General features: G+C 56.8%; 40 protein-coding genes and 1 riboswitch. Of the genes, 13 read left to right on the top strand and 27 right to left on the bottom strand.

What is annotated here, in order from left to right:
- Positions 1 to 352: 352 nt before the first annotated feature.
- From M7R55_RS02580 to M7R55_RS02600, 5 genes are all read right to left on the bottom strand, one after another.
- Positions 353 to 1267: an SPFH domain-containing protein gene (locus M7R55_RS02580; RefSeq protein ID WP_298218250.1), complete on the bottom strand. Its 915-nt coding sequence runs from the start codon at positions 1265 to 1267 to the stop codon at positions 353 to 355.
- 174 nt (positions 1268 to 1441) lie between these two features.
- Positions 1442 to 2293, bottom strand: coding sequence for a methylenetetrahydrofolate reductase [NAD(P)H] (gene metF / locus M7R55_RS02585; protein ID WP_298218252.1), 852 nt, complete (start codon positions 2291 to 2293; stop codon positions 1442 to 1444).
- 17 nt (positions 2294 to 2310) lie between these two features.
- Positions 2311 to 3723, bottom strand: a complete 1413-nt coding sequence (gene ahcY, locus M7R55_RS02590; RefSeq protein WP_298218254.1) for an adenosylhomocysteinase — start codon at positions 3721 to 3723, stop codon at positions 2311 to 2313.
- A gap of 41 nt (positions 3724 to 3764) precedes the next feature.
- Positions 3765 to 3840, bottom strand: a riboswitch (S-adenosyl-L-homocysteine riboswitch).
- 13 nt (positions 3841 to 3853) lie between these two features.
- Positions 3854 to 5026 (bottom strand): methionine adenosyltransferase, encoded by a 1173-nt coding sequence (metK, locus tag M7R55_RS02595; protein ID WP_298218256.1) that lies wholly within the window; start codon positions 5024 to 5026, stop codon positions 3854 to 3856.
- 128 nt (positions 5027 to 5154) lie between these two features.
- Positions 5155 to 6012 (bottom strand): PhnD/SsuA/transferrin family substrate-binding protein, encoded by an 858-nt coding sequence (locus M7R55_RS02600; RefSeq protein WP_298218259.1) that lies wholly within the window; start codon positions 6010 to 6012, stop codon positions 5155 to 5157.
- A 229-nt stretch (positions 6013 to 6241) separates the two neighbouring features.
- Between M7R55_RS02600 and M7R55_RS02605 the strand changes: the two genes are divergently transcribed.
- The 8 genes from M7R55_RS02605 (at position 6242) to recJ (ending at position 17541) form a co-directional block, all read left to right on the top strand.
- A complete protein-coding gene (locus M7R55_RS02605) occupies positions 6242 to 6793 on the top strand; it encodes a thioredoxin family protein (RefSeq protein WP_298218261.1) in 552 nt (183 codons plus the stop codon).
- 193 nt (positions 6794 to 6986) lie between these two features.
- On the top strand, positions 6987 to 8975 hold the full coding sequence (gene tkt / locus M7R55_RS02610; RefSeq protein WP_298218262.1) for a transketolase: 1989 nt from the start codon (positions 6987 to 6989) through the stop codon (positions 8973 to 8975).
- A 117-nt stretch (positions 8976 to 9092) separates the two neighbouring features.
- Positions 9093 to 10091 carry a type I glyceraldehyde-3-phosphate dehydrogenase gene (gene gap / locus M7R55_RS02615; RefSeq protein WP_298218263.1) on the top strand — a complete coding sequence of 333 codons (999 nt, stop codon included), beginning with the start codon at positions 9093 to 9095 and terminating at the stop codon, positions 10089 to 10091.
- A 153-nt stretch (positions 10092 to 10244) separates the two neighbouring features.
- Complete coding sequence (locus tag M7R55_RS02620; protein ID WP_298218264.1) at positions 10245 to 11444, top strand: phosphoglycerate kinase; 1200 nt, start codon at positions 10245 to 10247, stop codon at positions 11442 to 11444.
- 9 nt (positions 11445 to 11453) lie between these two features.
- Positions 11454 to 12929, top strand: a complete 1476-nt coding sequence (gene pyk, locus M7R55_RS02625; RefSeq protein ID WP_298218266.1) for a pyruvate kinase — start codon at positions 11454 to 11456, stop codon at positions 12927 to 12929.
- Positions 12930 to 13004: 75 nt separating this feature from the next.
- Positions 13005 to 14069 (top strand): class II fructose-bisphosphate aldolase, encoded by a 1065-nt coding sequence (gene fba / locus M7R55_RS02630; RefSeq protein WP_298218267.1) that lies wholly within the window; start codon positions 13005 to 13007, stop codon positions 14067 to 14069.
- Positions 14070 to 14219: 150 nt separating this feature from the next.
- The gene (ppx, locus tag M7R55_RS02635) at positions 14220 to 15737 is read left to right on the top strand and encodes an exopolyphosphatase (RefSeq protein ID WP_298218268.1); all 1518 of its coding nucleotides are present in this window, start codon (positions 14220 to 14222) and stop codon (positions 15735 to 15737) included.
- Positions 15730 to 17541: a single-stranded-DNA-specific exonuclease RecJ gene (recJ, locus tag M7R55_RS02640; protein WP_298218269.1), complete on the top strand. Its 1812-nt coding sequence runs from the start codon at positions 15730 to 15732 to the stop codon at positions 17539 to 17541. Before ppx ends, recJ begins: the two co-directional genes overlap by 8 nt.
- Before the next feature lie 49 nt (positions 17542 to 17590).
- On the opposite strand, the gene dacB is transcribed toward recJ, so the two are convergent.
- Both dacB and M7R55_RS02650 read right to left on the bottom strand, forming a co-directional pair.
- Entirely contained in the window at positions 17591 to 19060 is a 1470-nt protein-coding gene (gene dacB, locus M7R55_RS02645; protein WP_298218271.1) for a D-alanyl-D-alanine carboxypeptidase/D-alanyl-D-alanine-endopeptidase, read from the bottom strand.
- A 104-nt stretch (positions 19061 to 19164) separates the two neighbouring features.
- The gene (locus tag M7R55_RS02650) at positions 19165 to 19446 is read right to left on the bottom strand and encodes a pyrimidine/purine nucleoside phosphorylase (RefSeq protein ID WP_298218272.1); all 282 of its coding nucleotides are present in this window, start codon (positions 19444 to 19446) and stop codon (positions 19165 to 19167) included.
- Positions 19447 to 19625: 179 nt separating this feature from the next.
- Between M7R55_RS02650 and sucC the strand changes: the two genes are divergently transcribed.
- Genes sucC through M7R55_RS02670 form a run of 4 tightly spaced genes read left to right on the top strand, consistent with a single transcriptional unit; the run spans position 19626 to position 23685 of the window.
- Positions 19626 to 20816: an ADP-forming succinate--CoA ligase subunit beta gene (gene sucC, locus M7R55_RS02655; RefSeq protein WP_298218274.1), complete on the top strand. Its 1191-nt coding sequence runs from the start codon at positions 19626 to 19628 to the stop codon at positions 20814 to 20816.
- Complete coding sequence (gene sucD, locus M7R55_RS02660; protein WP_298218275.1) at positions 20813 to 21700, top strand: succinate--CoA ligase subunit alpha; 888 nt, start codon at positions 20813 to 20815, stop codon at positions 21698 to 21700. The genes sucC and sucD overlap by 4 nt, the downstream gene beginning before the upstream one ends.
- A gap of 52 nt (positions 21701 to 21752) precedes the next feature.
- Complete coding sequence (locus tag M7R55_RS02665) at positions 21753 to 23444, top strand: NAD+ synthase (protein WP_298218277.1); 1692 nt, start codon at positions 21753 to 21755, stop codon at positions 23442 to 23444.
- A gap of 55 nt (positions 23445 to 23499) precedes the next feature.
- Positions 23500 to 23685, top strand: coding sequence for a 4-oxalocrotonate tautomerase family protein (locus M7R55_RS02670; RefSeq protein WP_012824845.1), 186 nt, complete (start codon positions 23500 to 23502; stop codon positions 23683 to 23685).
- Between the two features lie 198 nt (positions 23686 to 23883).
- Here M7R55_RS02670 and M7R55_RS02675 read toward each other — a convergent pair whose 3' ends face one another.
- The 4 genes from M7R55_RS02675 to secA form a co-directional block, all read right to left on the bottom strand.
- On the bottom strand, positions 23884 to 24927 hold the full coding sequence (locus M7R55_RS02675; RefSeq protein WP_298218281.1) for a thiamine phosphate synthase: 1044 nt from the start codon (positions 24925 to 24927) through the stop codon (positions 23884 to 23886).
- Between the two features lie 30 nt (positions 24928 to 24957).
- On the bottom strand, positions 24958 to 26184 hold the full coding sequence (gene argJ / locus M7R55_RS02680; RefSeq protein WP_298218283.1) for a bifunctional glutamate N-acetyltransferase/amino-acid acetyltransferase ArgJ: 1227 nt from the start codon (positions 26182 to 26184) through the stop codon (positions 24958 to 24960).
- Positions 26185 to 26269: 85 nt separating this feature from the next.
- Positions 26270 to 27607, bottom strand: coding sequence for a YdgA family protein (locus M7R55_RS02685; protein ID WP_298218284.1), 1338 nt, complete (start codon positions 27605 to 27607; stop codon positions 26270 to 26272).
- Between the two features lie 100 nt (positions 27608 to 27707).
- On the bottom strand, positions 27708 to 30470 hold the full coding sequence (gene secA, locus M7R55_RS02690; protein WP_298218285.1) for a preprotein translocase subunit SecA: 2763 nt from the start codon (positions 30468 to 30470) through the stop codon (positions 27708 to 27710).
- Positions 30471 to 31159: 689 nt separating this feature from the next.
- Here secA and M7R55_RS02695 point away from each other — a divergent pair.
- Positions 31160 to 31606, top strand: coding sequence for a DUF721 domain-containing protein (locus tag M7R55_RS02695; protein WP_298218286.1), 447 nt, complete (start codon positions 31160 to 31162; stop codon positions 31604 to 31606).
- A 74-nt stretch (positions 31607 to 31680) separates the two neighbouring features.
- On the opposite strand, the gene lpxC is transcribed toward M7R55_RS02695, so the two are convergent.
- The 16 genes from lpxC to M7R55_RS02775 form a co-directional block, all read right to left on the bottom strand.
- Positions 31681 to 32598 (bottom strand): UDP-3-O-acyl-N-acetylglucosamine deacetylase, encoded by a 918-nt coding sequence (gene lpxC, locus M7R55_RS02700; RefSeq protein ID WP_298218287.1) that lies wholly within the window; start codon positions 32596 to 32598, stop codon positions 31681 to 31683.
- 232 nt (positions 32599 to 32830) lie between these two features.
- Positions 32831 to 34711, bottom strand: a complete 1881-nt coding sequence (htpG, locus tag M7R55_RS02705) for a molecular chaperone HtpG (protein ID WP_298218288.1) — start codon at positions 34709 to 34711, stop codon at positions 32831 to 32833.
- A 183-nt stretch (positions 34712 to 34894) separates the two neighbouring features.
- Positions 34895 to 35242 (bottom strand): 50S ribosomal protein L19, encoded by a 348-nt coding sequence (rplS, locus tag M7R55_RS02710; RefSeq protein ID WP_290680679.1) that lies wholly within the window; start codon positions 35240 to 35242, stop codon positions 34895 to 34897.
- 16 nt (positions 35243 to 35258) lie between these two features.
- Complete coding sequence (gene trmD / locus M7R55_RS02715; protein WP_298218290.1) at positions 35259 to 36017, bottom strand: tRNA (guanosine(37)-N1)-methyltransferase TrmD; 759 nt, start codon at positions 36015 to 36017, stop codon at positions 35259 to 35261.
- 51 nt (positions 36018 to 36068) lie between these two features.
- Positions 36069 to 36614, bottom strand: coding sequence for a ribosome maturation factor RimM (gene rimM / locus M7R55_RS02720; protein WP_298218291.1), 546 nt, complete (start codon positions 36612 to 36614; stop codon positions 36069 to 36071).
- Between the two features lie 7 nt (positions 36615 to 36621).
- A complete protein-coding gene (gene rpsP, locus M7R55_RS02725) occupies positions 36622 to 36882 on the bottom strand; it encodes a 30S ribosomal protein S16 (protein ID WP_298218294.1) in 261 nt (86 codons plus the stop codon).
- Between the two features lie 165 nt (positions 36883 to 37047).
- Positions 37048 to 38343 carry an adenylosuccinate synthase gene (locus tag M7R55_RS02730; protein ID WP_298218295.1) on the bottom strand — a complete coding sequence of 432 codons (1296 nt, stop codon included), beginning with the start codon at positions 38341 to 38343 and terminating at the stop codon, positions 37048 to 37050.
- Positions 38336 to 39535 (bottom strand): ATP phosphoribosyltransferase regulatory subunit, encoded by a 1200-nt coding sequence (locus M7R55_RS02735; protein ID WP_298218296.1) that lies wholly within the window; start codon positions 39533 to 39535, stop codon positions 38336 to 38338. Before M7R55_RS02735 ends, M7R55_RS02730 begins: the two co-directional genes overlap by 8 nt.
- Before the next feature lie 121 nt (positions 39536 to 39656).
- Complete coding sequence (locus M7R55_RS02740; protein WP_298218298.1) at positions 39657 to 39845, bottom strand: DUF2065 domain-containing protein; 189 nt, start codon at positions 39843 to 39845, stop codon at positions 39657 to 39659.
- A 33-nt stretch (positions 39846 to 39878) separates the two neighbouring features.
- On the bottom strand, positions 39879 to 40760 hold the full coding sequence (gene hflC, locus M7R55_RS02745) for a protease modulator HflC (RefSeq protein WP_298218299.1): 882 nt from the start codon (positions 40758 to 40760) through the stop codon (positions 39879 to 39881).
- A complete protein-coding gene (gene hflK / locus M7R55_RS02750; RefSeq protein ID WP_298218301.1) occupies positions 40757 to 41893 on the bottom strand; it encodes an FtsH protease activity modulator HflK in 1137 nt (378 codons plus the stop codon). Before hflK ends, hflC begins: the two co-directional genes overlap by 4 nt.
- 171 nt (positions 41894 to 42064) lie before the next feature.
- On the bottom strand, positions 42065 to 43375 hold the full coding sequence (gene hflX, locus M7R55_RS02755) for a ribosome rescue GTPase HflX (protein WP_298218303.1): 1311 nt from the start codon (positions 43373 to 43375) through the stop codon (positions 42065 to 42067).
- Positions 43375 to 43653: an RNA chaperone Hfq gene (gene hfq / locus M7R55_RS02760; RefSeq protein ID WP_012824867.1), complete on the bottom strand. Its 279-nt coding sequence runs from the start codon at positions 43651 to 43653 to the stop codon at positions 43375 to 43377. The genes hflX and hfq overlap by 1 nt, the downstream gene beginning before the upstream one ends.
- A 204-nt stretch (positions 43654 to 43857) precedes the next feature.
- The gene (gene miaA / locus M7R55_RS02765) at positions 43858 to 44835 is read right to left on the bottom strand and encodes a tRNA (adenosine(37)-N6)-dimethylallyltransferase MiaA (RefSeq protein WP_298218306.1); all 978 of its coding nucleotides are present in this window, start codon (positions 44833 to 44835) and stop codon (positions 43858 to 43860) included.
- A complete protein-coding gene (mutL, locus tag M7R55_RS02770; RefSeq protein WP_298218308.1) occupies positions 44835 to 46685 on the bottom strand; it encodes a DNA mismatch repair endonuclease MutL in 1851 nt (616 codons plus the stop codon). The genes miaA and mutL overlap by 1 nt, the downstream gene beginning before the upstream one ends.
- Before the next feature lie 174 nt (positions 46686 to 46859).
- The coding region (locus M7R55_RS02775) for an N-acetylmuramoyl-L-alanine amidase (RefSeq protein WP_298218310.1) at positions 46860 to 47420 on the bottom strand (561 nt) is incomplete at its 5' end.

Genomic DNA, 47420 nt, shown 5'->3' on the forward strand with positions numbered 1-47420 from the left:
ATCCGGTTTACCACGTGGCCGATGAACTGCGACGTTAGCAGGCTGCTGAAATATCTATTTCAGCAGCCTGCTAACGCGGGGCATGGATGCCCCGCACGAAAATCAATCACGCAAGTGATTGATTTATCGCTGCCAAGTCCGGGCGTGTACCGGACTTGGCAGGGCTGAAAAACTCATGGATGAGTTTTTCAGCATCCCGTTCGGGGAAGCGCTTATTTATTCAGCGCTTCCCGCTTGGGGCAGGATGCCCCCAAAACGAACAAAGACGTCAGTCTTTGATTTGTGAGAGCCATCGCGGGCGTGTACCGCGATGAGCGAGCTGATTAATTCCAAGGATGGAATAAATCAGCATTTACTTAGGATTGACCTTAAAGGCTTCTTTCGCCAATTCGGCAATCCCTTCGAGCGAGCCGAGCATGTTACTTGCCTCGATCGGCAACATGATGACCTTCTGGTTCGGCGCCGTAGCGACAGCCTGGAACGCTTCGATGTATTTGGTCGCCACAAAGTAGTTGATTGCCTGCACATTACCGGCGGCAATGGCTTCACTCACAGACTTAGTAGCAAAAGCTTCTGCCTGTGCCAAGCGTTCGCGCGCTTCGGCATCACGGAAGGCCGCCTCCCGATCGCCCTCGGCTTTCAGGATATTCGACTGCTTCTCGCCCTCGGCCTTCAAAATGGCTGCCTGCCGGAAGCCCTCGGCTTCCAGAATATTGGCGCGCTTCTCCCGCTCGGCCTTCATTTGGCGTCCCATGGCCGCCACCAGATCCTGAGGTGGCGTGATGTCCTTGATTTCGATTCGGGTGATTTTGGTACCCCAGGGCGAGGTAGCTTCATCCACTACGGACAGCAGACGGGCATTGATATCGTCCCGGCGGGAAAGAATTTCGTCGAGATCCATCGAGCCCATGACGTTCCGGATGTTGGTGATCACCAGGTTCAGAATGGCATAATCAAGCTGGTGCACTTCATAGGCGGCACGGGCCGGATCGAGCACTTGAAAAAAGACCACGCCATCGACCTTGATCATCGCGTTATCTCGCGTGATGATTTCCTGCGACGCGACGTCGAGCACCTGTTCCATCACGTTGATCTTGCGACCGATCCGATCGATGTACGGCACGATCAGGTTCAAACCGGGTTCGAGCGTCCGGGTGTAGCGACCGAAACGCTCTACGGTCCACATCGAGCCTTGCGGCACCTGCTTGATGCCAGCGAAAATGGTGGCCGCAGCCAACACCAACAAAACAATGGCAAACGTTCCCATGAGGCCCACTCCTTTCAATGCATTTTATTGATGCCACTTATCGATGCTGTTGTCTTGATATACGAAGTCAATACTGATGAAAAGAAATCAATCCAGCCATGATCGACGTATCAAACCGTCAATTTACGTGGCATCGATGACAATAGCATTGAACCCGACTGCAACCAACGACAGTTAGTTAGGCTGCGAAGGCATCAATCCCGCATCGCGACAGATGTTGATGACCGGGGCCGCCTGGTTCATGGTGTAGAAGTGCAGCCCGGGCGCACCGGTCTGAACGAGATCGGCAGTCAAGCGGGTCACCACGTCATGGCCGAATGCGCGCAGGCCATCCATGTCGTCACCGAAGGCTTCGAGGCGTTTGCGCAACCAACGCGGCAAATCCGCCCCGCTGGCATCGGAAAACCGCGCCAGTTGAGTGTAATTGCTGATCGGCATGATGCCGGGCACGATCGGAATCGTTACCTGCAACTTTTCGCAATCATCCAAGAAGCGGGCGTAGGCTTCGATGGAATAAAAGTATTGCGTGATGGCGCCGTCGGCACCCGCTTCGACTTTTTGCTTGAAATGCAGCAAGTCGGCACGGGCATTGGCCGATTGCGGGTGAAATTCCGGATAAGCCGCCACTTCGATGTGGAACCAGTCGCCACTGTGTTCACGAATGAACGCAACAAGTTCGCTGGCATATCGGAAATCGCCCGGATCGCGCATCCCGGAGGGCAAATCACCCCGCAAGGCGACTATTCGCTTGATACCGAGCGCCCGGTACTGATCCAGAATGGCCGCGATGCTTGCGCGCGTGGAACCGATGCAAGATAAATGCGGCGCGGCAGGCACACCGGATTCGGTCTGGATGGCCTCAACCGTGGCGAAACTTCGCTCCTGAGTCGAACCACCCGCGCCATAGGTGACTGAGAAATACTCCGGCTTCAAGGCCGCGGTCAATTGTTCGGTAACGGCACGCAGCTTGAGCGCGCCCTCGTCCGACTTGGGCGGGAAAAACTCACAGGATAAGGGCGTGTGCATAATTGCCTCCGAGCCCATCAGTAGCGGTAGCTATCAGGCTTGTAGGGTCCGTTGACCTCGACACCGAGGTAGGCCGCCTGTTTGTCGGTCATCTTCGTCAGAACGCCGCCGAAACCGGCCACCATGTAACGCGCCACTTCTTCATCCAGCGCCTTGGGCAGCACTTCAACCCGCAACAGTTCGGCTTTGCGCGCCTCGGGCTGGTCGGCAAACTTGTTGGCGAACAAATGCAGTTGCGCCAATACCTGATTGGCAAACGAACCATCCATGATGCGGCTGGGGTGCCCCGTCGCGTTACCCAGGTTCACCAGACGCCCTTCGGAGAGCAGAATCAGATAATTATCCGAATCCAGATTCGGTTCCGCTCCCGGTGCCGTGTCACGATAGACCTTGTGAACCTGCGGCTTGATCTCTTCCCATACCCAGTTCTTGCGCATGTAGGCGGTGTCGATTTCGTTATCGAAGTGGCCGATGTTGCTGACCACGGCGCCATTCTTCAAGGCCTTGAGCATCGGCGCGTCGCAGACGTTCACGTTACCGGTTGTCGTGACGATCAGGTCGATTTTGCCGAGCAACTGTTTGTCGACACAGGTATCGCTGCCGTCATTGTGGCCGTTGAGGTAAGGTGAGACGACCTCGTAACCGTCCATACAGGCCTGCATGGCGCAGATCGGGTCGATCTCCGAGACTTTGACGATCATGCCTTCCTGACGCAGTGAAGCGGCCGAGCCCTTGCCGACATCACCATAACCGATGACCAGCGCCTGCTTGCCTGAAAGCAGATGATCGGTCGCCCGTTTGATCGCGTCGTTCAGGGAGTGGCGGCAACCATACTTGTTGTCGTTCTTGCTCTTGGTCACGGAGTCATTGACGTTGACCGCCGGAATTTTGAGCGTGCCGGCCTTCAGCATGTCGTGCAGGCGATGCACGCCCGTCGTGGTTTCTTCCGAAACACCATGGATACCCGCCAGCAACTCGGGATGTTTATCGTGGATTAGACCGGTCAAATCGCCACCGTCATCCAGAATGAGGTTGGGCTTCCAGCCATTGGGGCCTGTGACCGTTTGTTCGATACACCACCAGTATTCTTCCTCGGTTTCCCCTTTCCAGGCGAACACCGGGATACCGGCGGCTGCAATCGCAGCAGCCGCGTGATCCTGGGTGGAGAAAATGTTGCAGGAAGACCAGCGCACCGAGGCACCGAGATCAACCAGGGTTTCAATCAGAACAGCAGTTTGCACGGTCATGTGCAGGCTGCCGACAATGCGCGCACCCGCCAGCGGTTGCGCCTCGCGATATTTGGCACGAATCGCCATCAGGGCAGGCATTTCCCGCTCGGCAATCCGTAATTCACGACGGCCGTAATCGGCCAGGGAGATGTCGGCGACTTTGTAATCGACGGCCGTTTTGAACGCGTTTGGGTTTTGCATGATATTTCCTCAGTTCAACAAAAAACCTGCCGAGATGTGCAGGTTTCAGAGCGCCGTTGAATGAAATCCAATGCCTCAAGCCTCACCCCGGATGGGGTTGCAGCGCTCCTTGAGGAATCGGTTGGGCAGATTATAGCCCGGCGTCAGCCCGCAGCGCATCCGCCCTGTCTGTTTTTTCCCAGGTGAAGTCGTCGTCTTCACGACCGAAGTGGCCATAGGCCGCGGTTTTCTGGTAGATCGGCCGAATGAGATCGAGCATACGGACAATGCCATACGGGCGCAGATCAAAATGCGTGCGCACCAGATCGGTGATCCGATGATCGGAAATCTTGCCGGTACCGAAGGTATCGACACTGATCGAGGTGGGTTCCGCCACGCCGATAGCGTAGGAAACCTGGATTTCGCAACGATCCGCCAGACCCGCCGCCACGATGTTCTTCGCCACATAACGACCTGCATAGGCCGCAGAACGATCCACCTTGGAGGGATCCTTGCCGGAGAACGCCCCGCCACCATGCCGCGCCATTCCACCATAGGTATCGACAATGATCTTGCGACCGGTCAGACCGCAGTCCCCAACCGGCCCGCCAATCACAAAGTTACCGGTCGGGTTGATGTGATACTTGGTTTTCTCATCCAACCACGCCGCCGGCAGTGTCGGCTTGATGATCAGCTCCATCACAGCTTCCTGCAAATCCTTCTGACTCACTTCCGGACCATGCTGCGTTGAAAGCACAACCGCGTCGATCCCGACGGGTTTGCCTTTTTGATAACGGAAGGTCACCTGCGATTTCGCATCCGGGCGCAACCAGGGCAAGGTATGCGATTTGCGCACCTCGGCCTGACGCTGCACCAATCGATGCGCATAGGTGATGGGTGCCGGCATGAGCACATCGGTTTCGTTGGTGGCGTAACCGAACATCAGACCCTGATCACCGGCACCCTGCTCTTCGTCCACCATGCGATCCACACCCTGTGCGATATCGGAAGACTGCTTGCCGATCGCATTCAGAACCCCACAGGTGTTGCCATCGAATCCCAGATCGGAGCTGTCGTAGCCGATATCCACGATAACCTTGCGCACCAGCTCATCCAGATCCACCCAGGCGGAGGTAGTCACCTCGCCCGCCAAAACGACAAAACCGGTTTTCACCAAGGTTTCGCAAGCCACGCGCGCGCGCGGATCCTGACGGAGAATTGCATCCAGAACCGCATCGGAAATCTGGTCGGCAATCTTATCTGGGTGACCTTCAGCCACGGATTCGGAAGTAAAAAGATGAACAGGCTCGCGGTGGGCGGTCATGGACAAAAATCCTTGGGTTCAATAGATAGGAAAGTCTGAATCAGGCTCTGATTCTAGCAGCTCGGCGAGTGTCTGAGCGACTCGGCACGCCTCAGGCCCTGATCCGACCCAAGGCGAAAACGTCGTCCTCAATAACCGAAGGTGCCTTCGAGCAGTTTTTCCTGGCCGGCGTAATCACGGTCGGTGGCCTGGGTAAAGGCGCGCAACTGGGATTGCTTGAGCAGAGCCTCGCCCTCCGGTGTCTCGCCCAACCTGATCAGTGCAGACTGCAGGGATTTGGCGAGCTCTGGCGATACACTCGGGCTCACACTGACGGCAAGAAATGGTAGGGGCGCGGTTGTCGTCACCACATTGAGTGAAGGATAGCCCGCCGCAATCGGTGTCGGGATGACCGCAGCAGCCACTGTCCCAGCCTTGACCGCATCCGCCGCCGCCCGATTCGAATCAACAAACATGAGTTGCGGCTGCTGTACGGGATTCGGGAACAGTTGGTACAGCGTCAATGCACTGACGGAAGGCGAAGGCTGCACGGCAATTTTCTTGTTGATCAGCTCGGAGGGATCGAGCACGGTGTCATTTGGCCCGGTCACCAAGGACTGCGTAACAGTACCGCTAAGTTTTGCAATAACGTGCCAATGCTGGCGCTGCACCCGGAAGTCGGTTGTCGGGGCTGCGTCCAAGGCAATATCGAATGGAGAACCCGTTCGGGTATCCTGCCAGAAAGCCAAATAATTCGGGAACACTTCCATCTCAATGGGCGTTCCCGTCATCTCACTCAACTTTTGTACCAAAGGACCGAACGACTTTTCGAGCTCGGCCTGGGGCAGGAAAGGTGGAATGGCAAACTTGAGCGCTGCGGCCTGCGCCGACAGACTCATCACCGAACACAGCAGCATGCTGGCAAAAACACCGAAATGGCGCCCGAGCCACCGCATACGACCTTCCCGCTTGAACCGTAAAAAAGCAGAAATATCATAGAAACGCATACATCAGACTCCTTTGATTGCCGTGATCCACGCCTTCTCAGATAGAAGCCGCAACCGGGCTTTTGTAATTTTTACTCGTCATCTTCTGCCTATGCACGGTCAGCTACATGAAGCGTCGGCCTTGTGATAGGCTCACCATTAAATTGAACACGACCATACATCTCGGCATTGGCAAACTGCCGGGTGACGGAAGGTCTGACACTAAAATGCAAAAATGAGGGCTTGTCCAATGGTTAGTACAACAACCCCCATAGGTGAATTTAATCGGCCCGCTATCGATTTCAAACTCCCCGATACCGAAGGCCGACCGTGGTCATTAGAGGACTGCCGCGGGCCACGCGGGCTGCTCGTGATGTTCCTCTGCAACCACTGCCCTTACGTGCAGGCCATTCTCCCGAAAATCGTACGCGACACGGCTGAACTCAAAACCCTGGGTGTCAACGCCGTGGCCATCATGTCGAACGACATTACGGACTACCCGGAAGACAGCCCGAAACATATGCAACGTCTGGCGCGAGAATATGCTTTCAGCTTCCCCTACCTATACGACGAAACACAAGAGGTCGCCCGCGCCTATGGTGCCGTGTGCACGCCCGACTTCTTCGGTTATAACGCCGACCTCAAGTTGCAATTCCGAGGACGCCTTGATGCTTCAGGCAGACAACCCCAGCCCGATGCCCCACGGGAACTATTCCACGCCATGCAACTGATCGCCGAAACCGGCATCGGGCCATCCGAACAGACACCATCAATCGGATGTTCGATCAAATGGCGCTCGTAGAGCACTGATCGTCGATTTCATCAACCAAAAACTCGGCCATATCGACGACAAGCCTTGTTGCCATCTGGAGCAATTACGGTAACATGTGGCAAGTTTTGGCCCGAGAAACGCGCGAGAAACTCCACTATGTGGGCGGGCGCGTTCACCATACAGTTTTGATTTTATCTTTTGACCTTTAAGACTGGAGAGACTTATGTCTACGCGTAGAGAGCTTGCCAATGCGATTCGTGCCCTGAGTATGGACGCAGTACAAAAAGCGAACTCAGGCCACCCCGGTGCCCCCATGGGTATGGCCGACATCGCAGAAGTATTGTGGAACGGCTACCTGAAGCACAATCCCAAAAACCCGAAGTGGCCGAATCGTGACCGGTTTGTTCTGTCCAACGGCCACGGCTCCATGCTTATCTACTCGTTGCTGCATCTCTCTGGCTATGAACTGCCGATGGAAGAGATCAAGAACTTCCGTCAACTGCACTCAAAAACCCCAGGCCATCCGGAATACGGTTATACATCAGGCGTTGAGACCACTACCGGGCCACTGGGTCAGGGCATCACGAATGCCGTCGGCTTTGCTATTGCAGAAAAAATGCTGGCAGGTCAATTCAACAAGCCCGGCCACAACGTCATCGATCACTACACCTACTGCTTCCTCGGCGACGGCTGCATGATGGAAGGCATTTCTCACGAAGCCTGCTCACTGGCCGGCACCCTGGGCTTGGGCAAACTGATCGCGTTCTATGACGACAACGGCATCTCCATCGATGGTCACGTCGAAGGCTGGTTCACCGACGACACGCCCGCCCGTTTTGAAGCCTATGGCTGGCATGTTGTACGCAATGTTGATGGCCACGATAGCGATGCCATCGACGCGGCCATCCGCGAAGCCCGCTCCGTCAACGACAAACCCACTATGATCTGCACCAAGACTGTCATCGGTTTCGGCGCGCCGAACCTGTGCGGCACCCACGATTGCCACGGCGCCGCGCTGGGCGAAGCCGAAGTCAAGGCAACGCGCGAAAATTTGGGCTGGCACCACGAACCGTTCGTGATCCCCCCCGAAATCTACGCCGGCTGGGACGCGACCGAAGCGGGTATCCGCAACGAGTCGGCCTGGGAAGACGCCATGAGTGCCTACGCCAAGGCCTACCCTGCCGAAGCGGCTGAACTCAAGCGCCGCCTGGCGGGTGACCTGCCGGCCGACTTCGCGGCAAAAATGGATGCATTCATTGCCGAAGTAGCTGCCAAGGGCGAAACCATTGCCACACGCAAAGCATCACAGAACACCATCACCGCCATGGCGGCCATTCTGCCAGAAATGGTTGGCGGTTCTGCCGACCTCGCGCCATCGAACCTCACCACATGGAAAGGCTGCCGCGCCCTGACGTCGACCGAAGCCGATGCAAACTACATTCACTACGGCGTCCGCGAATTCGGCATGTCGGCCATCATGAACGGCATGGTGCTGCATGGTGGTTTTGTGCCCTTTGCCGCCACCTTCCTCATGTTCTCCGAATATGCGCGTAACGCGCTGCGCATGTCCGCGCTAATGAAGATCGGTTCGATCTTCGTTTATACCCACGACTCCATCGGTCTGGGTGAAGATGGCCCGACACACCAGCCCGTCGAGCAAATCGCCACCCTGCGCACGATTCCGCGCATGAACACATGGCGTCCTTGCGATGCGGTTGAATCAGCAGTCGCCTGGAAAGCAGCCATTCTGCGTCGTGATTCGCCAAGCACCCTGATTTTCTCCCGCCAGAACCTGGCGCATCAGAACCGCACGCCGGAGCAGATCGCCAACATCACTCGTGGTGGCTACATACTGCGCGATTGTGCTGGCACACCGGATCTGATTCTGATCGCAACCGGCTCTGAAGTTGCCCTGGCAATGGCTGCAGCCGAAAAGCTTGCAGACAAGAAAGTTCGCGTCGTTTCCATGCCCTGCACCGAAGTATTCGATGCTCAGGATCCTGCCTACCGCGAAGCGGTTCTGCCTGCCGCAGTACGCGCGCGCGTTGCCGTCGAAGCGGGCGTCACCGGTTTCTGGGGCAAATATGTCGGACTGGATGGCAAGGTTGTCGGCATCGACACCTTCGGTGAGTCAGCACCGGCGGGTGAGCTGTTCAAGCTCTTTGGCTTCACCGTAGACAACGTGGTTGCCACGGCACAATCCGTTCTGTAATCAACAGGGTCAGCAGGCAACTTCTCCGTTGCCTGCCTGTGGATCAGCGCGATAACTCACTCCGATGAGTACGCAGAATTAATAAAATTTTCAAAACCTTAGAAACAGGGGTGTCTTATGACAATTAAAGTAGGTATCAACGGGTTCGGCCGTATTGGTCGTATGGTTTTTCGCGCTGCGGCGAAAGACTTTCCTGAAATCGAAGTCGTTGCCATCAACGACCTGCTGGATGCCGATTACCTGGCATACATGCTGAAATACGATTCCGTGCACGGTCGTTTCGACGGTGACGTTTCTGTCGACGGCAACTACCTCGTTGTCAACGGCAAGCGTATTCGCCTGACCGCCGAGCGCGACCCAGCCAACCTCAAGTGGAACGAAGCAGGCGCGGATATCGTCATCGAATCCACCGGTTTCTTTCTGACCAAAGAAACCTGCCAGGCGCACATCAACGCGGGTGCCAAAAAAGTCATCCAGTCGGCGCCTTCAAAAGACGACACACCCATGTTCGTCTATGGCGTAAACCACGAAAAATATGCCGGTGAAACCATCGTTTCAGCAGCGTCCTGCACCACAAACTGCCTGGCACCAGTCGCCAAGGTGTTGAACGATGCATTCGGCATCAAACGCGGCTTGATGACCACAGTTCACGCTGCGACAGCCACCCAGAAAACTGTTGACGGCCCTTCTTCCAAAGACTGGCGCGGCGGTCGCGGCATCCTGGAAAATATCATCCCCTCCTCCACGGGTGCTGCAAAAGCCGTGGGCAAGGTGCTGCCTGAACTGAACGGCAAACTGACCGGGATGGCTTTCCGTGTACCGACTTCTGACGTTTCTGTCGTTGACCTGACCGTCGAACTGAACAAGGAAACCACTTACGCTGACATCTGCAAGGCCATGAAAGCAGCGTCAGAAAGCGGTTCACTCAAAGGTGTTCTTGGTTACACCGACGATGCCGTGGTTTCCACCGACTTCCGTGGCGTGGCACAGCCGTCTGTATTCGACGCCAAGGCCGGTATCCAGCTGGACCCGACCTTCGTGAAAGTAGTTGCCTGGTATGACAACGAATACGGTTACACCAGCAACCTGATGCGGATGGTTAAAGTCATCGGCTAAGCCGACTCGCTCCGTGCCGTTCCAACCTATGGCTTCGGGGCTGGTCGATTGATCACCTGTGCTCTATTCAGGGCGCAGGTTTTTCACTGAAATCGTTTGTTTTGCGACCACGCAAACCAAACCATTTTTTATTTTGATGTTCAGGAGTGTCTCATGGCCAACTTCCTTCGTATGACCGACCTCGATCTGGCGGGCAAGCGTGTATTTATTCGTGCTGATTTGAACGTGCCGGTGAAAGACGGGAAGGTCACCTCTGATGCCCGTATTGCCGCCTCGATGGCCACGATCACCCATTGCGTCAAAGCGGGCGCGAAAGTCATGGTGACGTCTCATCTCGGTCGCCCGGAAGAAGGCGTTTATTCCGAAGAAAACTCACTGGCGCCCGTGGCCACAGATATGGGCGCCAAGCTCGGCAAACCGGTTCGCCTGATCAAAGACTGGGTCAATGGCGGCTTCGACGTGGCAGCAGGTGAAGTCGTTCTGCTCGAAAACGTCCGATTCAATGTCGGCGAAAAGAAAAGTCTGGATGAAACGGCCAAAAAATACGCTGCTCTGTGCGATGTATTCGTCATGGATGCGTTCGGCACCGCGCACCGCGCTGAAGCCTCAACCCATGGCATCGCCAAATTCGCCCCAGTGGCCTGTGCCGGCATTCTGTTGGCTCAGGAACTCGAAGCGCTGGACAAAGCCCTGGCCAACCCGGCGCGCCCGATGGTAGCCATCGTGGGTGGTTCCAAAGTTTCCACCAAACTCACCGTACTCGAAGCGCTGTCTGAAAAAGTCGACCAGATGGTCGTTGGCGGCGGCATTGCCAACACCTTTATCAAGGCCGCCGGTTACAATGTGGGCAAGTCACTCTGCGAAGATGACCTGGTTCCTACCGCTCAGATGCTGATGAAGAAAATGGCAGCACGCGATGCGTCGATTCCGGTTGCTGTCGACGTGGTCGTGGGCACCGAGCTGCCTTTCCTGCCAGGCAACGAAAACACCCCGGCGACACTCAAACCGGTCGATGGCGTATCTGACGACGACATGATTTTCGACATCGGTCCAAAATCGGCTCAGGAACTGGCAGATATCATCATGAAAGCCGGCACCGTCGTATGGAACGGCCCGGTGGGTGTATTCGAATACGACCAGTTTGGCGAAGGCACCAAGACCATTGCCATGGCCATCGCCAAGACCAAGGCTTTTACCCTGGCTGGCGGCGGCGACACCATTGCGGCCATTCAGAAATATGATATTTATGATCAGGTAAGTTACATTTCGACTGCGGGCGGTGCTTTCCTCGAATACCTCGAAGGCAAGACGCTGCCCGCTGTTGCCATTCTCGAACAACGCGCCAGCGCTTAAGGATTTTTCATGCATGCCCTAAACTCACCCGGCTATTTATCCACTAAGCGTCGCACGAAAATTGTGGCCACATTGGGGCCAGCCAGCGATGACCCGAAAGTCATCGCCGACCTCATCGCGGCCGGTGTTGACGTGGTGCGACTGAACTTCTCTCATGGCAAGGCGGCCGACCACCAACACCGTGCCGATATGGTACGGGCCGCTGCAAGCAGCCAAGGCAAGTTCGTTGCTATCCTCGGCGATTTACAGGGGCCGAAAATTCGCATCGATCGCTTCAAGACTGGCAAGGTTGAACTGGCCGATGGCGCGAGATTCACACTGGACGCCGATCTGGATCGTGACAGTGGCGACGAGACGGCGGTAGGCATCACGTACAAGGCGCTGGTCACCGACTCGAAAGCCGGCGACATTCTGCTTCTTGATGACGGGCGAATTGTGTTGCTGGTCGAAACCATTACCGGCAATAAGATACAGACTAAAGTCGTCGTAGGCGGCGAGCTATCTAACAACAAGGGTATCAACCGTCAGGGGGGTGGGTTGTCTGCGCCCGCGATCACCGACAAGGATCGAGAAGATATCAAAACCGCGGCAGCCATTGGCGTTGACTACATTGCCGTTTCCTTCCCCCGCTCTGGTGATGATATTCACGAGGCCCGTCGCCTGCTGCAAGAAGCAGGTTGCACCGCACACATTGTGGCAAAAATCGAGCGTGCCGAAGCTATTGACTGTATCCGCGAGATCATTCAGGCCTCCGACGCCATCATGATTGCCCGTGGCGACCTGGGCGTGGAAATTGGCGATGCCGAATTGCCTGCTGTGCAGAAAGCGTTCATCCGCATGGCACGTGACATGAATCGCCCTGTGATTACGGCCACGCAGATGATGGAAACCATGATCAGCAATCCGATCCCGACACGGGCTGAAGTGTTTGATGTGGCCAACGCGGTCCTGGACGGCACCGATGCGGTCATGCTGTCCGCTGAAACGGCAGCCGGCAAACACCCGGTGCGCGTGGTGGAAACCATGGCGCGTATATGCCACCGGGCGGAATATCAAATCGAGGCCAAAAGTGGACAACCCCCACTGGATATTCCTTTTGAACGCATTGATCAGGCTATCGCCTACTCCGCCATCTACACGGCGAACCACTTGTCTGTGGCCGCCCTTGTAGCGCTGACAGAATCGGGCGCCACCGCGCTGTGGATGTCCCGCGTCAGTACAGACATCCCGATTTACGCATTCACCCGGAATGAAGTCGCTGCTCGACGCATGGCTTTGTACCGTGGCGTACAGGCGGTACATTTCCCCTATTCCTCTACAGATCATGCTGAAGTGAACCGCCTCACCATTGAGGCCCTCACCAAGATGGAATATTTGGATGATGGCGATGTCGTCATCATCACGAAGGGGGATCTGATGGGTCAAATGGGTGGCACAAATGCCATGAAGATTGTGCGGGTAGGCCAGATTATCAACGCCGATTAAGCGTGGCATGATATTCAACCCACGGGCAGGGCATAAAGATTTTGTTTTATTTTTCAACCTAACTGGAGAAGCTCAATGGCACTGATTTCCTTACGTCAACTGTTAGATCATGCCGCAGAACATAGCTATGGCATGCCTGCATTCAACGTCAACAACATGGAACAGATCCATGCCATCATGCAGGCGGCCGATGCGGTTGATAGCCCCGTGATCCTGCAAGGGTCGGCGGGTGCACGCAAATACGCCGGCGAACCGTTCCTGCGCCATCTCGTCGCTGCGGCCGTCGAAATGTATCCCCATATTCCCGTGGTCATGCACCAGGATCACGGCGCCGATCCGGGCGTTTGCTTCCGCGCCATCCAGTCCGGCTTCAGCTCGGTGATGATGGACGGCTCCCTGATGCCCGACATGAAAACGCCTTCTTCCTTCGCATACAACACGGAAGTGACGCGTAAAGTAGCTGAAATGTCTCACTTCGTCGGTGTATCCGTTGAAGGCGAACTGGGTTGCCTCGGCTCACTCGAGACCGGCAAAATGGGCGAAGAAGACGGCCACGGCGCAGAAGGCGAGCTGGATCACTCCATGCTGTTGACCGACCCGGAAGAAGCCGCACAATTCGTTAAACTGACCGACGTTGACGCCCTGGCCATCGCCATCGGCACCTCACACGGCGCGTACAAGTTCACCCAGAAGCCAACCGGCAAAGTGCTGCGTATCGACCGCGTCAAAGAAATCCACGCGCGCATCCCGAACACCCACCTTGTTATGCACGGCTCATCTTCTGTACCGGAAGACTGGCTCGAAATCATCAACAACTACGGCGGCGACATGGGTCAAACCTATGGCGTGCCCGTCGAAGAGATCGTTGAAGGCATCAAACACGGCGTGCGTAAAGTCAACATCGACACCGACCTGCGGATGGCCTCCACCGGTGCGATTCGCAAGCATCTGCATGACAACCCGGCCAACTTCGACCCGCGCAAGTTCTTCACCGAAGCAACCAAAGCCATGAAGGGCATCTGCCAGGCGCGCTTCGAAGCCTTCGGCTCGGCCGGCAAGGCCTCATTGATCAAGCCACTCACGCTAGATGAAATGCATCAGCGCTATGCATCCGGCAGCCTGAAGCAGCAGATCAACTAAACCCGATCTTCTGTGCCACTCGAGAACCCGCGCCTGTCGCGGGTTTTTCATTGGCCCACCTGCTAAAAAGGTCCAAGGCTGGATTAACAGTTTATTTCGGCCTTCGGTCGGGGCGATAATACTGCCCCTGTGTTCACATTCGGAAAAAGCATGATGCAAGACGATAGCCTCGTAGCCGCCGTTGACCTGGGGTCTAACAGCTTTCACATGCTGATCGCTCGCGTCCGTGATGGACAAGTTCAGGTGATCGACAGGATGAAAGAGATGGTTCGCCTAGCCGGTGGCCTTCAGGCCGATGGAAGCCTAGCTGAAGAAGCCATGGAACGTGGTGTCGCCTGCCTGACGCGATTCGGCCAGCGGGTTTCCGGAATGCCGCGCGGCAGTGTGCGCATCGTCGGCACAAACACGCTGCGAGCCGCCAAGAACGGTGCAGAATTCATCAAGCGCGGAGAAAAGGCCATCGGCCACCCCATCGAGATCATTGCCGGTCGAGAGGAAGCGCGGCTGGTTTATCTTGGTGTGGCCCGAAGTGAAATGCCCATAGAGGGAGACCGCTTGGTGGTTGATGTGGGCGGTGGGTCGACAGAACTCATCCTCGGCAACGGCATTACGCCGTTCAAGATGGAAAGCGTGCCGATTGGCTGCGTTGCGCTCATGCGCGATTTTTTCGCCGACGGTGCCTTTGATGCGGCGCGGTTAGAGCACGCAAAAAACCGGGCCGAACTTGAACTGAGCCCATACAAAATGGCTTATCTCAAATCGGGCTGGACACAGGCCATGGGCAGTTCCGGTACGGCGCGTTCCCTGGCCACAGTCATTCAGGCCAATGGCTGGGGTAATGGCACGATCACCAAAGAAGGATTGGCCAAAATCCAAGCGGCTGTCCTCAAGGCCGGTTCCTTATCCGCGTTGAAATTATCCGGTCTATCTGAGGACAGAAAGCCCGTTTTCGTCGGTGGCTTGATTGCGATGCAGGCCATATTTGCAGCACTGGAAATCAAGCAGATGCTGGTGAGCGACGGTGCACTACGCGAAGGGTTGGTATTCGACTGGCTCGACCGAGATGATCACGACGACATTCGCATAGCGACCGTACGTCGACTCCAGAGACTCTTCACGGTCGACGTTCGTCATGCCGATCGCGTCGCCAAAACAGCCGCAGACCTGTTGAGACAGGTAGCACCCGCCTGGGGGCTCGATTGCTATCCCGAATCGATTGACGCACCGCGTTACGCCGTCTGGCTGGATATAGCGGCCCGTCTGCACGAAATCGGTTTGGCGGTCAGTCATTCAGGCTTTCATCACCACGGCGCCTACATCCTGACCTATGCGGACATGCCCGGACTCACTCGCCCGGCCCAGATGATCATCGCGAGCCTCGTGCACACGCATCGGCGCAAATTCAAACTGCAGCGTTTCGATCCGGTCGACGAACGTTTACGGGATCGCATCATCAAGCTGTCCACATTACTGCGACTGGCGGTGCTGCTCCATCGTGATCGCTCTCCCAAACCCAATTTGTCTCGCATCAAGTTGGAGGCGGGGAAGGATAAATTGCACGTGATTTTCGCCGATGGCTGGCTGAAAACTCGACCGTTAACCCGGGTGGATCTGGAAGTGGAACAAAGCTTTCTCGCCATGGCCAATATCCGGCTGAGTTTTGCGTAACCCTGTAGTGACGCCACCACCCCGGAGTCATCAGCGCCTGATTAAACGCCGGGCGCCACCGGAAATTCCCGAGGCCATGTCGGGCATTGAGTCGCGCCTGGCTGAAATTCTGGTCAACAGGGGCATAGTCGATCCCGAACAGATCAATCCCGACCTTGGCCTGTTGCTGCCGCCGACAGACATGCCTGGAATCGAATTGGCGGCCGATATTCTCGCCAATGCCGTTCGCAAACATGCCCGCATCCTGATCGTCGGCGATTTCGATGCCGATGGCGCCACAGCCACCGCACTATGTGTAAGGGCCTTGCGTGCTATGGGCGCCAAGCAGGTGGAATACACCCTGCCCGACCGGCAACGCCATGGTTATGGTCTCTCGCCCACCTTGCTCAAGGACTGGATTGCCGAAGCCGATGCCCCACCCGATGTCATCCTGACCGTGGATAACGGTGTTGCCGCCTTTGCCGGAGTTGCTGCCGCACTGACTTTGAACGCGACCGTCATCATCACTGATCACCACTTGCCGGGTGACACCCTCCCGCCCGCCCATGCGGTTGTCAATCCCAACCTCAACGGCTCTGATTTCACCTCAAAGGCAATCGCCGGTGTCGGGGTGGCGTTTTATGTCATGGCGGCACTGAGGGAACGGTTATCCGCACTGGACTGGTTCACCGGCGGCATTGCACGACCCAACCTTGCGCGCTGGCTGGATCTGGTCGCCGTGGGCACGGTAGCCGACGTGGTGTCGCTGGACGACAATAATCGCCGGTTGGTCGCACAGGGGCTGGCGCGGATTCAGGCGCAACAGTGCGTTCCGGGCATATCGGCCTTGTTCGCGGTGGCTGGCAAGGATCCGCGTTACGCCAGCAGCACGGATCTTGGTTTCGTGGTCGGGCCAAGACTGAATGCGGCCGGGCGATTGGAAGACATGCGGATCGGCGTGGATTGCTTATTGGCGGACGATCCGATCACCGCTCGCCAATACGCCATGACGCTCAACGAGATCAATCACGAGCGACGCGCCCTCGAACAGGAAATGTTGTTCAGCCTGAAAAAACAGGGCAACAGCTCAGGGCTGAACGAGCTTGATCTCGAGCGCCCGATTGATCCTGCCGACTGGGTGATTTATGACGACAGCTTCCACCAGGGCGTGATCGGCATTGTCGCCGGTCGACTCAAAGAACGCTGGCAGCGGCCCGTGTTCGTGTTTGCACCGGAAGACAACGATGCGCCAAGAGCAAAACTCAAGGCATCCGGACGTTCGATTCCCGGCGTCCACCTGCGTGATGCTCTGGTGGCGATGGCCACCGCCGCCCCCGATCTGATGCATGCCTTCGGCGGACACGCCATGGCGGCAGGGTTGAGCCTGTCGTTCGACCAGCTCGACACCTTCCGCCGCCTGTTCGCTCGTGAGATGGCAAAGCACCAGCCGCATTTTCCCGACCAGTCCATCGTGCACTCCGATGGCCCATTGAGCGCAAATGAACTGACGTTGGACTTCGCCCACCGCCTGCAAACCTGCATCCCTTGGGGCACCGATTGCCCGGAACCGATTTTCGACAACCGGTTTGAAGTACTGGAACGCACTCCGCTCAAGGAAGGCCAGCACTGGCGCCTGCGTTTACGACTACTCAAACCCGAAACAGCAACACTTGCCATCGGCACCGATCTGACAGCCGTCTGGTTCGGTATCGGCGAGCATATTCCTGCGGGAAAATACTGGCACCTGGCCTATCGGGTCGACATCAACCGATTTCGGGGGCTGCAAACCCTTCAGCTAATCATCGTTTCCGGCACAGAAGCCTGACACTCTCCGATTTCCCAGGCAGAACCCGGGTGCGCCGCGCCGAGACCGGTCAACCGTTCGCGTACAACCAATCAAGAATCGCATCCTGAACTTTTGTGCCACCACCGTTTTGGACGTTTTTCTCGTTTTGCAGGATTACCACCACGTAGCGTCGGCCCGATTGGGTGACGACATAGCCAGCCCCCGCGCGGACATCCCGCAGCGTGCCCGTTTTCAGGTGAATCATTCCGCGTGCCGGCTCACCACGCAAACGCTTACGCATGGTGCCGTCGACGCCGGCGATTGGCAATGAAGCCATCAATTCGGGCATGGTCGGACTATGCCAGGCATACATCAGCAATTGGCCCATTTCCTTCGGACTGATGCGTTCCTTGCGTGACAAACCCGAGCCGTTTTCAATATCGAAGCCCGGCCAGCTGAATCCTTGGCGCTTGAGCCAATCCATGACCACTTCTCTGGATTTGAGCAATGTTCCGGGCGCGCCCTTAATTTCTGCCCCCAACGTGAGAAATATCTGCCGCGCCATCAGATTGTTCGACCATTTGTTCTGCAGATACAGGTATTGGGTCAGGTTCTCGGAATCGTGCTGAACAAGATATACGGCATTTTTAGGCACAACACCCTCGGCCCAGGTACCATCGATTTTCCCGCCTTGCCCCTCAAACAAATGTTTGAAGGCAGAGTAAAACGAATCGTTGGCATTGCCCGCCACCAGGTAGAACTGATCAGGCTGGCATTCGGTACTGATTTTCCCGGATACGTTCAGAGTGGGCGTACTGGTATCAGAGCCCAAGACTGCAATATTAGGCTGATTCGTCTGCCCCGTGCACGCGCCCTTGACGAGCTTCACATCGTTGTTGATGGCGATATTGCTGTTCGGCGGCCAGGCCCGAACAACAGGACCAGACCCACTGCGATCCGATGGAGCGATCAAAACCCGAGTGGCCCGGTTATCCAGCAGCAAGGCTTGTGGCAAGGCGTTGTACACGCGTTCCGGATGGCCATCAAAATCACTGGGATCTGCCAGACCGGGATCGAAGTAACTGTTATCGAGCACAAGCTTGCCCGTGACTTCATGGATACCCAGATCGTTCAGCTGACGAATCAGGTCCCAGAGATCTTCACTGCGAAACCAGGGGTCGCCCTCTCCCTTGATATACAGATTGCCGTGCACCACACCATTGACCGGCAAGGCATCGGCATAAACCCGGGTCGTCCACTGAAAGTTGGTACCCAGCACATCCAGCGCCACCACCGAAGTCACCAGCTTCATGACCGAAGCGGGATTGAACAGATCATCCGGCAGGTGCGTGAGCAAGGGTTTGTTGCTGTCAACCGCCTGAATCCAGATACCCAGATCACTCAGGCTCAATTTCTGCTTTTTCAGCGTTTCGAGCACACTCGGCGGCATTCCCTCCGCCCCAGCGGCGGCCGCCGCCTGGAAGCTCGCGGACCAGATGCAAAGACACAACGCTGCCAACAGAAAAAAGCGGGGACGATGAGAAAGAATCAAAGGCATGGCAGGTGCTCGATCACGCTAAAAATACCAAAAAATGCATCAATCTAAGTAATCTCTGAACACGGACTTAAGCCCACGAACCCATCCATGACTGCGGAGATACCTTAGTGGAACTGGCACAGATAGGCTGTATCCACGTCGCAGCGCATGCGCAGTGCGCACCCTTCAGGCGCATCGAATGTTGTTCCCGCTGGCGCTGGGAATTCGACTGCATCATTGATCGTCACGAACATCTCACCCGCCACCACGGTCATCGTTTCCCGAGCCTTGAGATTGAACACATGCGCGCCTGGAGACAGAACGCCCACCGTCGCGCCGGCATTGCCAAAATCAAAACGCAGAGATTGCACAGTGCCATCGAAATAGCTGTTGTGGGTAATGGCCATGGTAAGCTCCAGAAAGAAAACAGGGGGGTGAATCGAGGGCTCGCAGTTTACCTGAATCAACGGCACAGAATCACACTTAATTCAAATGCAAAGGGCGTCTATTCTTCGCTCATACCTATACACAACGGTCACAGTGCGCCAAAATGCCGGTTTAATTTCGTACTAACATTTGTGGTGCCATGAACCTACACGAATATCAAGCCAAGGCTCTGTTGGCCGGCTTCCACGTCCCGGTCGCGACGGGACTTGTCATTAACCATCCCGCGCAGGCGGCTGATGATCAACTCCCCCCAAGCGACAGTCAACGCTGGGTGCTCAAGGCTCAGATCCACAGTGGTGCCCGCGGCAAGGCAGGCGGCGTACTGCTTGCAGATTCGCCCGATGACATTCGCGCCAAGGCGGCCGAACTGCTGGGGAAAACCCTGGTCACGCACCAGACCGGGCCGACGGGTCTTCCAGTTCATCAACTGCTGATCGAGCCGGCGAGTTCGATCTCGCAAGAACTGTATCTGGCCATGACGATCGACCGCCAACTCCAACGGGTGGTGGTTATCGCCTCCCGCCACGGCGGCATGGATATCGAGCAGGTTTCTGCCGAACATCCCGATGCCATCTTCCGCCTGTACATCAACCCGACCGTGGGTTTGATGGGTTACCAGGCCCGACGACTCGGCTTCGCGCTCGGTTTGAGCGATACCGCGTTGAAGCAGTTCCCCGCACTCTTGCGCGGCGTATACGATGCCTTCATCAAGAATGACGCCGACCTGATCGAGATCAACCCGCTGGCCGTCACCGCCGACAACGCCCTGTTGGCGGTAGATGCCAAAATCGCCATCGATGGCAATGCGGCGTACCGGCAGAAAGCCCTGTTCGCGACCCGCGATGTTACGCAGGAAGATCCGACCGAAGTCGCCGCCCAGGCCAGTGGCCTGAACTACATTTCGCTCACCGGCGAAATCGCCTGCATGGTCAACGGCGCTGGCCTCGCGATGGCGACGATGGATTTGATCCAGTCAGCGGGCGGCAGTCCGGCCAATTTCCTCGATGTCGGCGGTGGCACGTCGACCGAGAAAGTCGCGGCCGCATTCAAGCTGATTCTGGCCAACCCGCGCGTCAAGGCGATTCTGGTCAACATTTTCGGTGGGATCGTGCGTTGCGATCTCATCGCCAACGGCATTATTGCCGCCGCGCACGAAGTCGGCCTGACCCTGCCGACCGTGGTTCGCCTGGAAGGCACCAACGCGGCTGAAGGTCGTCGTCTGCTGGCCGAATCGGGCCTGAACCTGATTGCGGAAAATGATCTGGCTGCCGCCGCCGCTCGCGTCGTGGCCTTGTCGCACACAGAATCTGTCAACGGAGCGGACGCATGAGTATCCTTGTCAACCAACAAACACGCGTCATCTGTCAGGGCTTTACCGGCAAACAGGGCACCTTCCATTCCGAACAGGCCATCGCCTATGGCACGAATTTTGTGGGCGGTGTCACGCCGGGCAAGGGCGGTCAAAGCCATCTCGATCGCCCCGTGTTCGATAACGTGCATGATGCGGTGCAACAAACCGCCGCCACGGCGAGCATGATCTACGTTCCCGCCCCGTTCGCCGCCGATGCGATTCTGGAGGCGGCCGATGCGGGTATTGAAGTCATCGCCTGCATCACCGAAGGCATTCCCGTGCTCGACATGCTGAACGTCAAGGCCGTGCTGGCCTCGGATTATCCGGACGTCCGCCTGATCGGCCCCAACTGCCCCGGCCTGATCACCCCCGGCGAATGCAAGATCGGCATCATGCCGGGCGCAATTCACTTGGCCGGACGCATCGGCATCGTGTCCCGCTCCGGCACGCTCACTTATGAAGCAGTCGCTCAAACCACCGCCGTGGGCCTGGGACAAAGTACCTGCGTTGGCATCGGTGGTGACCCGATCCACGGCATGGATTTCATCGACTGTCTCACGCTGTTTGCTGACGACCCTCAAACCGAGGCGGTGATTATGGTCGGCGAGATCGGCGGCGCCGCGGAAGAAGAAGCCGCCCACTTCATCAAGGAACAGTTCAACAAGCCGGTGGTGGCCTACATAGCAGGTGCCACCGCGCCCACGGGCAAGCGCATGGGTCACGCGGGCGCCGTGATTGCGGGCGGACGCGGCAGCGCGGAAGACAAGTTCCGGGCTCTGAAGGCCGCAGGCGTACACATCGTGCGCGATCCGACCACCATGGGGCGCACCATGGCCGAACTGCTCGGCTCGAAGAACGCATGAGCCAAATCCTGTGAGCCCAAATAAATGAAGCCAAATAAATGAGTCCGGTCAAATGACCATGGCCAATCCGACCGAAGCGGGCGCTGTCCGCATTGCACTGGCGCAAGTCAGCACACAGGTGGGCAATTGCATTGCCAATGCCGATCGGGTGATCGAAACCATCAGCCGGGCACGGCAGGAACTGGGGGCCCGCGTGGTGGTGTTCCCGGAACTGACCCTGACAGGTTATCCGCCAGAAGATTTGCTGCTGCGCCACGATTTCCTGGCGCAGTGCGATGCCCAGATTGAACGGATTGCGTCCGCTGCGCACGACATGGCTGTCATCATTGGCGCCCCCCGACGCATGAATGGCACCACCGGGACCCGTCAGCCGGACGATGCCCCCACAGCACTCGAAAACGCCGCCATCGTGATTGATCACGGGCAGATCGTCGCTCATTACGCCAAACGCGCCCTGCCAAACTATGGCGTTTTCGATGAAAAACGCTACTTCAAAAAGGGACGAGAAGCCTGTGTGGTCCAAATCGATGGCGTGCCGCTCGGCATCACCATCTGCGAGGACATCTGGGAAAGCAAACCCGCCGAGGAAGCTGCCGCAGCAGGCGCCAAAGTCATCCTCACGCTGAACGCTTCACCCTACCATCGGCACAAAACCGACGAACGTGCGCACGTCGTTAGTCAGCGTGTTCGGGAAACCGGCTGCCCGATCATTTACGTGAATCTGGTCGGCGGGCAGGACGAGCTCGTCTTCGATGGCCGCTCGTTCGTGGCCGATCAGTCGCAGATCATTAGCAAGCTACCGGCATTCAAGGAAAGCTTGGGCTGGGTGGATGTTTGCCCCGACGGTCGGATCACCGCCCATGGCGAGTCACACAACTGGCCGCAAGGCGAAGAAGAAGTCTATAGCGCCCTGACGGCGGGCATCCACGATTACGTTCGTAAAAACGGCTTTCACGGCGTGGTGCTCGGATTATCCGGCGGGATCGACTCGGCGCTGGTCCTCACGCTGGCCGTCGATGCCCTTGGCGCCGAGAATGTTCTGGCCGTGCGGATGCCCTCTCGCTACACCTCGCCGATGAGCCTGACCGATGCAGCCGAGCAATGCGCTCATCTGGGCGTCGCAATGGAAACGCTGTCGATCGAACCCGTATTCAATGAGCTCAAATCCAGCCTGTCTGGGCTGTTCGCCGGGCTCGCGGAAGATGCGACCGAAGAAAACCTCCAGGCCCGCACACGCGGCGTACTCCTGATGGCTCTTTCCAACAAGTTCGGCCGCATGCTGCTCACCACCGGAAACAAATCGGAACTGGCCGTCGGTTACGCCACACTTTATGGCGACATGGCCGGCGGGTTTGCCCCCATCAAAGACGTGCCCAAAACCCTCGTCTACGCCCTTGCGCGCTGGCGTAATGCCCACAAAACCGGTGAGCACGCCCCAATCCCCACACGCGTGATCGAGCGTGAGCCATCGGCAGAACTCCGTGCGGATCAGCGCGATGCCGATTCCCTGCCGCCGTACGACATACTCGACCAGATCATCACCGCGTTTGTCGAAGAGGATCAATCCATTGAGGACATGGTCGCCGCCGGACTGGATGAGGCGATCGTCCGCAGAATCACCCGCCTGATTCTGCTCAATGAGTACAAGCGCCGACAGGCACCGCCGGGCATACGCATCAGCCGCCGGGCGTTTGGACGCGACCGGCGCTACCCGATCACCTCGGGCTTCAATCCCGCAGCCTGAACCCCGCCCATGACATACGCGCCTCACTTCAACCCCAGCTCAAGGAGATACGACCATGCCCGTTGTCACCATCAAACTTGCCGGTAATCTGACGCGCGAGCAGAAAAAGCAGATTGCGGCAGAAGTTTCCGACACACTCGAGCGCGTTGCGCAAAAACCCAAGCGGGCCACGTACATCACATTCGAGGAATTGCCCCGTGAAGACTGGGCCGTGGGCGGCCAGTTGTTGGACGAGAAATAGGCCAAGTCATTCACGGGCAGCTCGAAAAACCTACTGAACGCGAAGCTGGCGGCAGCCCGCTGTCCGATTGCAGCGTCGCGTGCTCGTTTACGCGCAGCTGGCGTAAGCCCGTGACGGTTTTTCGAGGTGCCCTCACGCCGGTCTTGAAAACCGGCGGATATTTTCGGCCTTATTGCGATGGCCGGGGGAACGCACATTTCAATGCCCGAAGTAAGCGCCAATGGCAGCGATACCTTGACCTCCGTGGTTTTGCGCTTGCGGCAGATGACACTCAGACATCCCGCCAAGTGCATAAGTAGGCATGGTCGCCGCACGAGTCAGTTCACCGAAGCGAGCCCAGCCGATCCCGGGTGCTCCGGGATGGCTTAACGTTGGCAGGACAGGGGAAACCAGCAAGGCATCGACACCAGCCTCGTTTGCCAGCTGCACTTCTTCCAAGGTATGACCGGATGCACTGACCCAACGATTTTCTGCGCGCCAATCCGCCAGGGCTTTCCGGTCTTCCGAGGCCATACGGTGTCGATTTAAGTGGACGCCATCCGCGCGGCAAGCGATGGCGATGTCCAAACTCGCATTCACCCACGCGGACAATCCCATCGACTGAATGGTGGTCACCGCGGCGGTCCATTGGGCGATACTCAAATCCCAGCCGGGACGGAGTTGCACAATGGATGCCCGCTCACCAAATCTCTGTCGCAGCGCTTCGGCTGTCTTGGCCAATGCCCGATGCCAAGCGGCAAACCCGGCTTCACCCTCGCCACAGGCAGGGGTGATTGCGATGCGCGGTGGCAGGCAAAGGGCCGCAACAATTCCTCGGTTAGCCGGTGGCAAGGCGCTCATCCATTCACTCTGTCGGCTGCAATCCAGTGTTTGAGCTGTTACCGATTGCCCTTCGCGGCCATGAAGCTCGCCCTGCCACTTTTCGACACGATAAACCATGAGGCGAAGATGCCTTGATTCCGGTTTACCTTCAAGTTCGTTTGAATTGGCCGAGTAAACCCAGGGAATTTCCATGAGCAACCGCGACGCTTGTGGCAGGATGCCAAGTTCCTCAAACAGTTCGCGAGCCAAAGCATCCCTGGGAGATTCATCCGGCTGGCACTTCCCACCAGGAAACGCCAGCATCCCGCCCAGATGCGCAGAATCGGAGCGGCGCTCAAGCCAATATTGGAGATGACCGGCCCGATCCGTTCCCGCCGGTAATACCGCGAGTACGATTCGCGTTTCTGCAGAAGGATTCATTGCTGAATAAATAAAGTGTCCGAGCGGTGATCAGGAGCGGTATTCGGCATTGATCTTGACGTAATCGTAGGAAAAATCGCAGGTCCAGACCCGATCCCGCGCCGAGCCGCGACCCAGTGTGATGCGCATGGTGATCTCATCGTTCTTCATCACCTCTGCGGCACGCGCTTCGACATAGGCCGGATCACGACCACCATCGCGAACCACTTCGACATCCCCCAGCCACAGACCGATTTTATTGACGTCCAGATCATCGATACCGGCGTAACCGATCGCCGCCAGAATCCTTCCTAAGTTCGGATCGGAAGCGAACAGCGCCGTTTTGACCAACGGGCTGTGCGCGATGGCTTTGGCGATTTGAACGCATTCAGCGCGATCACGCCCTTGTTCGACCTCGATGGTGACGAATTTCGTCGCACCCTCGCCATCGCGAGCGAGTGCCTGTGCCAGAAAGACACTCACCTCGGCGACAGCTGCGTATAACGCGTGATAATCGGCGCTGCCGATGGTCTCGACCAGCGGGGCATCCACCCGACCATTCGCCATCAAAATGAACGAATCGTTGGTCGAGGTATCGCCATCGACCGTGACGCGATTGAAGCTCTCATTGGTCACCTCGTTCAGCAGGTGCTGCAACACCCCTACCGGCACGCGGGCATCAATGGCCACATAGCCCAGCATCGTCGCCATGTTGGGGTGAATCATCCCCGAACCCTTGGCAATCCCGGTTACCATCACCGTCTGTCCTCTGATCTGACAGGAGGCAGTGCGTCCCTTGGCGACAATATCGGTCGTCATGATCGCACCCGCCGCACGTAGCCAGTTGTCTTCGGCCAGGTTCGCCAGAGCCACAGGAATACCCGCGATAATCCGGTCGGCGGGCAAGGATTCCATGATCACGCCCGTGGAGAACGGCAGAATCTGATCTTCCTCGCAACCCAACTCGTTGGCGAGTGCCACACAAACCTGGCGGGCACGAGCCAACCCGTCCTCCCCGGTACCCGCATTTGCATTGCCGGTATTGATCACCAGCGCGCGCGGCGTGGTCGACGCAAGATGGGATCGGCATAACTGCACAGGCGCGGCACAGAAGCGGTTTTGCGTGAACACGCCGGCTACCGTCGCCGTTTCGGGCAGGCGGATCACCAGAACGTCATCTCGATTGGCTTTGCGCACACCGGCCTGTGCAACACCGAGCCCAATGCCGGGAATGGGCGTCAACGAACCGACGACGGGCGGGGTTAATCCAACTGGCATAGCTTTTTACCTCGATTCAACAACAAAACGACCCCATAAGAGGTCGTCGAATTAAGTCGTCTGTCACGGTTGCCTCAAGCGGCGCTTACCGTGCGGACATGGCTGCCATCACGCCCAGCAAATCATTGGCTGGCAAGCCGTTGATGGTGAGCTGTCCGGCATTGAAGGCAAAATTGGTCGACAACATGCCATTGGACTGCGTGACGTATCCTTTCTGTACCATTTGCTGCAGTTGCTGCTCATTCGTCGCTTGACGATCCGGTCCGGCTTCGGACTGAGCCGCATGATAAACCGCTTCGGGAATGCTGAAATCCCCTTTCATGTCCAGAAGATTGAGCAGCGATATCAGATTATTCATCCCTTCATTGCCATGCCCCGGTGGCAACTCTGCGGAGAAATGCATGGCCACGGTACCATCCGGCAGTTTGAAGCTGATCGGGTCAATCTCAAATTTCGGCCCCGCATTCAACAAGGCGGGCAGATGCGTCATCACACTCATGGATACCGCATGTTTGATTTTATCCGGATCACCCATGGTCTGCTTTTGCGCAAGCTGTGCCTGCTTAACAATGTCTTCAAGCGCGGGGGCGTCAATTCGCGAAACGCCATACTTGAATTTCAGATCCTTCATCGTGCGGAAAGCTGGCGGCGCGGCAGAAAAGTCAGCTTCAGCCACATCCAAGCCGACATCAACGGCGAAATCATCGCCGGTTCGCAAAGAGCGACTCGTCAGGGCCAATCCTAAAACAGTTCCCTCGTTACCCACAGTCAACGAAGCAACCTTCATCGCAAACTGGCTATTCCAGGCAATGTGGCTTTTCTTGTCCATCACCCCGTCAGCATCAAGGGTAATACCCTTGAAAGCAGCCGATTGAGGCATGCCCTTTTCGTCTTTCTGACCGGTGATGTTCAGCGAATCGAACGCTGCGGCATAGGTGAATTTCCCGCTCGGCGCCGTATCAATGGTCATCTTGCCACCGCTGAACGCCACTTGAGGTTTACTGATGGGCGCAAATTCACCCTCGGTATGAGAGCCACCAAAGATATTGAGCGCCGTATTCAGCAGGACCGGCTCTTTCCCTGAAAAGAGTTGCTCAACCTGAGGCTTGATATCCGCATCCGGCACCCAAACGGTTTGAATCGTGGCATACCGGCCATCTACCCCAGGAATCTGATTGATGGTCTGCTTAAAATGAATTAAATAGCGCGTGCCATCTGCGGCAGCCAGTGTGACATGAGAGGTTGCTGTCGAACTCAAATAGCCTCGCTGATATGAGTCCAGCGACCAGGTGATACCATCAGAGAGTCCCGGAAGCGCACTGACCGATTGCATGCGCTTTTCGATCACCATGCCGGAAACGTAAGGCGCTGCCGCAATACCGGCGACAATGACCACACCCAGCCCCACCGCTAATTTGTTCATTCTTTCCATTCCTTGATTATGAGTTCTTTGCACCAGCCAACGGCCCTGTACCGTAGGCCCGGAACCGTAGGCCCAGAACCGTAGACCCAGTGTGACAAGACTAATTTAACTTTCCGTGGCAGTGTTTGTATTTTTTGCCCGAACCACACCAGCAGGGATCGTTACGCCCCAGCTTCGGCTCCTGGCGAACGGGTGTGCGGCCTTCGGCATCCGATTCAGATTCTGATTCGGAAAACTCATCCATCGATTCGTGCCGCATCTGTAACCGGCTCTCGTCCAGATACTGGGCTTCGACCACATCATCAAGCAGGTTATCCATCACTACCTCGCCCTGATCGGGTGCCGGGGCGATGGACAGACGGCTCAGGATTTTCACGACTTCCAGATTGATTTCATCCAGCATGTGGCTGAACATCTCGAAGGCTTCGCGCTTGTATTCCTGCGTCGGATTTTTCTGTGCATATCCGCGCAGACCGATGCTTTGACGCAGGTAATCCATCGCGGCGAGATGCTCTTTCCAGTGCCCATCCAGCACCTGCAGCAGAATGCCTTTCTCGAACTGACGCAGCGCTTCTGCGCCCACGATGGCTTCCTTGACGCTGTAATCTTCTTCCATGGTGTCAATGATCTTGTCGAGCAGCGTCTCGGCATGGAGATCCTTGTCGGTGGCCAGCCACTCGGCAATCGGCATCTGCTGGCCGAAGTCTTCGGCGAGCGTTTGGGTCAGCCCCTCGATATCCCACTGTTCTTCCAGTGCTTCGGGCGGCACAAACCGCGAGAAGACATCGGCCATGACCTCACGGCGCATCGGGATGATGATCGCCTGAGTTTCGGTGGTGGCCATGACGGCACGGCGCTGATCGTAAATGACCTTGCGCTGTTCGTTGGCAACGTTGTCGTAATCGAGCAGATGCTTACGCTGGTCGAAGTTGTGTCCTTCGACCTTGCGCTGCGCGTTCTCGATGGCACGGGTCACCCAGGGGTGCTCGATCGCCTCGCCCGCCTGCATGCCCAGTTTCTTCATCAAACCGCCGACCCGGTCGGAGGCAAACACGCGCATCAGGTTGTCTTCCAACGACAGGAAGAAACGGGTTGATCCGGGATCGCCCTGACGACCCGAACGGCCGCGCAACTGGTTGTCCACACGGCGGGATTCATGGCGCTCGGTGCCGATGACATGCAAACCGCCCGCAGCCACTGCTTCGTCATGCCGAATCTGCCAGGCCGCCCTGACCTTGGCCTTGTCCTCTTCCGTCGCTTCGCTACCCAGTGCAAGTATTTCCTGTTCCAGATTGCCGCCCAGCATGATGTCGGTACCGCGGCCGGCCATGTTGGTGGCAATGGTCACCGCGCCCGGACGACCGGCCTCGGCAATGATCTCGGCCTCGCGCTCATGGTGCTTGGCGTTCAGCACGTTGTGTGGAATCTTGGCGCGGGTCAGTGCCGCCGCGACAATTTCGGAAGATTCGATCGAGGCAGTACCGACCAATGTAGGCTGGTTACGCGCACGCGCCGCTTGCACATCCTTGACGATGGCTTCGTATTTTTCCGCCTGCGTGAGGAAGACGAAATCACCCAAGTCGTTACGCTGTACCGGGCGATTGGTCGGGATTTGCACCACTTCCAAATTGTAAATTTCGGCCAGTTCGCGGGCTTCGGTATCCGCTGTACCGGTCATACCCGATAGCTTTTTATACAGGCGGAAATAATTCTGGAAGGTGATGGACGCCAGTGTCTGGTTTTCCGGCTGAATCGGCAATCCTTCCTTGGCTTCGATGGCCTGGTGCAGACCTTCCGACCATCGGCGGCCAGCAAGTGTCCGCCCGGTGAACTCATCGACAATAACCACTTCGTTGTCACGAACAATGTATTCGACATTGCGGCGGTAGATGGCATGGGCCCGCAAGGCCGCATTCAGATGACTGAGCAGCATGATGTTGTGCGCATCGTAGAGGGACTCGCCCGGCTCCAGCAAACCGATCTGGATCAGCAGGTTTTCCGCTCGCTCGAAGCCCTGCTCGGTCAAAAACACCTGTTTGTTCTTTTCATCGACAGTGAAGTCGCCGCGCTCTTCGTCGGTCAACGGCGGCTCGTCATCTTTGGGTTCTTCGCGTGCCTGCTTCTTGAGCTCGGGAATCAGACCGTTGATTTTCAGATAGGTATCGGAAGAATCCGCCGCCGGGCCGGAAATGATCAAGGGCGTGCGCGCTTCGTCGATGAGGATCGAATCCACTTCATCGACGATGGCGTAGACCAGATCGCGCTGCATGACGGCGTCCTGACTGAAGGCCATGTTATCCCGCAGATAATCGAAGCCGAGCTCGTTGTTCGTAGCGTAGGTCACATCACAACGATAGGCATCGTATTTACTGCGGTTGTCCATGTTCGGCACAACCACGCCGATCGACAGCCCCAGCGCGTTGTACAGTCGCCCCATCCATTCGGCATCACGCCGTGCGAGGTAATCATTGACGGTGACCACATGAACGCCTTGCTTGGTCAAGGCATTGAGATAAACCGCCAAGGTCGCGACCAGGGTCTTACCCTCACCGGTTCGCATCTCCGCGATCTTGCCCTGATGCAATGCCATGCCGCCAATCAGCTGAACATCGAAATGGCGCATACCCAGCACGCGCTGGCTCATTTCCCGGCAAACGGCGAAAGCTTCGGGCAGCAACTGATCCAGGGTTTCACCGTTCTGCCAGCGCTGGTAAAACTCATCGGTCTTGGCACGCAATGCGGCATCGTCCAATGCCTGCATCTTAGGTTCCAGCGCATTGATCTCGGCGACACGTTGCTGCATCTGCTTGATAACGCGGTCATTACGGGTGCCAAAAATCTTCCGGACAATACTTGCGATCATGAACAAAACTTTCCGTTGTAGGGATAGGTGGACGCAAAAAAAACGCCACAGCGAGAAGCGGCTGGTCTGCGGCCTGCACAGCCTGCAACCCCAGCCTGATCTGGGCTTCGAATGGTACGGCAGATGAGCCTGAATTGGTAGCGAACCGCTCGTTTTTCAACCCCAAATCGGCTAAAAAGCCATTAAAAGCAATAAGGGAAGGTCTGCACAAATGCAGGCCTTCTCGTGCAGGGCATGGAAGCCCTGCCGCACTATGACATAAGTCATTGAAATGCGGAGCACAAGACGGGCGTGAACGCATAGCTGCTGGCGTCAGCCCACCGGCTTGTGAACGCGAAGCTGGCGCAAGCCCGTTTCTGAACGCGGGCTTACTCCTGCTTAGCATTGAGCTGGCGTAAGCCCGCGAAGCCATGGATGGATTCGTGCAGAGATTCCTAAGGAACCTCTGAATAATTCAGAGGTTCCGCGCGGCACAAGGACGTGCCGCCATTTTCAATCACGTTTGTGATTGAAAATGAAGCAAAGCAAAAGTCACATCTTTTGCTTTGCGTGCTCTGAGAATTCCAGGATGGAATTATTCAGAGCCTCCCTAAGGGGCCAGATTGATAAGTCATTCAACTCAAGCAGCAAACCCCGTACACTCTCAAAGAACGATTCAAGAGCCTGTCCATGCCTTGCGAGCCTCTGCCATGAAATCAAACCTGCACGATGTTCTAAAACCCTTCGCAGCCCGCGCGGGGCAGATACGCATGTTTGATTTATTCCTGCTGGAGGTACTACCGCACAATCTTCAGGGCCGAGTGCGTGTTCTCAATGTCCGTGATGGCGTACTGGTTCTTGGGGTAGATCATGCGGCACTCGCAACACAGACTAGGTTTCAGGCACCGCAATGGCTGGGGCGGCTCAATCAGGCCGCGCAAAAGGAAGGGAACCTCCCTGCCCTGACCACTGTGGAAATCCGGGTTGCTTCAGAAGAACGGTTACTCAAACCGCCCGAAAAAAAGCACAGGGAACTTACAGAAAGTGCCCGCGCCTCACTGCGCGCCTTGGCAAAACACGAACCGGACGCTTCATTGGCAAGCACGTTGCGGCGACTGGCTGAGCTCGGAACAAAACCAACTGCCAAAGAAAACTAAAAACCCCTACGTTCAGAGGGGTTTACATACGCGAACCAACTTAAAGTCCTTTCGACCGAATTTCAGGCCAATACTCAGAGTGCCATCTGGGCAACGGGGCGGGCAAACGACACCGGCGGCAGTTCTTCACGCTCGAAAGTCACGCGCTCAAATGCATCCGACTGAGCCAACAATGCACGCAGCAACTGATTGTTCAGATAGTGCCCCGACTTATGGCCCGTGAACGCGCCGATTACACTGCAACCCAGCAGATACAAATCGCCGATGGCATCAAGGATTTTGTGTTTGACGAACTCATCTCCGTAACGCAAACCATCTTCGTTAAGGATACGCGAGTCACCCACGACAATCGCATTCTCGACGCTACCGCCCAAGGCGAGATTACGTTTGCGCATCATTTCCAGATCGCGCATGAAGCCAAACGTCCGCGCACGCGCCACTTCCTTGACAAAGGTCGTCGAGGAAAAGTCGATTTCGGCCAGACGCGCGGAATCTTCCAATGCCGGATGATTGAAATCAATCGACATTGCAACCCGGAAACCGTTATGTGGATCGAAGCGCACCCAACGATCGCCATCGAGCACTTCAACCGGCTTGAGGATGCGAATGAACTGCTTGGGCGCATCCTGCTCCTCGATTCCGGCAGACTGGATCAGGAATACAAACGGGCTGGCACTGCCGTCCATGATGGGCATTTCCGGGCCATCAATCTCGATATGGCAGTTGTCGATACCCAACCCCGCCAGTGCGGACATCAGGTGCTCAACGGTAGAAATTTTCACACCGTCCTTCACCATCGTCGTGGAAAGTTGGGTTTCCCCCACGTTGAAGGCATGACCGACGATATGAACAGGCTCATCGAGATCGGTCCGGTGAAAAACGATACCCGTGTCCGGCGCCGCTGGACGCAGTGTCAACCGAACCTGCTCACCGGTGTGCAGGCCGATACCGGTCGCCCGTATGCTGTTTCGTAATGTTCGTTGATGAACCAAGGTGATACCCCATGACAGATTTATGGCAGATTATCGCACGTCCCCACTCGGACATGAATGCCTTAATTTGTTAATACCCAAAAAATTAGCTCAATAAAGGATTATTGGTAATTCACATGGTGTGCTATTCGAACCAAATCGAGCCAAAAATGCCACAGAAAAAAACCCCCGACGGGATGTGCCGATCAGGGGGGCTTTCTAGAACTTAAGTGCTAAGTGATGGTTTGTACGATTAGATTAACAAGCGATTCAGCCGTGTTACGAAGTCGGCTGCATCACTCAAATGCCCACCTTCCGCCAACGCCGCCTGACCCAACAGAACACGGGCGATATCTTCAAAACGCGCATCGTCTGTCTCGTTCGCAGCACGCTGCAACAGTTGATGCTGCGGATTGATTTCCAGAATGGGCTTCACAGTCGGTGCCGCCTGACCCGCTTCTTTCAGCAAGCGCTGCAGATGCAGGCTCATTTCTTCTTCCGTTGTTACGAGGCAGGCCGGAGAGTCGACCAGACGCTTGGAGACACGTACATCATCGACTTGGTCACCCAGGGTTTTCTTGAGGCGCTCGACCAATGCGTCCTGAGTTTCCTTGGCTTCCGGTTCCTCTTCGGCAGTCTCGTCAAGGCTCAACTCGGCGCGCGTCACGGACTTGAATTTCTTGCCTTCGAATTCTGTCAGCTGCGACATCAGCCATTCATCAATGCGATCCCACAACAGGAGCACTTCAATGCCTTTCTTGCGGAAGATTTCCAGATGCGGGGAGGCCAGCGCCGCGGCGTAAGAATCAGCGATGATGTAGTAAATCTCATCCTGGCCTTCCTGCATGCGCCCGATGACCTCTTTGAGGCTGACATTCTGCTCGTCCGACCCCGCCTGGGTGGAGGCAAACCGCAACAATCCGGCGATCTGCTCGCGGTTACCGAAGTCCTCACCCACACCTTCCTTCAGAACCTGACCGAAGGTGCCCCAGAACTTGGCGTATTTCTCCGCATCGTTGGACGCCAATTGTTCGAGCAGGCCCAGTACCCGCTTCACGGAACCCTGACGAATCGTGTCCAGCACCCGGTTGGACTGGAGGATTTCACGAGATACGTTCAGAGGCAGGTCAGCCGAATCGATCACACCGCGCACAAAGCGCAGATAGCGGGGCATCAGTTTTTCGGCGTCATCCATGATGAATACACGCTTCACATACAGCTTGACGCCCTGCTTGGATTCGCGATCCCAGAGGTCGAACGGCGCGCGCGCCGGGATGTAGAGCAAGGAGGTATATTCGGTCTTGCCTTCGACCCGGTTGTGCGTCCACGCCAGCGGCGCTTCCCAGTCGTGTCCGACATGCTTGTAAAACTCAATGTATTCCTCATCGGTAATTTCCGATTTCGGACGAACCCACAAGGCCTTGGCGTCATTGACGCGTTCCCATTCAGGCGCCTTGGTCACGCTTTCTTCTGCGTCATCGGCCTTCGGCGCGGGCACTTTCAGCATTTCGATGGGGAAGGTGATATGGTCGGAGTATTTGCGAATCGTCGAGCGCAGACGCCAGTCATTGGCGAAATCAGCGTGTTCCTCGCGCAAATGCAAGACAATCTTCGTGCCGCGATCAGGCTTCTCGACTGTCTCAAGCGTGTATTCGCCTTCGCAACGGGAAGTCCACTTCACACCATGCTCCGGACCCATGCCCGCCCTGCGGGTGGTCAGAGTGACTTCATCGGCGACAATGAACGCGGAGTAGAAACCCACACCAAACTGACCGATTTGCGACAGATCTTTTGATTTATCCTGCCCCAGCTTCTGGATGAAGGCCTTGGTGCCGGAACGCGCGATGGTACCGATATTCTCGATTACTTCATCCCGGTTCATCCCGATGCCGTTGTCTTCGATCGTGACGGTCTTGGCGGCTTCATCGAAGCTGACCCGAATACGCAACGACTCATCACCCTCGTACAACGCATCATCGGATACGGCCTCGAAACGCAACTTGTCACATGCGTCGGAGGCGTTGGAAATCAATTCCCGCAGGAAGATTTCGGGATTGGAGTACAGAGAGTGGATCATGAGCTGCAACAGCTCTTTGACTTCGGTCTGGAACCCCCGGGTTTCTGTCTGACTCATAAACTGTTCATCTCCACTAAAAATCAAAGGCAAAAAAACACCCCAGCGTTGTAGGGACGCTGGGGTGTTTTTCAAGAGCAATGAAGTAATGCTTCGCCAGGTGGGCTTTTGCTCAGCCGCTTGCCAAGTCATGACTCCGGGATGAACACCCCGGAGTCAAAACGCACTAAGCGTGAAACAAGATCAGCCCAGTTTTTCGCGAATACGCGCTTTCTTACCAGTCAAGCCGCGCAGGAAGTAGAGCTTGGCGCGACGGACGTCACCACGACGCTTGACTTCAATTGAAGCGATCGCAGGGCTATGCGTCTGGAACACGCGCTCCAAACCTTCGCCGTATGAAATTTTTCGCACGGTGAACGCGGAGTTGATGCCGCGATTGCGGATCGCAATCACCACGCCTTCAAACGCCTGCAGACGCTCACGTTCGCCTTCTTTCACCTTGACCTGAACAACCACTGTGTCGCCGGGGGCAAACGCAGGAATCTCACGGTTCATTTGCTCGGCTTCGAGCGCTTGAATGATCTTGCTCATCACTTAACCTACCTAACTAGTCGTTCGTTTCGTCGACATGCTGCCATGCTGACGTTAATAATGCCCGGGATCGCTCATCGACCCCGTACTCATAAAAAAGATCCGGCCTTGCCCGCGCCGTACCTGATATTCGTTGCTGCGCTCGCCACTGTTCAATGGCCGCGTGATTTCCCGAGCGCAGCACCGCGGGAATCTCCAAACCACGCCACACCTCGGGGCGGGTGTAGTGCGGATGATCAAGCAGATTCGTTTCAAACGAATCCTGCACGACGGACTGCGCATCACCTAACACCCCCGGCAGCCGCCGGGCAATGGCATCGATGATCACCATGGCTCCCAGCTCTCCACCGGAAAGCACATAATCACCGATCGATATCTGCTCATCGACCATCGATTCCAGAATCCGCTGATCAATACCTTCATACCGACCACAGACGAGAATCAGATCCGACAATGCCGAAAGTGTCTCGACCTTACCCCGATCCAGGCGTTGACCTTGCGGCGACAGGTAGACAACCCTTGCCCCTGAGTTTTCACCAGGGAGCGACTGCCTGGCCGACTCGATGGCTTCGGCCAGCGTCTGGGCCATCAGCAACATCCCCGGACCACCGCCGAACGGGCGATCATCCACCGTACGGTGACGGTTGGTGGCAAAGTCGCGCGGTGAAATCATCGTCAGCGCCAAAGCACCCGACTCAACCGCCACCCGCGGCATGCCACTCGCACCGACCGCCGCAATCAGCTCAGGAAACAGCGTTACCACGGCAATATTCATGCGGTCCCCGCTTCAAGAAACCGTCACCGGCTGTACACGAGTCGGGGCTGATTAAAAATCAGGATCCCAATCCACCACGATCAGACGCTGATCGAGATCGATCGAAACCAGCACGTCATCCGGTATGAACGGGATAAGCCGTTCTCGCTGACCCTCGCCGCCCACGACAAGGACATCGTTAGCGCCGGTTTCGAGCAATTCCTGCACCACACCGAAATGCTGGCCGGATACATGTTCCACACGACACCCGGTGAGGTCGCGCCAGTAATATTCGCCTTCAGCCACCTTGGGCAGCGCGTCAATCGGCACATAAATCTCGGCCCCGGTCAGCGCCTCGGCCTGGGTTCGATCATCCACGCCTTCCAGCTTGGCGACGATACCCTGGCTCTGAGCCGCAAATTTGGTGACTCGATACCACGCCCCATCTTTCCCGACCCCGCCGCCATCGACGGGAGGCCGGATAAACCACTGACGGTACTGAGTAATACCCTCAGCAGGACGCGTATAAGTGGTTATCCAGCTCCAGCCTTTAACCCCGAATGCACGCCCCACTACGCCGATCACCACCGATTCGGCGGGACTAGGCGGTTTTAACACGGTGCGATTAAGCAGCTGCGGCTTGCTTGCTGCTCTCACGGAGCAGGGCCACTACACGCTCGCTGGGCTGCGCGCCTTGACCAACCCAATGCTGAATACGCTCGACATTGATTTGCAGGCGAACTTCGGCACCACGCGCAACGGGGTTGAAGAAACCAACACGCTCAATGTACGCACCGCTGTCACGGGCGTTGCGGCTGTCGGTCACTACCAGATGGTAAAACGGACGCTTTTTGGCGCCGGTGCGAGCTAAACGGATCGATACCATGGGTCAATTTATCCTGTGTATATAAAAGAAGGCGGAGCAGGAACGAGCGCGCCACGCCTTTCAAAATTCAAGGCGCGTGATTTTACGCAAGTTTTCAAAAAAATAAAGCCTTACTTGTAAAAACGTTTTCCAGATGGTGTCCCCATCCTGCAAATAGTTCAACAATCAGATTGTATACGGGTCGCGCAGAACGATGGTTTCATCTCGATCCGGCCCGGTTGAAATGATATCCACCGGCACACCGACCAATTCCTCGATACGTTGAATGTAGCGACGGGCCTCGACGGGCAGGTCTTCCAACTGACGGATACCAACGGTTGAACCCGACCAACCGGAGATTTCTTCATATACCGGCACGCAGCGAGCGTAGGTTTCCGCACTCAACGGCGCGGTCTTGACCGGCTGCCCGTCGATCTCATAACCAACACAGACCCGGATACGCTCGATACCATCCAGCACATCCAGTTTGGTCAGGCACAGACCGGAAATGCTGCTGATTTCGACCGCCCGACGCAGGGCGACCGCATCAAACCAGCCACATCGGCGAGCGCGTCCTGTCGTGGCACCGACTTCATGTCCCTTGATGGCAAGATGGCTGCCGATTTCATCATCCAGCTCGGTAGGGAATGGGCCGCCGCCCACGCGTGTGGTGTAGGCCTTGGTAATGCCGAGCACATAGTCAAGCTCCAGCGGCCCGACACCCGTACCCGTGCAGGCGCCACCAGCCGTAGTGTTCGATGAAGTCACATAGGGGTAGGTGCCGTGGTCAATATCCAGCAGGGTGCCCTGTGCGCCTTCGAAGATGAGGTTTGCCCCCTGTCGACGCAGATCCTTTAGCCGACTGGGGACATCTGCGACCATGGGTGCAAGAATTTCTGCCTGGGACAGAACCTGATCCAGCACCTCCTGAAAATCGATCGTGGACGTATGAAAATAATTTCGCAGAACGAAATTATGAAAATCCAGCACCTCGCCCAATTTCGCAGCCAACCGCTCCCGATGAAAGATATCTTCCAGTCGGATCGCACGGCGAGCGACCTTATCTTCATAGGCGGGGCCAATGCCCCGCCCCGTTGTACCGATCTTGGCCGCACCTCGGGCCTGCTCACGGGCCTGATCAAGGGCAACGTGATACGGCAGGATCAGCGGGCAGGCCTCGGAAAGCATTAAGCGTTCACGGGCAGGTACGCCCTGTGATTCAAGCTCGGACATTTCCTTGATCAGGGCTTCGGGCGAGAGCACCACACCATTACCGATCAGGCATTGCACGTTCTCGCGCAGTACGCCTGATGGAATCAGATGCAAAACCGTTTTCTTCCCGCCGATAACCAGTGTGTGCCCAGCATTGTGGCCGCCCTGAAAGCGCACTACCGCCTGCGCCCGCTCCGTGAGCAGATCAACGATTTTCCCCTTGCCCTCATCACCCCACTGGGAGCCGAGTACAACAACACTTTTACCCATGATTGGTATCACCCATTAAATGCCATAAATCGTTTGTGCCATCGCCCTGCCGAATCAGTTGCGGCGCACCGGCTGGTGCCGGCTGCGCAGTCATCACGACACGACGCCCGCTCGCCCGCAAGCGCTCAACGGCGGCAATCAGAGCGGCATCGGCATAATCGGCGGGCGCATAAATCGTGGCGTCAATCGTCTCTTCACCATGGAAGAAGCGCAGCAACTCTCGCAGGTCCGTGGAGAATCCGGTGGCAGGACGGGCACGACCGAACGCTTTACCGACATCGTCATATCGTCCGCCGCGGGCAATCTCTCGGCCCACACCGGGCGCATAGGCTGCGAACACAAGTCCGGTCTGGTAGTGATAACCATGAAGCTCGGACAGGTCGATCAACACATCGACCTTAGGGAAGTTCCGCTCAATGCTGGAGCCAATAATCGCCAGGCGTTCAAGCGCACGCTGCATGTCTGATGTCATCACATCGGCCAGCAGCGCTTTTGCTTCAGACAATACTGTTGACCACTCACCATTGAGCTGGGTCAACAAGGTCAGAGCATGGCCAACCGACGGGGAAATCTGCCGGGCCGCCAGCAGGGGCTGGATATCTGCTGTGGATTTGCGCTGCAAGGCATCGCGTGCGATCTCTTCATCTTCATCATCGAAGCCAGCCGCTACCGCCAACGCACCGAATACATCCACATGACCGAGATCGAGAACGATCCGATCCACGCCCGCTTGTTCCAACTGCCTCAACATCAGGCTGATGATCTCAAGATCGCCCTCGACACCTGCCACACCGTACAATTCCGCACCGACCTGCATTGGGGTGCGACTGCCACCCAACCCATCCGGCCGCGCACGAACAACCGTCCCGAGGTAGCAGAGTCGACGCTCTGCTTCGGGCTTCATGCTGTGCGCGTCGATCCGGGCAATCTGCGGTGTCATGTCGGCGCGAAGACCAAGCTGTCGACCAGTCAGGCCGTCAGTCATCTGCAAGGTATCTAGCACAAGATCCCGGCCCGAACCCACGAGTAGCGAATCCACAAATTCAACCAACGGGGGAATCACGAGATCGTACCCCGCCACATGAAACTGGTGCAGCAAGGCGGTGCGCAGCTGTTCTACCCGGCGCGCCTGGTCTGGCAGCAACTCATCAATACCCGCGGGTAAGGCCCAGCGGGAGAGTTTATGTGACATACAACTTCCTAAAACTCGGGTTCACCCTGAAACAGAATGGGCATGTTATACCCCCAATGCTCAGGCACAAAAAAAACCAGGCGAGCAAACCACTCACCCAGTTTGAAATCATGAGATTGAATCAATGGCGCGACAACATCACCAATACCGCTCCCACCACCAATAGCACGAATGCGATAGCACGCAATGCCCTGTCCGGGGTATTGGCGATTTGCTGCACGGCCTGTCGATAACTTCGTGGACTGACGAACGGCAACAGCGCTTCGATGATCAACACCAGACCCAACACTTGCAACCACCGGTCATCCACAACAATCGCCCCTCTGATTTCTCCTGACATTCCTCAGTTTTTTACGCTTGGCTCTTGCGAATCACGAAAATACTTGAAAAACGGGCTATCAGGATTCAGCACGAAGGTACCGCCGCCCTGATCGAAAGCCTTTTTGTAGGCTTGCAGGCTGCGATCGAATTCAAAGAACTTCGGATCTTCGCCGTAAGCCTTGGCATAAGTCGCGGCCGCTGCCGCATCACCGGCGCCTCGAATTTCAGCGGCCTGACGTTCCGCCTCGGCGATGATGACCACACGTTCACGATCTGCCGCCGAAGTAATCTTCTTGGCCTGCTCCTCACCACGTGAGCGGATGGACTGGGCGACAGCAGAACGCTCTTTCTCCATCCGGGCATAGACAGATTGGCGCACCTCTTTGGGCAATTCGATCTGCATGATGCGGACATCACTGATTTTTACGCCCAGGCCACCGATATCGCGGTTGGTCGTATCGATCACGCTTTTCATGAACAGATCGCGATCACCGGAGACCACTTCATTCACTGTGAGGCTGGAAATCTGGCTTTTCATGGCATCACGGACGATCTGATCCATCCGGTTCATGGCGATTCGTTCGTCGCCACGGGTCGAGCGATAGAAATCAGCCGCGTTCACGATTTGCCACTTGATGTAGTAGTCGATGATCAGGTTTTTCTTTTCGCTGGTCAAAAAACGTTCCGGCTGCGAGGTCATCGTGAGCACGCGGCGATCAAAGAGCTTGACGGTGTTGATGAACGGCAGCTTGAAGTGCAGACCGGGATCGAACTTGTCCTTGACGATTTCACCCAGACGGAACTCCAGGGCCGATTGATACTGCTTGACCTCGAAGGTAGCGGTGGCAAACAGGAACACACCGATCACCACGATTGGCAGAACGACACGATTGATTAGGTTCATGGTGCACTCCTCGAACGCAGATTGCCCCGGTTATCGCTGGAGATTCCTCCTGCTGCGGTGCCGTTGTCCGCCTGACTGGGCAGGCTCGGCAGCGGCAGGCTGTCGATATCGACAGCCTTGCCTGACGGCACACGTGCATCATTTGAGCCCAACGGTAAATAGAACACGTTGTTGCCCGAACCGGAGTCGACCACGATGCTCTTATTCTTGGACAACACGCCTGAAACAGCATCCAGATACATGCGTTCGCGCGCAATATCCGGTGCCAGCTTGTAGGACTTGAGCAGTTGTTCAAAACGGGAGGCATCACCCAGCGCTTCATTCGTCACCTTGGATTCGTAACCCTTGGCCTGCTCGATGATCTGCGCGGCATTACCTCGTGCACCCGGCACGACCTTGTTGGCGTAGGCTGAAGCTTCACTGATGTAGCGCTGCTCATCTTCACGCGCACGGATGGCGTCTTCGAAGGCGGGCTGAACGGCTTCCGGTGGCTGGATGTCCTGCAAGTTGACCGACTGAACCTTCAGGCCGGTGTCATAGCCGTCGAGCAGATTCTGCATACGATCACGCACCAGACTGACAATTTCGGCACGGCCTTCGGTGAGCACGTTATCCATTTTCTTGGAGCCAATGACTTCGCGAATCGCGCTTTGCATGACATCGGAGAGCGTACCGTCCGGGTCACGCACGTTGAACAGGTAACTCACAGGGTCGGTGACCAGAAACTGGCTGCCGATTCTGACTTCGACGATATTCTCATCGTTGGTCATCGCAGTCATCTTGAGCTGCTTGTCGCGTAATTCATCGACATTCACCTTGACCACCGTCCCGATGGGATATGGCAGATGCCAGTGCGGCCCCGCGCGGGTGGTATCGGTGTACTTGCCGAACTGCAGCTCCACTCCGCGCTGTCCGGCATCAATGATATAGATACCGGAAAGCAGCCAGACGACGACCAGCAGCGCCGCGACGATCGCGATACCTTTGCCGCCGCCGACACCACCCATAGCGCCACCAAATTTTTTCTGCAGGCGTTCGATCGCTTCGTCGATATTGGGCGGTTTGCCGCTGCGGCGCGGATTGGACCAAGGATCATTATCCTTGCCGCTGCCGCCAGGTTCATTCCAAGCCATAGGTACTTACTCCGGAAAATTCGGCACGACCGTTGTGCGCCATATAAAAAATCGAACAAAACTAGAATTCAAAATGACGCATAAGTTTAGTGATGGCATCCATAAGTCGCAAGTCAAACGACCAAATTCGCCGTCGAAACGACCAGACGCCGTACGCCAAACACCTCGAAACTAGGCAGGCGCCGCCAAACATACCTCAAGCTCAGGATGATGCTTTCTCCACTGAGCCCAACGGGCTTGTGTGAGCGAGAGTGTCAATTGCCAGCCGGGTTGCTGCCCCGCTTCATCCTGCCAGTTTTCGGTGACGATGGCCCCCTCGTTCAGCCAACGGGCGCGCAACCCACCAAGGCTTGCGGGAAGAAACAGGTTGATAGTAGTCCGCGTCGGGCGCAGGCGTTCGCTCAGCGCTTGGCGCAATAAATCCATGCCCAAGCCTGATTGCGCCGACATCCAGACCCGGTCGATCTCCCCTGCTTCATTGCGGCTGATCTCAGGCGCTCGATCTTCGAGTTGATCGATCTTGTTCATTACAGTGATCCGCGGCAATGTATCGGCACCGATCTCCTTGAGCACGACCTCGACATCCGTCATTTGACGATCCCGTTCCGGGCTGGCCGCGTCGACCACATGAATCAGCAGATCGGCTTCGAGCGTTTCCTCCAGCGTGGAGCGAAACGCGGTGACCAGTTCATGCGGCAGATGCCGGATGAATCCCACGGTATCGGCCAGAACCATCGGTTCGCCCGGCGCGAACTCCAGCCGCCTCAACGTGGTGTCCAGCGTGGCGAAGAGCTGATCGGCGGCGAATGTACCCGCTTCTGTCAGCGCATTGAATAGTGTGGACTTACCGGCATTGGTATAACCAACCAGCGAGACCAGCGGCACCTGGGATTTCTGCCGCGTTTTACGGCCTTCCTGTCGCTGGCGCCGCACCTTGGCGATGCGCTCCTGCAACTGCTTGATGCGGTCGTGGATCAGGCGTCGGTCCATTTCGAGCTGGGTTTCACCCGGCCCACGCAGACCGATCGAACCGCCGCGCTGGCGCTCAAGGTGCGTCCAGCCCCGCACGAGGCGGGTGGAAAGATGCTTGAGTTGCGCCAGTTCGACTTGCAACTTGCCTTCATGCGAGCGAGCGCGCTGGGAGAAAATATCCAGAATCAGCCCGGTGCGATCAAGAACGCGGCATTGCAGCACCGCTTCCAGATTGCGTTCCTGCGACGGCGACAGCTGGGCATTGACCACCACAAGATCGGCTTCAGTATTTTTAACCAGATCGGCCAGTTCTTCGGCCTTGCCTTTGCCGATGTATAACCGCGGGTCGGGGGCTTCGCGACTGGCCAGACATTCTCCGAGAATTTTGGCGCCGGCCGAATCCACGAGTTCACGAAATTCATCGAGGTCTTCCGCGCGGCTCTGCTGACGGGAGACAACGTGAAGCAGGACGGCGCGTTCGCCGCCCTCATGCCGTTCAAAGAATTGCATTAAGGTGCTTCGTCTCCTGCAGGCTCTTCTTTTGATGCCGGCTTGCCGCCGAACTCATCGTCGAAGTCGATGTGGATTTCACGCGTCGGCACAATGGTGCTGATCGCGTGCTTGTAGACCAACTGACTCACGTTGTTCTTGAGCAGTACGACAAAGTTATCGAACGAGTCGATTTGCCCCTGGAGCTTGATGCCGTTGCGAAGGTAAATAGATACGGGCACATGCTCGCGGCGCAGCGCGTTCAAATAGGGTTCTTGGAGAGACTGGGCTTTTGCCATTTTATTTTCCTCAATTGTAATTGGCAGCTTCCGATGCAAGACGCGCGGGATGGTGTTCATTCACTGAATATTCACCCGAATCGGCAGGCAATCATCGATCGACGCATCTTGATTCTTACAGTAAGAGCGTAACACGTCGGCGCGATTTCCTTTTCACAAGATATCAACACGTGGATCCGAGTGCCTGCCTCAGATTCCCACCGCTCAACCAAGTTCCCCGTTGGAGATGATTTCTCCGAGTGCCGACATGAAGGCACCCCGTTCTTCCGTCGGGTAGAACCGCGTTAGCGTTTGGCCACGCATCCAGGTGACCTGACGCTTGGCCAGTTGTCGGGTGGCCGTAATCGCACTTTGGCGCATCTCATCGTAATCCACCCTGCCATCGAGATAATCCCAGACTTGGCGATAACCAACCGCGCGGATCGCGGGCATTCCGGGATGTAAGTCACCGCGCGCCCGCAAGGCCGCCACTTCATCCACGAAACCTGCCGCCAGCATCTCATCGAACCGATCTGCCATCGCCTCGCGCGCATGGGCACGGGAGGCGGGCCACAAGCCGAAACGATGCACGGCCCGACCAAGCAACGGTGATACCGGCGGATGCTCGTGCTGCCACTGACTCAAGGAACGGCCGGTCGAGCGGAATACTTCAATGGCGCGACCGATCCGTTGCGGGTCGTTCGGATGAACCCGCGCCGCGGCTTGAGGATCGAACGACTGGAGTTGCGCGTGCAGCGCGGGCCAGCCCAAACGCGCCGCTTCGGCCTGAACCTCGGCGCGCACGGCGGGATCGGTCGACGGCAGTTGCGAAATGCCATCAAGCAACGCCTGAAAATACATCATGGTGCCACCCACCAGCAAAGGCACCTTGCCAGCCGCTTCGGCCCGCTCGATCGCCGCCAGCGCATCGCGACAAAACGCACTGACCGAATAGGTTTCAGCAGGATCGCAAATATCCACCAGTTCGTGCGGAAACTGCGCCAGTACCTCGGCTTGCGGCTTGGCCGAACCAATGGTCATCTGTCGATAGATCATCACCGAATCAACGCTGATTATCTGCACAGGGAATCGCGCAGCCAATTCGAGCGCCACGGCCGTTTTCCCCGAGGCCGTGGGCCCCAAGAGGGCAAGAATCGGTTTTTGCCCCGGCTCCGCATCGTGTGGGGTGGACGTTGCCTGCATTACTGCCCCCGCATGAACAGTCGATCGAGATCGGTCATGGAAAGTTGTCGCCAGGTGGGCCGCCCGTGATTGCACTGGTCGGCCCGCTCGGTACGCTCCATGTCCCGCAACAAGGCATCCATTTCCGGGCGGGTGAGGATGCGATTGGCACGCACCGAACCGTGGCAGGCCATGCGGGAGAGCACGGCATTGATCGGCTCGGTCAACACGGCCTGAGGTTGCCCCCAGTCCGGTTCTTCTTCGCTCAACGCGGACAACAGCGCACGGGCAAGCGCTTCGGCATCGGCATGACGCAACAAGGCAGCCAGGGCGGTTACGCGCACCCGAGTCGGCGCCACGCGCGCCAGCACCACACCCAGACGGGCGAAGGCCTCAGCCTGGGCTTCATACTGTTCCGCTTCGAATTCCGTCACGGAGAATGTCACAGGCAGCAATAATGGCTGGATGGTCAATTCTTGTGCTGCATAGGCCTTTTTCAACCGTTCGTAGGTGACGCGCTCAGCGGCAGCATGGGCATCGACGATCACCAACCCCTGCGCGTTCTGCGCCAGAATATACACGCCATGCAGATGCGCCACAGCATAGCCCAAGGGCGGCATGTCCTGTGTGGGTTGCTCTGTTTGTGCAGGTTCTTGAACCGATGACAGGCGCTCATCAACCGATTGCGGCGGCGCGGCACTCGCGGCAAGCAAGTTCAAATACCCCTGAGCAGAAGAAGCTGAAGCGGGCAAGGACCGCGCAACCGAACCCTGCCAGCCGCTCGTTCGCCTCTGTGGCTCCATCTGCCCGCCAAACGAGACCGTACCGGCCGAAGACTCATTGACCGGTTCCGGCGAAACTGGCACAGCAGCACCCTGAGCCAGCGCCCGATGGATTTCACGGAAAATAAAATCCTGCACGGCACGTGCATCACGGAAACGAACTTCTGCCTTGGTGGGATGCACATTGACATCAACCGCACGCGGGTCGAGATCGAGCGCCAGCACATAGGCCGGCTGACGGGCGTGGTGGAGCACGTCGGCGTAAGCGCGTCGGATGGCGAAGCCGATCAGCCGATCGCGGACGATACGACCATTGACAAAAAACAACTGCTGATCGGTTGTCGAACGGGCATAGGCCGGGTCGGCCACCCAGCCGCTCAGACTCAAGCCCGATGCCGCGGAATCGATCCGTCGGGCTCGGTTGAGAAACTCCGCGCCCAGCAATGCCTCGATGCGTGAGGGCATCTGCTCCGCCAACTGTGTGTGAGCAAGCGGCGAGAGTTCGAATACGAGCCGCCCCTGATGCGTCAGTGAAAAGCCAATCCCGGGATGGGCCAGGGCGAATCGACGCATGAGCTGGTCGATCTGGGAAAATTCGGTACGCTCGGTGCGCAGGAATTTACGGCGCGCGGGTGTGTTGTAGAACAGATCGACCACCGTGACCGTGGTTCCGACCGGATGCGCGGTCGGGCGACATTCCAGCGATTCGTTGGGGCTTAGAATCCAACCATGTGCATCGCGCTCGCGACGAGAAGACATGCTGACTTGCGCAATCGAGGCAATACTCGCCAATGCTTCTCCCCGAAAGCCCATGGTCGCCACCGATTCGAGCTCATCGAGCGTGCGGATTTTACTGGTGGCGTGGGCGGCGAAGGCAAGCGGAAGGTCTTCCACAGACATGCCGCAACCATCATCGCGCACCTCGATCAGGCGAGAACCGGCTTCTTCGATACGAACGTCGATTCGCCGGGCACCCGCATCAATGGCGTTCTCAACCAGCTCCTTGACCACGGATGCCGGGCGCTCAACCACTTCACCAGCAGCGATTTGATTGACAAGTTCGGGGGGTAGTTGGGCAATTTGCGACATGGCCTTCCTGTGTTTCGATCATATCGGTAACGATACCGTTAGATTCAAGCGCGCATTGTCTCTGCGTCACTGAAAATTACAAAGCGCAAATAAAAAAGGCCGCCAAAGATCGTTTAGCAGCCAGAAATCGATGGAGCCTCAATGCGGCTTTGCTTAGCTTAACCCAGTGCAAAATCAAAGCATGGCGTAGCGCGTTCCTTCAGGTGCACGCTCGGCATAGTAGGTATTAATCCCGTCAAGAATCGAGCGCGCAATTTCATTTTGGTAGGCGGCCGTTCTCAAACGCCTTTCCTCTTCGGGATTACTGATGAATGCGCTTTCAACCAGAATGGAGGGGATGTCGGGCGATTTGAGCACGACAAAACCGGCCTGCTGAACACGGCGGGAATGCAAATCGGTGACACCGCCAATCTGGCTCAATACCCGATGGCCAAAATCGAGACTGTTCTCCAGCGTTTTCGTTTGCGAAAGATCCAGCAGGACGGAAGCCACATCCTGATCGTGGTCGGAAATCGAAGCTCCGCCCACAAAGTCGGCTTCGTTTTCACGATTTGCCATCCAGCGCGCCGCTTCGGAAGTCGCACCGTGCTGACTCAGACAGAATACCGATGCGCCCCGCGCCGAGGTGACCCTGAACGCATCCGAATGAACGGAAATAAACAGATCGGCCTTGGAATTGCGCGCGATGGCAGTCCGTCCCCGCAGATGGATGAATTTATCAGAATCGCGCGTCAT

Origin of the sequence: Halothiobacillus sp., from assembly GCF_027346185.1 — a bacterium.
GTDB lineage: Bacteria > Pseudomonadota > Gammaproteobacteria > Halothiobacillales > Halothiobacillaceae > Halothiobacillus.

Excerpts from the sequence above, each read along its gene's own strand:
- M7R55_RS02580 (WP_298218250.1), bottom strand. The coding sequence starts at position 1,267 with ATGGGAACGTTTGCCATTGTTTTGTTGGTGTTGGCTGCGGCCACCATT.
- metF (WP_298218252.1), bottom strand. The coding sequence starts at position 2,293 with ATGCACACGCCCTTATCCTGTGAGTTTTTCCCGCCCAAGTCGGACGAG.
- ahcY (WP_298218254.1), bottom strand. The coding sequence starts at position 3,723 with ATGCAAAACCCAAACGCGTTCAAAACGGCCGTCGATTACAAAGTCGCC.
- metK (WP_298218256.1), bottom strand. The coding sequence starts at position 5,026 with ATGACCGCCCACCGCGAGCCTGTTCATCTTTTTACTTCCGAATCCGTG.
- M7R55_RS02600 (WP_298218259.1), bottom strand. The coding sequence starts at position 6,012 with ATGCGTTTCTATGATATTTCTGCTTTTTTACGGTTCAAGCGGGAAGGT.
- M7R55_RS02605 (WP_298218261.1), top strand. The coding sequence starts at position 6,242 with ATGGTTAGTACAACAACCCCCATAGGTGAATTTAATCGGCCCGCTATC.
- tkt (WP_298218262.1), top strand. The coding sequence starts at position 6,987 with ATGTCTACGCGTAGAGAGCTTGCCAATGCGATTCGTGCCCTGAGTATG.
- gap (WP_298218263.1), top strand. The coding sequence starts at position 9,093 with ATGACAATTAAAGTAGGTATCAACGGGTTCGGCCGTATTGGTCGTATG.
- M7R55_RS02620 (WP_298218264.1), top strand. The coding sequence starts at position 10,245 with ATGGCCAACTTCCTTCGTATGACCGACCTCGATCTGGCGGGCAAGCGT.
- pyk (WP_298218266.1), top strand. The coding sequence starts at position 11,454 with ATGCATGCCCTAAACTCACCCGGCTATTTATCCACTAAGCGTCGCACG.
- fba (WP_298218267.1), top strand. The coding sequence starts at position 13,005 with ATGGCACTGATTTCCTTACGTCAACTGTTAGATCATGCCGCAGAACAT.
- ppx (WP_298218268.1), top strand. The coding sequence starts at position 14,220 with ATGATGCAAGACGATAGCCTCGTAGCCGCCGTTGACCTGGGGTCTAAC.
- dacB (WP_298218271.1), bottom strand. The coding sequence starts at position 19,060 with ATGCCTTTGATTCTTTCTCATCGTCCCCGCTTTTTTCTGTTGGCAGCG.
- M7R55_RS02650 (WP_298218272.1), bottom strand. The coding sequence starts at position 19,446 with ATGGCCATTACCCACAACAGCTATTTCGATGGCACTGTGCAATCTCTG.
- sucC (WP_298218274.1), top strand. The coding sequence starts at position 19,626 with ATGAACCTACACGAATATCAAGCCAAGGCTCTGTTGGCCGGCTTCCAC.
- sucD (WP_298218275.1), top strand. The coding sequence starts at position 20,813 with ATGAGTATCCTTGTCAACCAACAAACACGCGTCATCTGTCAGGGCTTT.
- M7R55_RS02665 (WP_298218277.1), top strand. The coding sequence starts at position 21,753 with ATGACCATGGCCAATCCGACCGAAGCGGGCGCTGTCCGCATTGCACTG.
- M7R55_RS02670 (WP_012824845.1), top strand. The coding sequence starts at position 23,500 with ATGCCCGTTGTCACCATCAAACTTGCCGGTAATCTGACGCGCGAGCAG.
- M7R55_RS02675 (WP_298218281.1), bottom strand. The coding sequence starts at position 24,927 with ATGAATCCTTCTGCAGAAACGCGAATCGTACTCGCGGTATTACCGGCG.
- argJ (WP_298218283.1), bottom strand. The coding sequence starts at position 26,184 with ATGCCAGTTGGATTAACCCCGCCCGTCGTCGGTTCGTTGACGCCCATT.
- M7R55_RS02685 (WP_298218284.1), bottom strand. The coding sequence starts at position 27,607 with ATGAACAAATTAGCGGTGGGGCTGGGTGTGGTCATTGTCGCCGGTATT.
- secA (WP_298218285.1), bottom strand. The coding sequence starts at position 30,470 with ATGATCGCAAGTATTGTCCGGAAGATTTTTGGCACCCGTAATGACCGC.
- M7R55_RS02695 (WP_298218286.1), top strand. The coding sequence starts at position 31,160 with ATGAAATCAAACCTGCACGATGTTCTAAAACCCTTCGCAGCCCGCGCG.
- htpG (WP_298218288.1), bottom strand. The coding sequence starts at position 34,711 with ATGAGTCAGACAGAAACCCGGGGGTTCCAGACCGAAGTCAAAGAGCTG.
- rplS (WP_290680679.1), bottom strand. The coding sequence starts at position 35,242 with ATGAGCAAGATCATTCAAGCGCTCGAAGCCGAGCAAATGAACCGTGAG.
- trmD (WP_298218290.1), bottom strand. The coding sequence starts at position 36,017 with ATGAATATTGCCGTGGTAACGCTGTTTCCTGAGCTGATTGCGGCGGTC.
- rpsP (WP_298218294.1), bottom strand. The coding sequence starts at position 36,882 with ATGGTATCGATCCGTTTAGCTCGCACCGGCGCCAAAAAGCGTCCGTTT.
- M7R55_RS02730 (WP_298218295.1), bottom strand. The coding sequence starts at position 38,343 with ATGGGTAAAAGTGTTGTTGTACTCGGCTCCCAGTGGGGTGATGAGGGC.
- M7R55_RS02735 (WP_298218296.1), bottom strand. The coding sequence starts at position 39,535 with ATGTCACATAAACTCTCCCGCTGGGCCTTACCCGCGGGTATTGATGAG.
- hflC (WP_298218299.1), bottom strand. The coding sequence starts at position 40,760 with ATGAACCTAATCAATCGTGTCGTTCTGCCAATCGTGGTGATCGGTGTG.
- hflK (WP_298218301.1), bottom strand. The coding sequence starts at position 41,893 with ATGGCTTGGAATGAACCTGGCGGCAGCGGCAAGGATAATGATCCTTGG.
- hflX (WP_298218303.1), bottom strand. The coding sequence starts at position 43,375 with ATGCAATTCTTTGAACGGCATGAGGGCGGCGAACGCGCCGTCCTGCTT.
- hfq (WP_012824867.1), bottom strand. The coding sequence starts at position 43,653 with ATGGCAAAAGCCCAGTCTCTCCAAGAACCCTATTTGAACGCGCTGCGC.
- miaA (WP_298218306.1), bottom strand. The coding sequence starts at position 44,835 with ATGCAGGCAACGTCCACCCCACACGATGCGGAGCCGGGGCAAAAACCG.
- mutL (WP_298218308.1), bottom strand. The coding sequence starts at position 46,685 with ATGTCGCAAATTGCCCAACTACCCCCCGAACTTGTCAATCAAATCGCT.